Here is a 56761-nt window from a genome sequence, read left to right as displayed (position 1 = left end):
TCGAGGCCGCCCGCCAGGTCCGCCACGACCTCGGCCGCGACAACGTCTTCTTCCTGCACGTCTCGCTCGTGCCGTACATCGGCCCGTCGGGCGAGCTCAAGACGAAGCCGACGCAGCACTCGGTCGCCGCGCTGCGCTCGATCGGCATCCAGCCCGACGCGATCGTCCTGCGCTGCGACCGGGACGTCCCGGAGGGCACCAAGCGCAAGATCGCGCTGTTCTGCGACGTCGACGTCGAGGGCGTCGTCACCGCCAAGGACGCGCCGTCGATCTACGACATCCCGCGTGTGCTGCATGCCGAGGGCCTCGACGCCTACGCGGTGCAGCGACTGGGCCTGCCGTTCCGCGACGTCGACTGGAGCGGCTGGGACGCGCTGCTGCACCGCGTCCACGAGCCGTCGAGCCAGGTCGAGGTCGCGCTCGTCGGCAAGTACATCGACCTGCCGGACGCGTACCTCTCGGTGACCGAGGCGCTGCGCGCGGGCGGGTTCCACCACGACGCCAAGGTCACGATCCGCTGGGTGCGCTCGGACGACTGCGCGACGCCCGAGGGCGCGCGGCTCGCGCTCGAGGGCGTCGACGCGGTGCTGATCCCCGGCGGCTTCGGCGTGCGCGGCATCGAGGGCAAGCTCGGGGCGCTGCGCTGGTCGCGAGAGAACCTCGTGCCGACCCTCGGCATCTGCCTCGGCCTGCAGTGCATGGTCATCGAGTACTCGCGCACGGTGCTCGGCTTCGAGGGCGCGTCGTCGTCCGAGTTCGACGAGGACACCGCCTACCCCGTGATCGCCACGATGGAGGAGCAGCTCGCGATCGTCGGCGGCGCCGGCGACCTGGGCGGCACGATGCGGCTCGGTGCGTACGACGCGGTGCTCGCGGACGGCTCGATCGTGGCCGAGGTCTACGGGTCGACGAAGGTCTCCGAGCGGCACCGCCACCGGTACGAGGTGAACAACGCGTACCGCGACAAGCTCGAGGAGGCCGGCCTGGTCGTCTCGGGGGTGTCGCCGGACCGGTCGCTCGTCGAGTTCGTCGAGCTGCCGCGCGACGTGCACCCGTACTACGTGTCGACGCAGGCGCACCCCGAGTTCAAGTCGCGCCCGAACCGCGCGCACCCGCTGTTCGCGGGCCTGGTGGGCGCGGCGCTCGAGCAGCAGCGGGCCTCGTGACGGTCGCGGACCGCCCCACCGAGCACCCGGTGGTGGAGCACACGCTGCTCCACCGGGGGCGGGTGTGGGACCTGGTCAGCGACACCGTCGACCTCGGCGCGAGCCAGGTGGTCCGCGAGTACGTCGACCACCCGGGTGCGGTCGCGGTCGTCGCGCTGGACGACGACGACCGGGTGCTGCTGCTCTCGCAGTACCGGCACCCGGCGCGCGCCGAGCTGTGGGAGCCGCCCGCGGGGCTGCTCGACGTCGACGGCGAGCCGCCGGTCGCGGCCGCCGTGCGAGAGCTCGCCGAGGAGGCCGACCTGCGCGCGGCCTCGTGGTGGCGCCTGGTGGAGTTCTTCACGACGCCGGGCGGCTCGGACGAGCGGATCGTCGTCTTCCTGGCACGCGGCCTCACACCGGTGCCCGACGGCGAGCGGTACGAGCGGGTGGACGAGGAGGCCGGGATGGTGCCGGTCTGGGTGCCGCTCGACGACGCGGTCGAGGCCGCGCTCACCGGACGGCTGCAGAGCCCGACCGCGGTGACGGGCATCCTCGCCGCAGCGGCGGCGCGCGCCCGCGGGTGGGGAACCCTCGCGCCCGTCGAGGGCTGACGCGTCAGGCGTCGGGGCGGCCGTCGGTGGGCCGAGCGAGCCCTGACGACGCCTCGGGCCCGGCCGCCGGCTCGGCCCATGCCACGTCGAGGTGCGCGACCCTGGTCTCGCGCTGGACGAGGTACCGGTCGTCCTCCGGGTAGAACACCGCGGCGCCGATGTCCTCGCCCGCGAACGCCGTGATGTCCGCCCGCGAGCTCCACAGGGAGATCGTGCGGACCTCCGTGCGGCCGCCGTCGAGGTCGCGATAGAGCAGCGCCGCCGCGAGGTTCCCGGGCGTCTCGCGGTACTCGCGCAGGCCGGTGCGCTCGAGGTAGGCGCGGTAGGAGTCGCGGTCCTCGGTGCGGATCCAGCCGCGCCAGCTGCGCAGGACGGGCACGCCTGACGCCGGGTGGTGCCGTTCGCCGGCGCCGGGCCGGGCGGACGGGCCGAGCCGGCCCACCCGGCCCGGCACGTCGTCGGGGCGCGTCGCTGGGCTCACCGGCTCGTCGAGTGGCGGTACTGCGCGTTCGCCACCGGCACGAAGACCACCAGGAACACCAGGACCCAGATGCTCGTGTAGAGCTCGGGGTGCTGCAGCGGCCAGCCCGTCGGCTTCGGCGTGCCGGGCGGGATGTTCCCGAACAGCTCGCGCGCCGCCTGCGTCACCGTCGAGACCGGGTTCCACTCCGCGATCGTCCGCAGCGGGCCGGGCAGGCTCTCGAGCGGCACGAACGTGTTCGCGATGAACGTGAGCGGGAAGATCACGATGAAGCTCGCGTTGTTCACGACCTCGGGGCTCGGCACGAGCATGCCGATCCACGCGAACACCCACGAGATGGAGTACGCGAACAGGATGAGCAGCAGGTAGCCGCCGGCGGCCTCCCAGAACGACGTGTGGATCCGCCAGCCGACCAGCAGGCCGGTCAGCGACATGACGATCAGCACCAGGACGTTGTTCACGACGTCGGACAGCGTGCGGCCCGTGAGGACGGCGGACGGTGCCATGGGCAGCGACCGGAACCGGTCGATGATCCCCTTCTTGACGTCCTCCGCCAGGCCGGCGCCCGTGATCGTCGCGCCGAAGATGACGGTCTGGGCGAAGATGCCCGCCATGAGGTACTCGCGGTAGAGCTCGGGATCGGCGTCGCCGCCCGGCACGGAGATCGCGCCCCCGAACACGTACGCGAACAGCAGCACGAACATGATCGGCGAGAGCGTCGTGAAGACCAGCAGGTCCGGCACGCGCTTGATCTTGATGATGTTCCGCTTCGCGACGACGTTGGCGTCGCTCAGGACCGTCAGGGCGCTCATCGGCGGGCTCCGCTCGTCTCCAGCTGATCGTTCTCGTCCTCCTGCGTCGCGCGTCCCGTCAGCGCCAGGAACACGTCGTCGAGCGTCGGCCGCCGCAACCCCACGTCGTCGAGCCCGATCTGCTCGGCCTCGAGCCGGCGCAGCGCCTCCGACAGCACCTCGGGTCCGCCCGAGACGGGCATGACGAACGCGCGGCGTCCTTCGTCGACCGTCGGCGTCCCGACGCCCAGCGGCTCGAGCACCTCGCGCGCCCGCGCCAGCCGCGTCGCGTCCTGCACGACCAGCTCGAGGCGCTCGCCGCCGACCTGGCGCTTGAGCTCGTCCGACGTGCCCTGCGCGATGACGCGACCGTGGTCGATGACGACGATCTCGTCCGCGAGCAGGTCGGCCTCCTCGAGGTACTGCGTGGTGAGCATGACGGTGGTGCCGCCCTTCGCGAGCGTCTGGATCACGTCCCACATGTCCGTGCGGCCGCGCGGGTCGAGCCCGGTGGTCGGCTCGTCGAGGAAGAGCACCGGTGGGTCGGCGACGAGCGCACCGGCCAGGTCGAGGCGGCGACGCATGCCGCCCGAGTAGGTGCGGGCGGGCCGGTCCGCGGCGTCCTCGAGCCGGAAGGACGCGAGCAGCTCGCGCGCCCGCGCCTGCGCTCGTTTGCGGCCGAGGTGGTAGAGCCGCCCGACCATCTCGAGGTTCTCGTACCCCGTGAGGTACTCGTCCACGGCCGCGTACTGGCCCGAGAGGCCGATCTTGCGGCGCACGGCGGACGGCCGCGCCAGCACGTCGACCCCCGCGACCTCGGCGCTGCCCGCGTCCGGCCGCAGGAGCGTCGTGAGGATGCGCACGGTCGTCGTCTTGCCCGCCCCGTTCGGGCCGAGCAGCCCGAGCACGGAGCCCGTGGGCACGACGAGGTCCACGCCGTCGAGCGCCGTCACGTCCTTGTACTTCTTGACCAGTCCTCTGGCCACGATCGCGTCGGTCATGGTTGCGAGGCTAGATGTGACCTCTGACACACCCCAAGACGGTTTCCGGCCGGATCGCCGCGGCTTCGCTACAGGCGGAAGTTGAAGACGCCCTCGTCGAAGTGGCCGTAGGCCGCGTAGTCGAGCAGGTCGTAGAGCTGCGCCCGGGTCTGCATCCGGTCGAGCAGCCCCTCCTGCGTGCCCGACTCGAGGATCTCGTCGAGGCCCGCGGACGCGGCCCCCATGGCGAGTCGCAGCAGCGTGACCGGGTAGATCACGATGTTCATGCCGAGGTCGGTCAGCTGCTGCGCGGTGAGGAGCCGGCCCTTGCCGAACTCCGTCATGTTCGCCAGGAGCGGCACGTCGAGCGCGGCGCGGAACGCCGCGAACTCCTCGGGACCGGCGAGGGCCTCGGGGAACACCGCGTCGGCACCCGCGTCCACCAGGGCACGCGCACGGTCGATCGCCGCGTCGAGCCCCATCACCGCGCGCGCGTCGGTGCGGGCGACCACGAGGAAGTCGGGGTCGCGCCGCCCGTCGACCGCGGCACGGATGCGGCGCAGCGCGGTCTCGTCGTCGACGACGTCCTTCCCGTCGAGGTGCCCGCAGCGCTTCGGGTTCACCTGGTCCTCGATGTGGCACCCCGCGAGGCCCGCGTCCTCGAGCCCCTGGACCGTGCGCGCGACGTTCATCGGCTCGCCGAAGCCGGTGTCCGCGTCGACGAGCGCGGGCAGGTTCGTCATGCGCGCGATCTGCCCGGCGCGCGCGGTGACCTCGGTCGCGGTCGTCAGGCCGATGTCGGGCAGCCCGAGGTCGGCGGACAGGACCGCGCCCGAGACGTAGACGCCGTCGAACCCCTTGCTCTCGATCAGGCGCGCCGACAGCGGGTTGAACGCCCCCGGCAGGCGGAGCAGGCGGCCGGACGCGAGCGCGTCGCGGAAGATGCGGCGCTTGTCGGCCGCCGGCGTGGTCGCGTACAGCATCAGAACAGCCCTTCAGGCGTGGAGCTCGCGTCGAGAAGGCCGGGGCGCGCGACGACCGTGAGGCCCCCGAGCTCGTCGGGCCGCAGGTCCGGCAGCCGCTGCGCGACGTCGAGGAAGCGGTCGACCTCGGCGTCGTCGAGAGCGCCGACGGCGAGCGTCCGGAGCTTGCCGACGTAGTCGTCGCGTGCGAACGGGTGCGCGCCGAGCGGGTGCGCGTCGGCGACCGCGAGCTCGGCGGCCACGACCTCGCCGCTCGTCGTCGTGACCTCGACGCGGCCGCCGTAGCCGCGCTCGGCCGGGTCGGCCGCGTGGTAGCGGGCGGTCCACGCGGGGTCCTCGGTCGTCGTGACCTTGTGCCACAGCGCGACCGTGTCCGGGCGGCCGGCACGCTCGGGCGCGTACGAGTCGACGTGGTGCCACGTCCCGTCCTGCAGCGCGACCGTGAAGATGTACGGGATCGAGTGGTCGAGCGTCTCGCGCGACGCCGTCGGGTCGTACTTCTGCGGGTCGTTCGCGCCCGAGCCGATCACGTGGTGCGTGTGGTGCGACGTACGGATGAGGATCGACGCGACGTTCGCCGGGTCCGCGAGGTCGGGGCGCTCGCGGTGCAGCCGGCGGGCGAGGTCGATGAGCGCCTGCGCCTGGTACTCGGCGGAGTGCTGCTTGGTGTAGGTGTCGAGGATCGCCGTCCTCGGCTCGCCCGCGCCCGGCAGCGGGACGTCGTACGACGCGTCCGGCCCGTCGAGCAGCCACGCGACCACGCCGTCCTCGCCCTCCCAGATCGGGTTCGGCGACGTCTCGCCCCGCATGGCGCGGTCGACGGCCTCGATCGCGACCTTGCCCGCGAACGCCGGCGCGTACGCCTTCCAGCTCGAGATCTCGCCCTTGCGGGACTGCCGCGTCGCCGTCGTGGTGTGCAGCGCCTGGCCCACCGCGTGGAACGTCACCTCGGGCGGCAGCCCGAGGAGCGTGCCGAGGCCCGCGGCGACCGACGGGCCGAGGTGCGCGACGTGGTCGATGCGGTGCTTGTGCAGGCTGATCGCCCGGACGAGGTCGACCTGGACCTCGTACGCCGTCGCGATCGCCCGCACCAGGTCGGCACCCGTCCGGCCTGTGTGCTGCGCGACCGCGACCAGTGGCGGGATGTTGTCGGCCGGGTGCGAGTAGTCCGCCGCGAGGAACGTGTCGTGGAAGTCGAGCTCGCGGACGGCGACGCCGTTGGCCCACGCGGCCCACTCGGGTGCGACCCGCACGCCGGGCTCGACACCGGAGACCGTCGCGCCGTGCCGGCTGCCGCCCGGGTGCGGGTGGGCGAGCGCCTGGGCGCGCGCTGCCGCCGCGGGGGCACGGGTCAGCGACGCCGCCGTGACGGCCGCGTTGTCGATGACGCGGTTGACGATCATCGCGGTGACGTCGTCCGGCACGGGCACCGGGTCGGCTGCGAGCTCGGCGATCGCCCACGCGAGCTGGTCGGCGCGGGGGAGCCGGTCGGCGCTCGGGTGGACGCGCAGGTGGTGGGTGCGGGGCATGCGCCTCCGTCCGGGTCGGGCCGCAGCGTCGGTGCGGCGGGCTCGCGCCGGCGTGCAGGGACGTCGGCGCCGAGCCGAGGCTAGTCGGCGCGCGCGGCGGGGAGCTCGCGGCGCGGCGGGCCGTCGTACTGGCTGAGCGGCCGGATCAGCGCGTTCGACCCGAGCTGCTCCATGACGTGCGCCGTCCACCCGACCACGCGGCTCGCGGCGAACAGCGGCGTGAACGTGGGGGTGTCGAAGCCGATCAGGTTGTACGCCGGTCCGGTCGGGTAGTCGAGGTTGGGCAGGATCCCGGTGCGGTCGGCCATCGCCTGCTCGAGCGCGACGTACAGCTCGAGCAGGTCGGGTCGGTCGTAGTGGTCGACGAGCCGGTCGAGCGCGCGCCGCATGGTCGGCACGCGGGAGTCGCCGTTCTTGTAGACGCGGTGCCCGAACCCCATGACCTTGCGCTTGGCGGCGAGCTCGCCGTCGAGCCACTCCGCGGCTCGGTCGGCGGAGCCGATCTGCGCGAACGTCGCCATGACGGCCTCGTTCGCGCCCCCGTGCAGCGCACCCTTGAGCGCGCCGACCGCGCCCGTGACGGCCGAGTGCAGGTCGGCGAGCGTCGATGCGATGACGCGAGCGGTGAACGTCGACGCGTTGAACGAGTGCTCGGCGTACAGGATCATCGACACCTCGAACGCCCGGACGACGACCGGGTCGGGCACCTCGCCGAAGGTCATCCACAGCGCGTTCTCCGCGTAGCCGAGGTCGTCCCGCGCGGGCACCGGCTCCTCGCCGCGACGCCGCCGCTGGTCGAGCGCCACGACGCCGGGCAGCTGCGCGAGCAGGCGCAGCGACTTGGCGAGGTTCGCCTCGCGCGAGGGGTCCTCGGCGGTCGGGTCGTGCGCGCCGATCACGCTCACGGCGGTGCGCACGACGTCCATCGGGTGGCAGGTCGTCGGCAGCGCGAGCACGGCCTCGACGACCTCCGCCGGCAGCGCGCGGTACGAGCGGCCACGGGTCTGGAGGTCCGCGAGCTCGTCGGGCGTCGGGAGCTCGCCGAGCCAGAGCAGGTGCGCGACCTCCTCGAACGAGCAGTGCTCGGCGAGCTGGTCGGCGGGGTATCCGCGGTACAGCAGCGTGCTCGTCTCGGGGTCGACCGACGAGATCGCGGTCGTGTCGACGACCACGCCTGCGAGGCCCTTGTGGATCTCGGTCATCGTGCCTCCATCGCCGGTGACGGATGCGGGGTCGCGGCGGGCCGCGGCCATGCGGGTGCGGTCGCGGCGGGCCGCGGCCGTGCGGGTGCGCGACCCCGGGGAGGTCGCGCGAGCCCACGCTAGACGCGGGCGCGCCGTCCCGCGCGGGACGTCACGCCGGCGAGGCGGGCGGCTGCGGCTCGACGATGACGAGCCGCGACGTCGGTCGCGTCAGGGCGACGTACAGATCGCGGTCGCCGCTCTCGCGAGCCGCGCGGATGCCGACGGGGTCGACGACGATCGCGGCGTCGAACTCGAGGCCCCGCACCTGGGAGACCGGCACGACGCGCACACCGTCGACCCCGGCGAGGGCTGAGGCCAGCGCGTCGGCGACGTCGTCGGGAGCGACGACCCCGACCAGGCCGCCCGCCGTCGCCTCACGACCGGCCTCCGCGAGCACGGCGTCCGTGAGGGCGCCCGCGGCGTGGCTGTGCCGCGGCGGGGGGCCCGTACGGAGCGCGCGCGAGCGGGGCTGGTCCGGCGCGATGGACGCGAGGAGGGGCTCGGCCTCGGCGAGCACCTCGGCCGTGGTGCGGTAGCAGACGGTGAGCGTGCGGACCTCGGCGTGACGCGCGACGTCGCCCAGCGCCTGGCGCCACGTCGTCGCGGCGGTCGCGGGGCCCGCCTGCGCGAGGTCGCCGACGATCGTCATGCTCCGCGCGGGGCAGCGCCGGAGCACCGCGCGCCACTGCATCGGCGTCAGCTCCTGCGCCTCGTCGACCACGACGTGCCCGAACGTCCGCTCCGGCGGGCCGTCGAGCAGGTGCGCAGCCTCGTCCAGCAGCGGCAGGTGCGCATCCGTCCAGCGGCGCACGCCGGGGACGACGTCGGCAACCACGTCGGCGGGGGTCAGCCGCGGCCATGCTCGCTCGACCGCGGCGTCGACCGCGGGGTCGTCGACGAGCGCCTCGCGGAGCGCCTGCGGGTCCAGCTCGGCGACCGCGGCTCGGTGGCCGTACGCGCCGCCCTCGTCGGCCGCGTAGCCGAGCCGTGCGAGGTCGGACGCGACCGCCCGCTCGACGTCGAGGCCGCCCGTCAGGACCTCCATGTCCTCGTCCATGCGCGCCAGGAACACGCGGGCACGGAGCTGGACCTCGTCCGCCAGCGCGTCGGCGACGAGCTCCCGGAACAGGTCGCGTGCCTGGTTGTGCGGCAGCTCGGAGGCCTGCGCCGTCGCACGGATCTCGGCGAGCGTGGCGGCGTCGAGCGTGATGCGGTCGCCGTCGATGAGCACCGTGAGCGTGCCGACCGGCGCCTGCCGGGCCCGGAGGGCGTCCGCGACGAGGGTCGCCTGGCGGGCCGAGCCGAGCCGCCGGTGAGCGCGCGCGGTGGCGCTCGGCACCGCGCGACCGATGCTCGCGGCGAGATCGTCGGACAGGAGGGCCGTCGGGGTGCTGAGCACCACGTCGTTCTCGCCGAGCGAGGGCAGCACCTCGGAGATGTGGTCGAGGAACCGCGGGTTGGGGCCGAGCACGAGGACCCCGTCGGCGCGCGCCTCGTCGAACATCGCGAGCACGTACGCCGCGCGGTGCAGCGCGACGACCGTCTTGCCGGTGCCGGGCCCGCCCTCGACGACCGTCACGCCGCGGTGGGGTGAGCGGACCACCGCGTCCTGCTCGGCCTGCAGCGTCGCGACGACCTCGGCCATGCGGCCGGTGCGGCGTGCCGTGAGCGCGTCGAGCAGCGGGCCGTCGCCGACGACGTCGTCCGGCCCGGGCGCGCTGCCGTCGCGCAGCTCGTCGCTCACTCCGGTGACCGTGCGGCCGCTCGACGTCAGGTGGCGTCGGCGGCGCAGGCCCTCGGGGCTCGCCGGCGTCGCCGCGTAGAACGGACGGGCGGCGTCGGCGCGCCAGTCGACGAGGAGCGCCTCGCCGTCGGCGCCGGTGAGACCCACGCGCCCGAGGTGCAGGGCCGTACCGTCGGTGCGGTCGATCCGGCCGAAGCAGACGTGGTGGTCCGCCGCACGCAGCGTGGCCGACCGCCGGTTCAGCAGGGCGAGCCGGACCTCGCGCAGGTCGTCCGAGGCGTCCCGCTGGACCTCGCCCACCTCGGCGGCGAGGCGCGCCTGCTCCGCGTCGAGGCGCGCGTACATCGCGTCGAGGTGCCGCTGCTCGACGGCGGTCTGCTGCACGCGCACGTCCTCCTCGCTCGGGGGTCCGACCCGGACCGGGGCGCCGGCGTCCCGGTCCGACGTCAGGGGGCGACGACCGCGTCGGCGCGGGTGATCCGGGGCCCGCGCGTGCGGAGCGCGCCGGTCACCGACACGACGCCCGCGGTCAGGCACGCCGCGCCCACGAGGTGCAGGTTGACGAGCGCGATCGGCAGGCCGGTGTAGAGCTGCACGTACCCGATCGTTCCCTGGCCGAGCGTCAGCCCGGCGAGCACGAGCGCGACGGTCCACGGGCGGTCGCGCACGCCGGTGCGCCACATCCGCCACAGCATCGCCGCCAGCACGATGACGAACAGCCACACCGACGCCGCATGGACCTTCGCGACCGTGTACGGGTCGACGGCGTAGCGGTAGCCGACCTGCTCGTCGCCCGAGTGCGGGCCCGCGCCGGTCGTCACGACCCCGAGCACGAGGACGACGACGGCCAGAGCCCACAGCGCGTGCTCGAGCGTGCGCACCGAGCGGTCGACGAGCGCGACGGGCGGCTCGTCCCCCTCCCGTGCCCGCACGAGCAGCCACATGGACAGCGCCACGAGCCCCATCGAGATGAGCATGTGGCTCGACACGAGCACCGGGTTGAGGTCGAACAGCACGGTGAGGCCGCCGACGACGGCCTGCACGAAGACGCCGATCACCGGGACGAGGCCGAGCCAGCGGTACGACCTCGGCCGGCGGCGGTCGCCCGTCACGAGCACGGCGACGGCGACCGCGACGACCATCAGCAGGACAGAGACGGTGCGGTTGCCGAACTCCACGAACGGGTGGAACGAGGTCGCGTCGTGCACCTCGGGCGTGAACTGACCGGGCGTGCACTGCGGCCACGTCGAGCACCCGAGGCCGGACGCCGTGAGGCGGACCGCGCCGCCGGTGCCGACGATGACGATCTGGCCGAGCAGGTTCGCGGTCACCGCCGCGAGGGTCCACCGCTCGCGCCACCGGGCGACCGCGTCGTGCAACCGGACGCGCCACGGCGCGGGCTTCGTCGGGCGCGCGGCGGTCACGGGTGCGGAGCTCACGGTGACCAGCCTACGAGCGCCCTGCGGGCCGACCGGACCACCGGACGGCGAGGCTCGTCACACCGCCGGACGGGCCGGCCGGGAGGGGTCAGTGCCAGCGGAACAGGCGGGCGGCCAGACCGCCGAGCACCGCCGTCCAGAGCACCAGCACGAGCACCGGTCCCAGCGGGAGCGACCCGTCCAGCAGCGCACCGCGGACCGCGTCGCCGAGGGCGCCGGACGGCAGGAGCGACGCGACGTGCGCGAGCCCGGGCGGGAGCCGGTCGGCCGGCACGACGATGCCGCCGGCCAGTGCGAGCGCGAGGAGCAGCAGGTTCGCCAGCGCGAGCACGGCCTCGGCGCGCAGCGTCCCCGCGACGACGAGCGCGAGCGACGTGAACGCCGCAGCGCCCAGCACGAGCGCCAGGACGGCCGGGCCGAACCCGGCGGCGTGCGGGTGCCAGCCGAGCGCGAACGCCGTGGCCCCGACGACGACCACCTGCAGCACCGCGACGGCGAGCACGCCGACGACCTTCCCCGCGAGCAGCCCGCCGCGGCCGAGGGGAGTGGTCGACAGCAGGCGCAGGACGCCGTTGCGGCGGTCGAAGGCGGTCGCGATCGCCTGGGACGTGAACGACGACGTCATCACGGCGAGCGCGAGCACGCCGGGCGTCAGGAAGTCGACGCGGGTGTGGCCGCCGGTGTCGAGCTCGACCGAGGTGGCCTTCGTCAGGCCGACGAGCACGAGGACGGGGATCACGATCGTGACGAGCAGCTGCTCGCCGTTGCGCAGGATCGCGCGGGTCTCGAAGCCCGTCTGCGCCGCGATGCGCCGCCAGGCGGGGGCGGCCGTGGACGGCGCGGGGTTCGTGGTCGTCATCGCAGCTCCCTGCCGGTCAGGTCGAGGAACACGTCCTCGAGCGTGCGGCGGCCGACGGTGAGGCGGGTGGCGAGGGCGCCCCGGTCCGCCAGCCACGCGGTGAGCGCGGCGACCGTGGCGGCCTCGACGGGCCCCGCGACCGTGTACGACCCTGCCGCGCGCTCCTCGACGGCGAACGGGCCGCCCAGAGCTGCCGTGAGCTCGGCGACCGGCAGGTCGGGCGTCGTGACGAGGTGCAGCGTCCGGTCGTCGGCGGAGGCGACGAGCTCGGGCACCGTGCCCTGCGCGATGACGCGGCCGTGGTCCACCACGACGACACGGTCCGCGAGCCGCTCGGCCTCGTCCATGAGGTGCGTGGTCAGCAGCACCGCGACGCCCTCGTCCCGCAGCTCGGCGACGAGGTCCCACACGACGCGCCGCGACTGCGGGTCCATGCCCGCGCTCGGCTCGTCGAGGAAGACGACCTCGGGCCGGCCGACGATCGCGGCGGCGAGCGCGAGCCGCTGACGCTGGCCGCCCGACAGGCGCCGGACGGTCGTGCCCGCGAACGCGTCGATGCCGAGGCGCTCGGTCAGCTCGGCGACCGGCCGAGGCGCCGCGTACATGCGCGCCACGTGCGCGAGCACGTCGCGGGCGCGCACCGCGGTCGGCAGCCCGCCGTCCTGCAGCATCACGCCGACGCGCGGCCGCAGCGCGCGGGCGTCGCCCACGGGGTCCAGCCCGAGCACGCGCACCTGGCCGTCGTCGGCGGTCCGCAGGCCCTCGCAGCACTCGACGGTCGTCGTCTTGCCGGCGCCGTTCGGGCCGAGGACCGCGGTCACCTGGCCGCGCGCCGCGACGAGGTCCAGGCCGTCCACGACCGGTCGCCCGTCGTACCTCTTGACGAGACCGCTGATCTCGACGGCGGACGTGGCTGGCACGGTTCGGGAGTCTAGGACGGCGGGGGAAGGCGGCCCGCCCGTGAGGGGCGGACGTGAGCGACGCCACGTGCGGCCGCTCGCCGGTGGCGTCAGCGCTTCGGCCAGCTCCAGGCCGGGCCGTCGAGCAGCCCCGCGCCGGCGACGGACGTGACGGCGCCGGCCTTCGCCAGCTCGATCGCCGTGGCGTCGGCCTGGCGGAGCGCGCGCCCCAGCTCGTCGGCGTGCGTGACGACGAGGACCTGCGAGCGCTCGGCGGCCCTCGCCACGAGCGCGGCGACCGCCGGCATCAGGCTGGGGTGCAGGCTCGACTCGGGCTCGTTGAGGACCAGGAGGTCGGGCGGCCGCGTCGCGAATGCCGCCGCGGCGAGGAGCAGGAACGTCAGCGTGCCGTCGGAGAGCTCCGCGGCGGACAGCGACCGTCGCAGGCCGGGCTGCGTCATGGCGAGCAGGCACGCGCCCTCCTCGGTCTCCGTCACGCGGATCCGCGAGCCCGCGAAGGCCACGTCGACCGACGCCGCCAGGCCGGCCGCGTCACCGGTGCGGTCGATCGTGAGCAGCGCCGCGGCGAGGTCGTCGCCGTCGGGTGCCAGCGCGGGCGTGAACGTGGGCACGCCTGGCCGGCGGGCGGGAGCGTCGGCGTCGGTGCGCAGGTGGTCGTAGAACCGCCAGCGCCGCGCCTGCTCGCGCAGCGCGAACAGGTCCGGCGTCGCGCCCGGGTCGGCCAGGTGCGCCATGACCGACTCGTGGTCGTCGAGCGTCAGCGGGATCGTCGCCCACGCACCGTCGTCGCGCCGCGTGCGGACCCGCGACCCCGTGCGCTCCGTCAGGATCGTCGACGGTCGGAGCACCTCGCCGGCCCAGACGACCTCCGACTTGATCTCCGGGTCGAGCGTGAAGGGGCCCAGCTGCGGCAGCCCGAGGTCGACCGCGTACGAGAGGTCCTCGGTCGCGAACCCGAGCCGGATCGCGACCGGACCGGGCCCGCGCTCGCCGGCGTGGACCGCGGAGCGCATGCCGCCCTCCCGCGCCAACGACGAGACCGCGCCGTCCCGCGCCACGTCGGCGAGCAGGCGGAGCGCGCGGTAGAGGCTCGTCTTGCCGGAGCCGTTGGCGCCGGTCACGACCGTGAGCCGGTCGAGGCTCAGCGTCAGGGAGCGCAGGCTGCGGTACCCCTCGACGGCCAGCGTCCGGATCATGCGGCGACCCTAGCGGCGAGGGCCGACGAGGGTCGTCGCGCCGAGGAGGCCGCAGGCTCGACGCTCGTCACGCTCGAGCGTGGGCTCGCGCCGCCTCAGTAGGTGGGCGCGGCCGGCAGGCCGAAGTACTCCTCCAGGCTGTGGGCGCCCGACGCCGCGTACCTCGCGGCGAACGTCTTCCCGACGTACCGCAGGTGCCACGGCTCGGGGTCGTACCCGGTGACGGCTGTCTGGCCGGCTTCGTACCGGATGACGAAGCCGAACTCGACGGCGTGCTTCTTGAGCCACGCCGCCTGCGGGGTGTCGCCGAAGCAGGTCGAGTACGCGCGGCAGGTGCCGGTCGAGGGGCGCATGTCGGCCGCGAGGCCGGTCTGGTGCTCCGAGTAGCCGGCGCGCGCCGAGAGCACGTCGGCCTTGGCGCGGCCCATCTTCGCGGCCCAGCCGGCATACGTCGTGACCTGCTCGGCGTACGAGCGGTACCCGCTGCTCGGGTACATGGGCACGCCGTCCTTGCCGGCCGCGTGCATGAGCGCCACGAGCGCGTCCGCGGCGTCGGGGCGCAGCGTGCGGCCGTAGCCGACGGACACGACGTCCGGCCTGTAGCTGCGCGGCTTCAGCGGACGACGCTTGTTGACGACGACCAGCAGCGCGTCGGGGTCGTCGATCTGCGCGAGCTCCGCGGGGGTCGCACCCGTCGGCGCCGCCGCGCCCGCCGGCGGGTCGGCCGGGCTCGCGGTGGGCGAGCCGGTCGTCTGTGCCTCCGCCGCGTCACCGGCGGCGCCCGCGGCGGCCGCCAGCGCACCCGGCGTCGACGACCCGCCGGAGTCCTCGGCCGACGAGCCGAGCAGCGAGCACCCGCCGAGCGCGAGCGCGATCGCAGCGGCCGCACCGGCGAGGGCGTGCGCGCGGCGTGCGGGCATGCGCGGCCTCCTCGTCGGGGCAGGTGGGGCGGGTGGAGAACGTTCGCGGACGAGCGGGGTCACGGTAGCGCGTCGGCGCCCGTGTGCCGTTCGTCACGAGCGTGCGGCGAGACCCGGGCAAACGGCCCGGGCAAGGGTCGCCTTGCTTGCGTGGATGGATTTCGGCAACGACGATGTTGCCAAATGTCGGTGCCGATGGTGCGGTCAGTCGCCCGGTACCGGTCAGCTCTCACCGAGGTCCCGCGGAGGTGTGCATGAGCGCGACGCTGCCCGTCGCCGAGCGTGCCGTGACCGACGTGCCCGACGCGGCCTCCGACGCCAGCACGCGCCAGCGCCTGCTGCGCCTCGTCGCGACGGACGGGCCGATCGCCGCCCCGGACCTCGCGGAGCGCCTGGACCTGACCCCGGCCGGGGTCCGCCGGCACCTCGGTGTGCTGCTCTCCACCGAGCAGATCGCCCTGCACGACGGGCCGGCCGGTGGCCCGGCACGGCGGGGTCGTCCGGCCCGGCACTACGTGGTCACGAGCCGCGGTCAGGCGGCGCTCTCGCAGCGCTACTCCGAGCTCGCGACCGAGGCGCTGCGCTACCTGGCCGCCACGATCGGCGAGGAGGCCGTCGCCGGCTTCGCGGAGGAGCGGGTCCACGCGCTCGAGGCGCACCTCGCCGACGTCCTGCGCCAGCTCGACGGCGCCGACGTCGCGCAGCGCGCGCAGGCGATGGCCGACGGCCTCACCGCCGAGGGGTACGCCGCGACCGCGCGACCCGTGCCCGGCAACTACGCGATCCAGCTCTGCCAGGGCCACTGCCCGGTGCAGGAGGTCGCCCACCAGTTCCCCCAGCTGTGCGAGGCCGAGACCCGGGCGTTCGGACGCCTCCTCGGCGTCCATGTGCAGCGGCTGTCCACGCTGGCCTCGGGCGGTCACGTCTGCACCACCAGCATCCCCACGATCACTCGCTCCACCGCCCCCACGTCGTCCCCGGAAGGACCGACACGATGAGTGCACCCACCGAACCGCTGAGCCCGCTGACGCAGGACGAGACGATCGCGTCCATCGGCAACTACACCTACGGCTGGCACGACAAGGACACCGCCGGCGCGACCGCCAAGCGCGGCCTGAACGAGGACGTCGTCCGCGAGATCTCGGCCCTCAAGGGTGAGCCCGAGTGGATGCTGAAGACCCGCCTCAAGGCGCTGCGGCTGTTCGAGAAGAAGCCCATGCCGTGGTGGGGCGCGGACCTGTCGGGCATCGACTTCGACAACATCAAGTACTTCGTCCGCTCGACCGAGAAGCAGGCGGCGAGCTGGGACGACCTGCCCGAGGACATCAAGAACACGTACGACCGGCTCGGCATCCCCGAGGCGGAGAAGCAGCGCCTCGTCGCGGGCGTCGCGGCCCAGTACGAGTCCGAGGTCGTCTACCACCAGATCCAGGAGTCGCTCGAGGAGCAGGGCGTCATCTTCCTCGACACCGACACGGGCCTGCGCGAGCACCCGGAGATCTTCGAGCAGTACTTCGGCTCGGTGATCCCCGTCGGCGACAACAAGTTCGCGTCGCTCAACAGCGCGGTGTGGTCGGGCGGCTCGTTCGTCTACGTGCCGCCGGGCGTCCACGTCGAGATCCCGCTGCAGGCCTACTTCCGCATCAACACGGAGAACATGGGCCAGTTCGAGCGGACGCTGATCATCGCGGACGAGGGTTCGTACGTGCACTACGTCGAGGGCTGCACCGCGCCGGTGTACTCGTCCGACTCCCTGCACAGCGCCGTCGTCGAGATCATCGTCAAGAAGAACGCGCGCGTCCGGTACACGACCATCCAGAACTGGTCGAACAACGTCTACAACCTCGTGACGAAGCGGGCGACCGCCGCCGAGGGCGCGACGATGGAGTGGGTCGACGGCAACATCGGCTCGAAGGTCACCATGAAGTACCCGGCGATCTACCTGCTCGGCGAGCACGCGCGCGGCGAGACGCTGTCGATCGCGTTCGCGGGCGAGGGCCAGCACCAGGACGCGGGCTCGAAGATGGTGCACGCGGCGCCGCACACGTCGTCGTCGATCGTGTCGAAGTCGGTGGCGCGCGGCGGTGGCCGCACGTCGTACCGCGGGCTGGTGCAGATCCTCGAGGGCGCCTCGCACTCGGCGTCCAACGTGCTCTGCGACGCACTGCTCGTCGACCAGATCTCGCGCTCGGACACCTACCCGTACGTCGACGTCCGCGAGGACGACGTGTCGATGGGCCACGAGGCCACGGTGTCGCGCGTCAGCGAGGACCAGCTGTTCTACCTGATGTCCCGAGGCATGCCGGAGACGGAGGCCATGGCGATGATCGTGCGCGGGTTCGTGGAGCCCATCGCGCGCGAGCTGCCCATGGAGTACGCCCTCGAGCTGAACCGCCTCATCGAGCTGCAGATGGAAGGGGCCGTCGGCTGATGACGACCACCACGAACGAGACCGGGCTGTCGACGGACCACTCGCGGGCCGTCGCCGACGGGGCGCACACCCACGGCGTCGGCGGGGTGCCGCAGTCGTCGCGCGCCGCGCGCCGGACGAGCTTCGACGTCGCCGACTTCCCGGTGCCGACGGGCCGCGAGGAGGAGTGGCGCTTCTCGCCGGTCGACCGCCTCGCGCCGCTGTTCGCCGCCGACACCGACGGCGTGCTCTCGGGCCACGGCGTGCTGACGGCCGTCGTCGACGCGCCCGAGGTCCGCGTCGAGCTGGTCGACCGCGGCGACGAGCGGCTCGGCCGCGCCGGCCGCCCGGGCGACCGCACCGCCGCCACCGCGTGGGCGTCGTACCACCGCGCGACCGTCGTGACGATCCCGCGCGAGGTCGTGGCGTCCGACGTCACGGTCGTGCGTGTCGAGGGCACGCTGCCCGAGGCGACGGCCGGCCACGTGCTGGTGCATGCCGAGCAGCACTCGCAGGGCGTCGTCGTGATCGACCACGTCGGCTCGGCGACGTTCGCCGAGACGGTCGAGGTGGTCGCCGACGCCGGCGCGCACCTGACGGTCGTGTCGGTGCAGGACTGGAGCGACGGCGCCGTGCACGCCGCGTCGCACCGCGTGCGGGTCGACCGCGACGCGACGGTCAAGCACATCGTCGTGACGCTCGGCGGCGACGTCGTGCGCGTGACGCCGGACGTCGAGTTCGTCGGCGAGGGCGCGAGCGTGCAGCTGCTCGGTCTGTACTTCGCCGACTCCGGCCAGCACCAGGAGCAGCGTCTCTTCGTCGACCACGCGGTGCCGAACTGCGTCAGCCGCGTCACCTACAAGGGCGCGCTGCAGGGCGAGGGCGCGCACACGGTGTGGGTCGGCGACGTGCTGATCCGCGCGGCCGCCGAGGGCACCGACACGTACGAGCTCAACCGCAACCTCGTCCTCACGGACGGCGCGCGGGCCGACTCGGTGCCGAACCTCGAGATCGAGACGGGCGTCATCGAGGGCGCGGGCCACGCGTCGGCGACCGGCCGGTTCGACGACGAGCAGCTGTTCTACCTGCAGGCGCGCGGCATCCCGGAGACGGACGCCCGCCGCCTGGTGGTGCGCGGCTTCTTCGCCGAGCTGATCCACGAGATCGGCGTGCCGAGCGTCGAGGAGCGGCTCATCGCGTCGATCGAGAAGGAGCTCGAGGCCTCGATGTCGGAGCTGACCGCTTCGACCCCGGTCGCCGTCGAGGGCTCCGAGGTCGGTGTCACGACGGAGCACGCATGACCGCACAGCTGGCCTGCTTCGACTCGGACGTCCCCGTCGGGGGCACGCTCCGCGTCGAGCTCGACGGCGTCGACGGCGGCGTCGTCGAGGTCGCGATGGTCCGCGACGAGGACGGCGAGCTGCACGCGATCAGCGACATCTGCTCGCACGGCCAGGTCTCGCTGTCCGACGGCGAGGTCGAGGGCTGCACGGTCGAGTGCTGGCTCCACGGCTCGCGCTTCGACCTGCGCACCGGCAAGCCGCTGTCCCCGCCGGCCATCAAGCCGGTCCCTGTCTATCCCGTGACGATCGACGGCGAGCGCGTCCTCGTCGACGTCGACACGCCCCTCTGACTCAAGCTTTCCCCCGGAAGGAACCCCACATGGCCACCCTGGAGATCCGCGACCTGCACGTCAGCGTCGAGACCAAGGAGGGCGCCAAGCCCATCCTGCGCGGCGTCGACCTGACGATCGGCAGCGGCGAGACCCACGCGATCATGGGCCCGAACGGCTCCGGCAAGTCGACGCTCGCGTACTCGCTCGCCGGCCACCCGAAGTACCAGATCACGTCCGGCACCGTGACGCTCGACGGCCAGGACGTCCTCGCGCTCACCGTCGACGAGCGGGCCCGCGCCGGCCTGTTCCTCGCCATGCAGTACCCGGTCGAGGTGCCGGGCGTGTCGGTGTCGAACTTCCTGCGCACCGCCAAGACGGCCATCGACGGCGAGGCGCCCGCGCTGCGCACGTGGGTCAAGGACGTCAAGACGGCCATGGAGAACCTGCGGATGGACGCGGCGTTCTCGGAGCGCTCGGTCAACGAGGGCTTCTCGGGCGGCGAGAAGAAGCGCCACGAGATCCTCCAGATGGAGCTCCTCAAGCCGCGCTTCGCGATCCTCGACGAGACCGACTCGGGCCTCGACGTCGACGCGCTGCGCATCGTGTCGGAGGGCGTGAACCGCGTCCGCGAGAACTCGGACGTCGGCGTGCTGCTCATCACGCACTACACGCGCATCCTGCGCTACATCAAGCCCGACTTCGTGCACGTCTTCGTCGACGGCAAGGTCGCCGAGGAGGGCGGGCCGGAGCTCGCCGACCGCCTCGAGAACGAGGGCTACGACCGGTTCCTGACGAGCTCGGTCGCCTGACACGACCGGCTCGGGCGGGGACGTCCGCCGCCCGGGCCGCACGTCGTCGGGTCGTTCGACGGCCGCAGCGCCGCCGGAGGGAGAGGGAGCATGACGAGCACCATCGACGCACCGAGCGACCTCGGAACGCCGCGCACGCTCGGCGCCGCCGAGCTCGCCGCGGTCCGCGCCGACTTCCCGCTGCTCGAGCGCACGCTGCGCGACGGGCGGCCGCTCGTGTACCTCGACTCCGGCGCGACGTCGCAGAAGCCCGAGGTCGTGCTGGACGCCGAGCAGGACTTCTACGTGCAGCGCAACGCGGCCGTGCACCGCGGCGCGCACCAGCTCGCCGAGGAGGCCACGGAGGCGTTCGAGGACGCGCGGGCGCGCGTCGCGTCGTTCGTCGGCGTCTCGCCGGGCGAGCTCGTCTGGACGTCGAACGCGACCGCCGGCATCAACCTCGTCGCCTACGCGCTGTCGAACGCGACGCTGGGCCGCGGGGGAGAGGCCGCCCGCCGGTTCGCGCTCGCGCCCGGCGACGAGCTCCTCGTGACCGAGTCGGAGCACCACGCGAACCTCGTGCCGTGGCAGGAGCTCGCGTTCCGCACGGGCGCGACGCTCCGGTGGATCGGGGTCGACGACGACGGCCGCCTCCGGCTCGACGAGCTCGACGGGGCGGTCACGGACCGCACGCGGGTCGTGGCGTTCACGCACGCGTCGAACGTGACCGGTGCGATCACCGACGTCACGCCGTTCGTCGCCGCGGCGCGGCGCGTGGGCGCGCTCACCGTGCTCGACGCGTGCCAGTCGGTGCCGCACCTGCCCGTGGACCTGCACGCGCTCGGCGTCGACTTCGCCGCGTTCTCGGGCCACAAGATGCTCGGCCCCACCGGCGTCGGCGCGCTGTACGGCCGGCGCGAGCTGCTCGAGGCGATGCCGCCCGTGACGACCGGCGGCTCGATGGTCGAGGTCGTCACGATGACGGAGACGACCTACGCGCCGCCGCCGCAGCGGTTCGAGGCGGGCACGCAGATGGTCTCGCAGGCCGTCGGCATGGGTGCCGCCGCGACGTACCTGGCCGAGCTGGGCATGGACGCCGTCGCCGCGCACGAGCACCACCTCGCGGGCCTGCTGCTCGACGCCGTCGCGTCCGTGCCGGGCGTGCGTGTGATCGGTCCGACGGACACCCGGGACCGGCTCGCCGCCGTCTCGTTCGTGGTCGACGGCGTGCACGCGCACGACGTGGGACAGGTGCTCGACGACGCGGGCGTCGCCGTCCGCGTCGGCCACCACTGCGCGCAGCCGCTGCACCGCCGGTTCGGCGTCGCCGCGACGGCCCGCGCCACCGCCGCCGTCTACACGACGGACGAGGAGATCGCCGTCTTCCGGGAAGCACTGGCGGGGGTCCGGCCGTTCTTCGGTCTGGGAGGTGGCGCATGACGAGCTCGATGGAGCAGCTGTACCAGCAGGTGATCCTCGACCACGCGAAGTTCCCGCACGGGCGGGGCCTCGGGGCGAGGGCGGACGGCCAGTCGCACCAGGTCAACCCGACGTGCGGCGACGAGGTGACGCTGCAGGTGGACGTCGCGTCCGGCGTCGTGGACGACGTCCGGTGGGAGGGTCAGGGCTGCTCGATCTCTCAGGCCTCGATCTCCGTGCTGCACGACCTCGTGGTCGGCCAGGACCTCGCGCACGTCGACCACCTCGCGGAGACGTTCCGCGCGCTCATGCAGTCCAGGGGCGCGGGGCTCGACGACGAGGCAGCCGAGGACGAGCTCGGCGACGCCAACGCCTTCACGGGCGTCGGCAAGTTCTCCGCCCGCGTGAAGTGCGCGCTCCTCGGCTGGACCGCGCTCAACGACGCACTCATCAAGTCCGGCGCCCGGGAGGACGCATGAGCATCGAATCCGCCGCGAACGTCGCCGACGTCGAGGAGGCCCTCAAGGACGTCATCGACCCCGAGCTCGGCATCAACGTCGTCGACCTCGGCCTCGTCTACGGCGTCGTGATCGACCAGACGAACACCGCCGTCATCGACATGACGCTCACCTCGGCGGCCTGCCCGCTGACCGACGTCATCGAGGACCAGTCCGCGCAGGCCCTCGAGGGGCTCGTCGACGGGTTCCGCATCAACTGGGTGTGGATGCCGCCGTGGGGTCCGGAGCGCATCACGTCCGACGGACGCGAGCAGATGCGCGCGCTGGGGTTCAACATCTAGATGGCCGACGCGAGCAGCCCGGTCGACGGCGACCGGGCGACGTTCAGCAACCCCGTCGTCTGGCAGGACTTCGCCGACGGTGACGTGATCCGGGTCGGCGACGCGTACTACTACTCGGCGTCGACGATGCACTACTCGCCGGGCGCGCCGATCCTGCGCTCGTACGACCTGGTGCACTGGGAGCACGCGGGGCACAGCGTGCCGCGGCTCGACTTCGACTCGGACGCGTACGACCTGGTGGGCGGCCAGGCGTACGTGCGCGGCATCTGGGCGTCCGCGTTCGCGCACCGTGCGTCCGACGGCACGTTCTGGTGGCTCGGCCAGGTCGAGTTCGACCGCACGTACGTGTACCGCGCGCCGGCGGTCGACGGGCCGTGGACGCGCCACGCGCGGCTCGAGCACGTCTACTACGACGCGGGCCTGCTCTTCGACGACGACGGCGCGGTCTACGTCGCGTACGGCAACACGACGATCAGCGTCGCCGAGCTCACGCCGGACCTGACCGGCCAGGTGCGCGCCCAGGTCGTGCTCGAGACGCCCGCGAGCATCGGCGTGCTCGAGGGCGCGCGTCTCTACCGCCGCGGCGACTGGTACTACCTCTGGCTGACGCGCCCCGCCAACGGCCAGTTCGTCGCGCGCGCCGCGTCGCCGTTCGGCCCGTACGAGCTGCGCGAGGTGCTGCTCGACCTGCCCGGTCCCGTGCCAGGCGGCGGCGTGCCGCACCAGGGCGGCCTCGTCGAGACCGTCGAGGGCGACTGGTGGTACGTCGCGTTCACCGACGCCTACCCCGGCGGCCGGATGCCGACGCTCGCGCCGGTCCGGTGGACCGACGACGGGTGGCCCGAGCTCGTGACGGTCGACGGACGGTGGGGCGCCACGTACCCCGCGCCCCCGATCGCGACCGACCGTGCGGTCGCGCCGATGACCGGCCTCGACGTGTTCGAGGGCGACTCGCTCGGGCCGCAGTGGGAGTGGAACCACAACCCCGACCCGGAACGCTTCCGCGTCGGCGACGGCCTCCACCTGCGGACCGCCACGGTGACGGACGACCTCTACGCCGCGCGCAACACGCTGACCCGCCGCATCCAGGGGCCGACGTCCACGGCGACCGTCGAGCTCGACGTCGCCGGCATGACGGACGGGGACGTGGCGGGGCTCGCGATGCTGCGGCAGACGTCGGCGTGGATCGGCGTGGAGCGCGCGCGTGACGGCCTGAGGGTCGTGATGAGGGACGGCCTGACGATGGACGCCGGCACCTGGGAGACGACGAGCACGGGCACCGAGCGCGCTGCCGTGGACCTGACCGGGCCGCGCGTCTGGCTGCGCGCCCACGCCGACATCCGCCCGGACCACGGCGTCGCGACGTTCGCGTACAGCACGGACGGCGCGACGTTCGTGCCGCTCGGACCGGAGTTCGCCCTCGACAGCGCGTGGCAGTTCTTCATGGGCTACCGGTTCGCCGTCTTCCACCACGCGCGCATCGCAGGGGGTGGCGAGGTCGTGGTCCGCGGGTTCGAGCTCGCTGTGCCCTGAGCCGTCAGCCCGGGCGCGCCGCGAGCTCGACGTTCGCGCGGTGGATCGCGGCGACCCAGTCCTGGTCGAGGCGTGCGTCGACGGGGTCCTCGCCGCGGCGTAGCGCCTCGATGTACGCGCGGTCGGCGGCCACGCGCTCAGCGACCTCGGCACCCCGCGCGACGCTGCCGTGGCCGGGCACCACGACGTCGACGTGCCGCGCGGCCTCGCCGAGCCGGTCGAGCGCGTCCGCGTAGGCGTCGACCTGGCCTGGCCGGTTCCGGTCCAGGATCGGGATCAGCAGGTCGGAGAGCATGTCGCCGGCGACGAGCGCGCGGCGGTCGGCCAGCAGGAGGGCGACGTGGCCGGCGGCGTGCGCATCGTGCTCGAGCAGCTCGCCCGGGATCGGCCCGCCGTCCGCAGGGAGCGGCGTGACGAGCGCGACCAGGTCGAGCGGGACGCCCTCGGCACTCTGCGCCGCCATGTCACGAGCCCGTTCCTGCGCCGTGGTCGCGACCGCGGCGGCGGCGGCCGTGGCGTAGCGCGGCACGTCCCCGAACCGCGGGTGCCACAGCAGGTGGTCCCAGTGGGGGTGCGTGCACAGGCCGGCGACCACCGGAAGCCCGAGCGCGTCCACGTCGTCGGCTAGCTCGGTCAGGTCGGCGCCGCCGATGCCGGGGTCGACGAGCACGAGACCGTCGCCGGCTCGGACCACGGTGGCGTTGCTCGCCACCCACTCGCTCTGTCGCACCCACACGCCGTCGGCCACCGGAGTCAGCACCGGTCGACTGTGTCAGGGGGCGCGGGCGGCGGCAACCAGCGCGGAGGAGCTGGTCGGCTAGCGACTGTAACTACTAGTATGTACAGTGGCGGCATGACCGCACGGGAGGACCTCACCACCGCGATGGCCGACCTGTTGTGGGAGCGGGGCTACGCGGCCACCAGCCCGAAGGACGTGATGGAGCGCGCCGGGGTGGGGCAGGGCAGCATGTACCACCACTTCGCGGGCAAGCACGAGCTTGCGGTCGCGGCGTTCCGCCGCTCGATCGACGTCGTCCTGGCGGCGACGAGCGTCCTCGAGGGCGAGGGCGACCCGATCGAGCGGATCGAGCGCTACCTGGCCGAGCCGCGCCCGGGCACGCAGGGCTGCCGCGTCGGGCGCATGACGCAGGACCCGCAGGTGGTGTCCGACCCCGAGCTGCTGGGTCTCGTCGCCGACGCCTTCGAGGTCGCCGGACGCCGCTGGGAGCGCGCGATCGCTGAGGCGGTCGAGGCCGGCGAGCTGCCGCCGAGCGTCGTGCCGGCCGAGCTGGCCCTCACGCTCCAGGCCGTCATCCAGGGCGGCTACGTGCTCGCCCGCGCCCGCGGCTCGCAGGAGCCCATGGACGCGGCGATCCGTGGGGCCGTCGCGCTGCTCCATGCGGCGCGAGGCCCGGCGACGTCACCCGGTCCGTCATCCAACGAATGAGGAGACACCTATGACTGTGCGAGTCGGCATCAACGGCTTCGGCCGGATCGGCCGGTCCTTCCTGCGCGCGGCGCTCGCGACCGAGGCCGACGTGGAGGTCGTCGCCGTCAACGACATCACGGGCGTCGACACCCTCGCGACGCTGCTCGAGTGGGACTCGATCTCGGGGCACCTGGACGGCGTGCACGCCGACGGCGACACGATCGTGGTCGGTGACGCCAAGCTGCGCGTGTTCGCCCAGCCGGACCCGGCGCAGATCCCGTGGGGCGAGGTCGGGGCAGACGTCGTCATCGAGTCGACCGGGCGGTTCACCGACGCCGCCGGCGCGCGCAAGCACCTCGAGGGCGGCGCGCGGAAGGTCATCATCTCGGCGCCGGCCAAGGGCGACGTCCCGGCCGTCGTGCTCGGCGTCAACAGCGTCGACCCGGCGAGCTCCGACGTGTTCTCGAACGGCTCGTGCACCACCAACTGCCTCGCGCCCATGGCCAAGGTGCTGCACGACGCGTTCGGCATCGAGTCGGGCCTCATGACGACGGTGCACGCCTACACGAGCGACCAGCGCCTGCACGACGCGCCGCACAGCGACCTCCGCCGGGCGCGCGCCGCCGCGATGTCGACGATCCCGACGTCGTCCGGTGCCGCGAAGACGATCGGCAAGATCATCCCGGAGCTCGACGGGAAGCTGACGGGCTTCGCGCTGCGCGTGCCCGTGCCGGTCGGCTCGATCACCGACCTGACGGCGCAGCTGACGCGGCCCGCCTCGGCGGCCGACGTCAACGCCGCGTTCCGCGAGGCGGCGTCGTCCGGCCCGCTCGCGCCCTACCTGCAGTACAGCGAGGCTCCGCTCGTGTCGGCGGACATCGTGGGCAACCCGCACTCGGCGATCTTCGACGCACCCCTCACCCAGGTCGTCGGGAGCCAGGTGAAGATCCTCGCCTGGTACGACAACGAGTGGGGCTTCTCGAACCGGCTCGTCGACCTGGCGCAGCTCGTCGGCTGAGCCTCGCCCGGACGCCACGAGGCCCGGGACCCGGCACGGAGCCGGGCCCGGGCCTCTCGTCGTCGCGGCGCGACCTCGCTCAGCGACCGAAGAGCCTGCTGAGGAAGCCGCCGTCCTTGCGCGCCTGGTCCGGGTGGCCGGCGCACCACTGCGCGGCCGGGACGGAGCGCTGGACGTCGGCGACGTGCTGGCCGCAGCCCGCCCAGGTGGTCTTGCCGCAGGTGGAACAGGTGGTGGGGTAGCACACGGTGGTTCTTCTCCTTGCTGGGGTGTTCGGCGGTGCGGGCTCGCGTCAGGCGAGCATGAGGAAGAGCTTGCGGAGCTCGTCGGTGGTCAGTCCGTCCTCCGCGGCGGCCGTGCCGCCGGGGTCGACGACGCAGTCGCGCATCGCGGTCGCGACGATCGCGTAGCCCGCCTTGTCGAGCGCGCTCGTGACGGCGGCGAGCTGCGTGACGACGTCGCGGCACGAGCCGCCTGTCTCCACGGCCGTGATGACGGCGTCGAGCTGGCCGCGCGCGCGGCGGAGGCGGTTGAGGATGCTGCGCTGGGCTTCGGCGTCGGGGGTCATGCGACGAGTGCCTCCTCGGTGACGAGACGGGTGGTGGCCTGGCGGCCGAGCGCGGCGCGCAGCGTGAGCATGCCGCCCGAGAGCGAGGCCGAGTCGAACCCGGCCTGGCTGAGCACGCGGTGCGCGATGTGCGAGCGGAGCCCGGAGCCGCACAGCGCACGCACCGGTCGGCCGGCGGCGGCGGCGCGCACCTCGTCGAGGCGGTCACGCAGCTCGGTGTGGGGCACGTTCAGCGCGCCGGCCACGTGCCCGGCATCGAACTCGGCGCGGCTGCGCACGTCGAGCACCAGCGCGGTGCCGAGCGCGTCGTCGAGGTCGGCGGCGTGCCAGAGGCGCAGCCTGCCGTCGAGGACGTTCGAGGCCGCCATGCCGGCGAGGTTGACCGCGTCCTTCGCCGACCCGAACGGCGGCGCGTACGCGAGGTCGAGATCGATGAGGTCGCCGACCGTCAGGCCCGCGCGGATCGCCGTGGCCAGCACGTCGATCCGCTTGTCGACGCCGTCGGCGCCCACGGCCTGCGCGCCGAGCAGCCGTCCGTCGTCCGCGAAGTGCACGACCAGGTGCACCGGGCTCGCGCCCGGGAACCAGCCGGCGTGCTGGCTCGGGTGCAGGTGCACGGTGTGGTGCGCGACGCCGGCCTCGGCGAGCGCGGCGCGGTTCGCGCCCGTCAGGGCCGCGGCCAGCTCGCCCACGCGCACGATAGCGGTGCCGAGTGCGGTCGGGATCGGGCGTGCCGTCTCGGGGCGCAGGATCGCGTCGGCGACCTGTCGACCCGCGCGGTTGGCCGGCCCCGCGAGCGGGACGGGCCGCCTGACACCCGTGACCGTGTCCGTCGCGACGACCGCGTCGCCCGCCGCCCAGACGCCGGGGAGGTTGGTGCGCCCGTGCTGGTCGACGACGATCGCGCCGCGCTCGCACGCCACGCCCGCCGCCTCGAACACCGCGGTGTCGGGCCGCACGCCGACCGACAGGACGACGAGCTCCGCGGCGAGCCGCGTGCCGTCGGCGAGCACGACCGTGTCGTGCCGCGGCCCGTGCTCGACCTCCGTCGCGCCGACCCCGTCGTGGACGGCGATGCCGAGGCGCTCGAGCTCGGCCGTGACGAGCGAGGCCAGCTCGGGCTCGAGCGGCGGGAGCACGTGGCTCGCGAGCTCGACGAGCGCGACCTCGAGGCCGGCCTGCGCGAGCTGCTCGGCCGCCTCGAGGCCGATGAAGCCGCCTCCGAGCACGACCGCACGGGGCGCGCCCGCGGTCACCTGGTCGCGCAGCGCTCGGGCGTCGCCGACGGTGCGCAGCGTGCGCACCCGCGGCGAGTCGACGCCCGGCAGCGGGGGAGTGACGGCGCGGGCACCGGGGGCGAGCACGAGCGCGTCGTAGGGCAGCGTCACCCCGCCCTCGGCGGTCCGGACGTGCACGACCCGCGCGGTCGCGTCGAGGCCGACGACGTCGTGCCCGGGGCGGACGTCGAGGTCGAGCGCGGCGCGCAACGACGCCGGCGTCTGCACGAGCAGCTGCTCGGCCGACGGGATCTCGCCGCCCACGTGGTACGGGAGGCCGCAGCCGGCGAACGAGACGTGCTCGCCGCGCTCGAGCACGACGATCTCGGCGCGCTCGTCGAGGCGGCGTGCGCGCGCGGCGCAGCTCATGCCGGCCGCCACGCCGCCGACCACGACGATGCGCGTGGGCGGCCCGGGCTGGGTCGGGATCTGTGCGTGACTCATGGCCCCATCGTATACCCCTGGGGGTATACATCGAACCGCGCCGGGTTCGGAGCCGCCGGAATGAGTGCGGTCGGTGCGTTGCCGCAGACCTACGGTGGCCGGATGGAGATCCGCGCCGCCGTGCCCGGGGACCAGCGGGCCGCCGACGAGGTGGTCGCCGCCGCGTTCGGGTCCGACGGCGCGCACGTGCTCACGATGACGAGGGCGCTCGACACGACGGGCGCGAGCCGCGCCGACCTCGTGGCGGACGACGGTGGGGTCGTGGGGTACGTGCGGCTGAGCCGCGCGTGGGTGGACGCGCGCGACCGGCTCGTCGACGTCCTGATGCTCACGCCGCTCGCGGTCGCGCCGGCGCGTCAGGGCGAGGGCGTCGGGACGCGGCTCGTCGCGGCGGCGCTCGCGGCGGCCGAGGCTCTCGCGGCGCCCGCCGTGTTCCTCGAGGGTGACTGGCGCTACTACGGCCCGCGCGGGTTCGAGCCCGCGTCGGCCCGGGGGTTCGAGCGGCCGTCCGTGCGGATCCCCGAGCCAGCGTTCCAGGTGGCGACGCTCGCGGCTCTCGAGCCCTGGATGGCAGGGCGCGTCGTCTACCCCCAGGCGATGTGGGAGACCGACGCGGTGGGCCTGCGCGACCCGCGGCTCGCGAGGGTCGAGGACGCCGAGCGCGGCTGACGCCGGGTCGTCACCGCGCGGGTGTCGGTGGTGCGGACAAGACTGGTCGCAGCCCGAGCCGCGAGGGAGGACCGCCGATGGAGATCGAGCTCTCGCAGTCCGGCGGCTTCGCTCCGGTGCCCCCGGCGATGCGGCACGTGGTGATCGAGACCGAGCGGCTGCAGATGGCGGCGTCCACCCGGCTCGTGGGGCTCGTCGACGACGCGGACCTCGCCGGCCGACCCGCCGAGGCGCCCGTGCCGTCGGGGGCGGCCGACTACCGCACGTTCACGCTCACCGTGACGGGCGAGGGCACCGTCAACCGCACGATCACGTTCACCGACCTCGACGACGACCCGGTGCTCACCGAGCTCGTCCGCACGATCTCGTCGCTCGCCGCGACGCCCCCCTCACCCGACGACCCCGAAGGAGCCGCATGACCGACCGCCACCCGTTCGCGTGCATCGTCCCGCCGCACATGCTCGAGTCCATCGCCGAGAACGGCTCGCCCGAGCAGCGCGAGGCCGCCCGGCACACGCTGCGGCTGTCGGGCGCGCTCGTCGGCGGACGTTCCGAGCCGACGCCGCCGCCGGTGGTCCCGGAGGCGCTGTCCCAGGCGCTGACGCCGACGGCGACGGTGACGATCTACACCGCGGGTAACCGGACCGCGCTGCCCGGCACGGTCGCCCGTACGCAGCACGGTCCGGGCGGCTCGGACGTCGCGGTCGACGAGGCGTTCGACGGCCTGACGGCGACGCTGCGGCTGTACGGCGGCGAGTTCGACCGCGACTCGATCGACGGCCGCGGCATGGACCTCGTGGGCACCGTCCACTACGCGCGGGACTACGACAACGCGTTCTGGAACGGCTCGCAGATGGTGTTCGGCGACGGTGACGGCACGCTGTTCAACCGGTTCACGATCGCGGTCGACGTCATGGGCCACGAGCTGACGCACGGCGTCACGCAGTACAGCGGCGGCCTCGACGACGGCGACCAGCCGGGCGCGCTGAACGAGTCGGTCTCCGACGTGTTCGGCTCGATGGTCAAGCAGTTCCACGCGTCGCCCCAGCAGACGTCCGACGAGGCCGACTGGCTGATCGGTGCCGGCCTGCTGGCGTCGGGCGTCCACGGCGTCGCGCTCCGGTCGCTCAAGGCACCCGGCACGGCGTACGACGACCCGGTGCTCGGCACGGACCCCCAGCCGGCCGACATGACGGGCTTCGTCGAGGGCGGCGACCCGCACGTGAACTCGGGCATCCCGAACCGTGCCTTCTACCTCGCGGCCGTCGGCCTCGGGGGGTACTCGTGGGAGCGCGCGGGTCAGGTCTGGTACGAGGTGCTCACCGCCGCGGACCGGCCGACGGGCCTCACGTTCGCCGACTTCGCGCAGCGGACGGTCGACGCCGCGGTCAAGGCGTTCGGGGACGACGCGGCGCGGGTCGTGGCGGATGCGTGGCAGCAGGTCGGCATCGAGACGACGCTGCCCGCGGCCTGAGCCCGGGACGGGCGGAGGGGTCGCAGGCTCGCGCCCGCGACCACCCCGTCGCGTCAGGGCTGCACGAGGTAGGGCACCCGCGTCCAGCTCAGCACGTGGTCGGCGCCCGGCCGGTTGATCGTCACCGACAGCCAGTCCTTGTTGTTGCTCGAGCCGTCGACGGTGATCCGGTGCAGGTTGTCCGCCGAGCCCGTGACGCGGTAGGTCGCGAGCCAGGGCGAGCCGGTCGCGAGCGGCTGGTCGCTGTTGTAGACGTGGCTGTCGCCGTTGACGAGGTACACCTCGCCGCGGAAGGTCCGGGACTCGTCGACGATCGCCTGCACGAGCGGCTGGAACGCGGAGATGTCGTTCCACGTCGGCGTGTAGGTCGGGTCGAACATGTCCGCCTGCTGCAGGAGGACGACGCCGCGGTCGTGGCGCTGACGCGCCTGGGCGAACGAGTCGCGGATCAGTGCGATCGCGTTCGCCATGCGGGCGTCCTCGGCCGCGAGCTGCTCGGGGGTCGCCTGGGTGTAGCCGAGCCCGTCCCACGGCTGACGTCCGTCGTTGCTGCCCACGACGTCGTACATCGCGAAGTCCACGCCGTCGCGCCGCAGCTGGACGTTCTCCGGGTACCCGGCCGCGGCCTGCGAGTCGAGGCGGATCGGGTTCTGGCCGAGCGACCAGCCGGGGTTCGCGAAGAAGGCGGAGCGGTCGTAGGCGAGGCGCTCGAGCGGGTTGTACGCGCCGTTGTTGGCGCGGTGGCAGTCGGTCCACTCGTTGTCGCCCGGGACGTAGACCAACGGGTTCACGAACGTGTCGAAGTCGGCCTTGATCTGCCCGTAGTAGGCGTCGTCGCAGCGGCTCGAGCCGTTCTTGATGTCGCCGACGTGGAACGTCAGCTCGGGGTCGGCGGCGTTGATCTGCTGGATCCACTGCGGGAACGCCGCGATCTGAGCGGCGCCGTAGGGCACGTCGCCGATGACCGCGAAGCTGTAGTGCCCCGGCTTGTCCTGCCCGGGCGGCGTCGGCGCAGCCAGGGTGGGAGCCGCGGTCGCGGCGACGGCCGCCACGGCGAGGGTCAGGGACAGGAGCGCACGTCGTGCACGCATCGGTACTCCTCGAAGGGTGCGGATCGCCCGAAACCGGCGTCGCGGGCGCGGCCCCACCCTGGCGGCCGGACGCCAACGGCCGGAGAACGTCCGGCGGACGTCGGGAGAACGACCGGTGGCGTGGCCTCCGTCAGAGCGACGACGCCGAGAAGGTGTCGCACGAGGCGATCGACTTGCCCTGGTAGCCCTTGGTGAACCACCGCTGCCGCTGCGCGCTCGTGCCGTGCGTGAACGAGTCGGGGTTCACGCCGGCGCCGGACTGCGCCTGGATGTGGTCGTCGCCGACCGCGGCGGCGGCGTCGAGCGCCGTCTCGAGCTGCTGGTGCGTGATGGGCTTCAGGTAGGTCACGCCGGTGTCCGGGTCGACGGTGCTCGCCGCCTTGCCGGCCCACACGCCCGCGAGGCAGTCGGCCTGGAGCTCGACGCGCACCGAGTCCGACGACGCACCCGTCCCACCCCGGTTCGCCCGTGCCATCACGCCCGTCACCTGCTGGATGTGGTGGCCGTACTCGTGCGCCACCACGTACTCCTCGGCGAGCGGACCGCCCTCCGCGCCCAGCTGCGTCGTGAGGTCGTCGAAGAAGCTCGTGTCGAGATAGATCGACTTGTCGTCCGGGCAGTAGAACGGCCCGCTGGCAGCCGACGCCTGACCGCACCCCGTGTCGGTCGAGTCCTTGAACGACCACACCGCCGGCACCTCGGCGCCCTCCTGCTGCATCGTGGGGCCCCAGACCGTGTCGAGCGAGTCGATGGTCGCGGAGAGCCGGCACGTCCGGTCGGTGTTCGCCTGCTCGGCGCTGCACTGACCGACCGTGCCCTCGGTCTCCTGGCCGCCCGCTCCCTGCAGCAGCTGGGTCGGGTCCGCCTGGCCGTGCGTCAGCAGCACGATCACCAGCGCGACGAGAGCAGCGCCGATGCCGCCACCGCCGATCGCCAGGCCGCGCCCGGCGCCGCTGCGCGTCCCGACACGTCCCGAGTTGAAGGACCCGCCCTCCTGGAAAGTCATGCCGAGACGGTAATTCGGGTCCGGGCGGCCCGCGACGCGAGGCGGGCGGCCGTCAGCCGGTCGGCCCTGCGTCGTCGCCGAGGCCACGCGCCGCGAGGGCGTCGCCCGTGGCGCGCGCGTGGCCGATCATCCGGACGGCGGCCGGCACGACCAGCGCGCGCGGCTCGCGCTCCAGCCCTCGGGCGCGGGCGGCGTCGCGCGACTCGAGCGTCGTGCCGATCAGCACCGGGATCGAGCGCAGCAGCAGGCCGACCGCGAGCGAGAACGTCTCGGGCCGCAGGCCCAGCGGGCGCAGCGGACGGACCGCGCGGCTCAGCGCGTCGAGCAGGTCGTCGGCGCGCGTCGTCGCCGTGAGCAGCGTCGCCAGCAGCGCGACGGCCAGGAAGTCGAGGGACACCTCGAGCGCCGCGGCCCAGCCCGCGACCCACCACTGGAAGGCGCCGACGACGGCGATCGTCACGAGCAGCCCCGCCATGCCGCGCGTCGTGCGGTGCAGCGGCACGCGCGCGAGCGCCTGGAGCCCGACCGCGAGAGCGAGGGCCACGGCTCCCGAGGCCGGCCCGTGCACGAGCACCACGGTCGTCGTGGCGGCCAGGAGGGCCAGCAGCTTCGCGCCGGCCGGCGCGCGGTGCACGACGCTCGTCCCGGGGTGGTAGAGGCCGAGCGGGCCGGCCCACGGCGCGCGCAGCGGCTGGCCGGAACGGCTCACGGACGCACCCCGAGCATGAGCGCGCGATACGCGGCGAGGGCTGACGCCGGGTCGCCGTCCGCGACGACGCGGCCGCCGTCGACGACGAGAACGCGGTCGGCGCGCGCGGCGGCCTCGAGGTCGTGCGTCACGAGGACCACCTGCTGCTCGAGGCCCTCGAGGAGCGCGTCGACGCGCGAGCGCCAGCGCAGGTCGAGCAGCGTCGTCGGCTCGTCGCAGACGAGCACGTCGGGCCGGGTCGCCAGCACGGACGCGAGCGCGAGCAGCTGGCGCTGGCCGCCGGACAGCGCCTGGACCGGGACGTGCGCGCGGTCGCCCAGCCCGAACCGGTCGAGCGCGTCGATCGCGGCCGCCTGCCGCGCGGCCTTCGTCAGCGGCAGGCGGCGCAGCGAGAGCGCGACGTCCTCGACGGGCGTCGGCATGACGATCTGCGCGTCAGGGTCCGTGAACACGAACCCGACGCGCCGCCGCACCGCCGCGCCGTCCCGCGCGGTGTCGAGACCGTCGACCGTGACGGCGCCGGCCGACGGCAGCACCAGACCGTTGAGCAGCCGCGCGAGCGTCGACTTGCCCGACCCGTTCGCCCCGACGACGGCGATCCGCCGCTCGGCCAGCCGCAGCGTCACCGGCCCGAGCAGCGGCACGACGCGGTCGGGACCGCCCGCCGGGTCGGGTGACCAGGCGGTGACGAGGACGTCGTCGAGCTCGATCACGTCAGCGGCGCGTGCGGGCCAGGTCGGGGAACGCGCGGAACACCGTGAGCGCGACGAGGGCCGCGAGGGCTGTCTTGATCACGTCGCCCGGCACGAACGGCAGGTTGGCGGCGAAGGCGGCGTGGAACGACAGCCCGGCGCGCCACACGAGGCCCGCGATGCCGAAGACGTCGAGCACCACGGGGCTCGCGACCAGACCGGCCACCAGCAGGGCGACGTAGCGCACGCCGCCTCGCCACCACGGCCGGGCGGCGAGTCGCGCGAGCGCACCGCGCCCCGCACGACCCGTCCCGTCGCCGAGCGTGCGGGTTGCGACGTGCAGGGCGGGGCCGGCCAGCGCGCCGGCGACGGTCGCGGCGGCGAGGAACCCGACGAGGTACCCGCCGGTCGGCCCGGTGAGCACCGCGAGGCCGGCGCTGTGGTCCGCGAACACGGGCACGCCCGCGAGCCCGACGACGAGGTAGAGCGCGACGGCCGCGAGGCCGCGCCGAGCGCCGAGCACCAGGCCGGCGAGGACCACGGCGAACGTCTGGAGCGTGAACGGCACGCCGGCCGGACCCGGGACGCCCGGGACGATGCTGCAGACGGCGATGAACGCGGCGAACGTCGCGACCAGCGCGACGTCGGTGGTCGCCTGGCGGCGCACGACCGGGACGGGCGCCGTGGCGGGCGGCGTCGGCGCGGTCGCGGGGTCGTGGTGCTGGTCGGTGGTCGTGCCGGACATGGGTCCCCCTCGGGGCTCGTGTCGGATGGGCCACCCGCCGGAGCTGCGCGGGTGTGCTCGACGCTAGCCGTTCACCCGACGGCCGAGTCCTGTGCGCGCGGCCAACGAGGACGGCGCAGCGTCGGAGGAATCCACCACGGCCGCACCGCTCCGTGACGGAGCGCGCGGTGGTAGGCGGGCCTGCCCGAGATGTCGCGTCGGCGATAGTTTGGCCGCCTCACCACGGAGACCGGCGAGGGGGCCACCATGTCCGTCGAGGAGAAGCCCGAGCACACGAGCACGTCGGACGTCCCGGACCGGCCCGGCCCGCTGCGCTCCTGGTACGACCACCTCGCCGACGAGATCTCGCGCGAGCACCCGTGGTACGAGCTGCCGAAGGTGCTCGGCCTCGCGGAGCTCATCGGCATCCGGGACACGCTGCGCCGCGAGAACCTGTTCGACACCTCGCGCCTGCCGGCGGTGCATGCGGTCCAGCCGCCCGCGTACGACGAGCGGTTCCGCGACGAGCGCACCCCGGACGGCAGCTGGAACGACCTCGCGCACCCCGAGATGGGCATGGCGGGCACGCGATTCGGACGCAACGTGCCGCTCGAGCACACGTGGCCCGACACGGACCGGATGCTCGTCCCCAACCCCCGCGTGGTCAGCCGCCGGCTCATGACGCGCGAGCGGCTCAACGCCGCCACGGCGGGCAACGCCATCATCGCGTCCTGGCTCCAGTTCATGATCCACGACTGGTTCCGCCACGGGACGAGCCCGACGACCGACCCGTGGGTGCTCCCGACCGTCGAGGGCGACGACTGGCCGGACCCGCCCGTGCTCGTCATGCGCACGCCGCCCGACCCGACGTCGCCGCCCGACTCGCCGCACCCGCCGACGTACCGCAACGTCAACACGCACTGGTGGGACGGCTCGTCGATCTACGGGAGCGATCTCGACGCGCAGCGGTTCCTGCGCGAGGGCGCGGGCGGGCGGCTGCGGATCGTCGACGGGATGCCTCCCGTGCCCGACGACCCAGCCGCCGACCCCACGCGGACGCCCGGCTTCTGGCTCGGGCTCGGCATGATGCAGACGCTGTTCTCGCTCGAGCACAACGCGGTCGCCGCCCACCTCGCGCAGGCCCACCCCGACTACGACGACGAGCTGCTGTTCCAGAAGGCGCGCCTCGTGACGTGCGCCGTGATCGCGAAGATCCACACGGTCGAGTGGACGCCGGCCGTGACGGCGCACCCGACCGCCGCCGAGGCGCTGCACGTCAACTGGTACGGGCTCGCGGGGGAGCACCTGCACGACTTCGTCGCCACGTTCTCGAAGGACGAGGCGCTGCGCGGCATCCCGGGGACGCGCACCGAGGACTTCGGGGTGCCGTACGCGCTCACCGAGGAGTTCGTCGCGGTCTACCGCATGCATCCGCTGATCCCGGACGACTTCGACTTCCGCTCGGCGGCGGACGACAGCGCGACGCTCGGCGCCCGGCAGTTCTCGGAGATCACCGGTCCGCAGGCGGTGCCGATCCTGCGCGGGCAGCGGCTGACCGACCTGCTCTACACGTTCGGCACCACGAACCCCGGCCTCGTCACGCTGCACAACTACCCACGCGGCCTGCAGACCTACGTGCGTCCCGACGGCAAGCTCATGGACATGGCGGCGCTCGACGTCCTGCGCTGCCGGGAGCTCGGCGTCCCGCGCTACTGCGAGTTCCGCCGCCTGCTCCACCTGAGGGTTCCCGAGTCGTTCGCCGACGTCACGAGCAACGACGTGTGGGCGCGCGAGCTCGACGAGGTCTACGAGGGCCGGCTGGAGGACCTCGACCTCATCCCGGGCGTGATGGCCGAGGACCTGCCGGAGGGCTTCGCCTTCTCGGACACCGCGTTCCGGATCTTCGTGCTGATGGCGTCTCGCCGGCTGAACAGCGACCGGTTCTTCACCGAGTCGTTCACCGACGACGTGTACACGCCGGAGGGCATGGCCTGGGTGAAGGCCGCGTCGATGGGCGCCGTCCTGTCCCGGCACTGCCCGGACCTCGCGCCGTACGTGCGGGACCTGCCGAACGCGTTCGGCATCTGGGCGCGCGCGGAGGGCCACGCGACCCGCGGCTGACGGTCGGGCCGACGGTCGGCTGACCGGTCGGTGCGGGCGTGCGCGGAATCACGAAGGGGTGACGGGCACCGCGGCCGTAGACTTGACGCCGTTTGTGCCGCGGCCCCCTCCGCCGGCCGTCTCGGAGGAAAACCCACGTGATCACCGCCTCGGGTGTCGAGCTGCGCATCGGCGCACGCGTGCTGCTGGAGCCGTCGACCTTCCGGATCGCCGCCGGCGACCGGATCGGGCTCGTCGGCCGCAACGGCGCGGGCAAGACGACGCTGACCAAGACCCTGTCGGGGGAGACGCAGCCCACGGGCGGCACCATCTCGCGGGCGGGGCAGGTTGGCTACCTGCCGCAGGACCCGCGCACGGGCGACCTGACGATGCTCGCGATGGACCGCGTGCTCTCGGTCCGCGGGCTCGACGAGATCGTCCGGCAGATGCGCGCGACCGAGGTCGCGATGGCCGACGGCGACGACGCCACGCGTGACGCCGCGATGGAGCGGTACTCGAAGCTCGAGGCGCGGTTCACCGCGGCCGGCGGGTACGCCGCCGAGAGCGAGGCCCACCGCATCGCCTCGAACCTCGGGCTCGACGAGCGCGTGCTCGGCCAGACGATCGGCACGCTGTCCGGCGGCCAGCGCCGCCGCGTCGAGCTCGCGCGCATCCTCTTCTCGGGTGTCGACACGCTGCTGCTGGACGAGCCGACGAACCACCTGGACGCGGACTCGATCGCGTGGCTGCGGGACTACCTGCGCGCCTACTCAGGCGGGCTCATCGTGATCTCGCACGACGCGGACCTGCTGCGCGCGGTGGTCAACAAGGTGTTCCACCTGGACGCGAACCGCGGCCAGCTCGACCAGTACAACCTCGGCTGGGACGCGTACCTGCAGCAGCGCGAGACCGACGAGAAGCGCCGCCGCCGCGAGCGCGCGAACGCCGAGAAGAAGGCGGCCGTCCTGCTGGCGCAGGCCGACAAGATGCGCGCGAAGGCGACCAAGGCGGTCGCGGCCCAGAACATGGCCCGCCGTGCGGAGAAGATGCTCTCGGGCCTCGAGGCCGCGCGCATGAGCGACAAGGTCGCGCACCTGCGCTTCCCCGACCCGGCGCCGTGCGGCAAGACCCCGCTGACGGCCGAGGGCCTGTCGAAGTCGTACGGGTCGCAGGAGGTCTTCACCGACGTGGACCTGGCCATCGACCGCGGCTCGAAGGTCGTGGTGCTCGGGCTCAACGGCGCCGGCAAGACGACCCTGCTGCGCATCCTCGGCGGCATCGAGAAGTCGGACACGGGCGAGGTGAAGCCGGGCCACGGCCTCAAGCTCGGCTACTACGCGCAGGAGCACGAGACGCTCGACCTCGAGCGGACCGTCGTCGAGAACCTGCGGACGGCCGCACCCGACCTCACGGACACCCAGGTCCGCTCGGTGCTCGGCTCGTTCCTGTTCTCGGGCGACGACGCAGACAAGCCCGCGCGCGTGCTCTCGGGTGGCGAGAAGACGCGGCTCGCGCTCGCGGCCCTGGTCGTCTCGGCGGCCAACGTGCTGCTGCTCGACGAGCCGACCAACAACCTGGACCCCGCGTCGCGCGAGGAGATCCTCGCCGCGCTGCGCAACTACGCCGGCGCGGTCGTGCTCGTCTCGCACGACGAGGGCGCCGTCGCGGCGCTCGACCCCGAGCGCGTGCTGCTGCTGCCCGACGGCGCCGAGGACCTGTGGGGCGCCGACTACCTGGACCTGATCGCGCTCGCCTGAGCCCAGGGCGGTCTGCCGGCCGCCGGGCGACCGCGCACGACGGCGGCCGCCCGCAACGGGGGCAGGAGACTCGCGTCGCCGGCAGCGGTCCCTCCGAACCGAGCGCGCGCCGACGGCCCGGGTCAGGGGGAGGGCCCCGACCCGGACCGTCGTCACGCGCCGCCGGTCACGCCACGCGCGTCAGTTCCGCGTGATCGTGAACCCCGGGCAGGTGTTGACGATGTCGTGCGAGCTGTTCGTCATCGTCAGCCCGGTGAACGTCACCGCGCCGATCGCCGGGCCCTGGCCCGACTCGGGCGCCGGGTTGCACCAGACGGCGTTCCCGACGCGTCCCGTCAGGCTGAACGTGGCCGTGGCGTCGACGTTGCTCTTGTCGGCGCGGGGCTCGTTCGCCCTGTCGACCGTGACGTTGGTCAGCGTCGTGTCGGCGATCGGGTTCGTCGGCTGGGACGCCGACAGGTACTTCGTCTGCATCATGATCCCGTCGTACGTGGGGTCGGAGATGTCGACGTTGCTGATCCGGATGCCGGTGAACGCGCCGTCACCCGAGTACAGCCAGAGGCCGGGGAACACCTGCTGGCCCCAGAAGTGACCGCCCGACCGGACGATCGAGACGTTGTCGATCGTCGTCGTCCCCGAGAACCCGACGAACGAGATCCCGAAGTTGATCGACGACACCGTCAGACCGGGGTAGGTCAGCTGGTCGGCCGCGTACAGGTTGCGGAACGTGTTGCCGGAGCCGCCGTAGACGGCGAACCCGGACGCGCGCCACGTGAGCGTCGCCGTGAGGTTCTGCTCGAGGTTGTTCGCGACCGTGCCGGCGTGCACGTCCTGGGCGTTGAACAGCGCGAAGCCGTCGTCACCCGTGGCGCGCGCGACCGAGTTGGTGATCGTGTTGCCCTGGCTGTCGTTCGCGAGCGTGATGCCGTCCGCGAACGTGTCGTCGATCCGGTCGTTGGAGAAGGTCGACGAGTCGACGTTCTGCCCCCAGACCATCACGACCATGTGGTTGACCCAGACGTTGTCGATCACGATGTTCGACACGTTGGTCAGCGGGAACGCCTGGCCGGAGCCGTCCTGGCGGTTGGTGTAGTTGCCGACGATCGCGAAGTTCCGGAACTGCGACCCGGTCGCCGCGGCGCCGGTCGGGGTGAACCCGACGTCGGTGTTCTCCTGGCTCTGCGGCGCGACGAGCCGCGTGAACCACGGCCCGGCGCCCACGATCTGGAGCGCCTTGGTGCCGAGGTTGAACTTGCCGGAGACCGCGTAGTCGCCCGCCGGGAGGTAGACCCCGGTGAAGGTCGAGCTGCCGTTGGCCGTGTTGATGGCCGTCTGGATCGCGTTCTGGTCGCTGCCCGAGACCGTGACGAGGTGCGTCGGGTCCGGGTTGGCGACCGCCGTGGCGAGCTCGAGCTGGACGAAGTCCACCGCGATGTCCGCGCCGGTCGTGTCGCGCACCGACAGCGTGCTGCCGGCCGGGACCGTGGAGGTGAGCACGGCGCCCGCCTCGTCGTAGATGTGCCGCGGCCCGGTGCCCGAGTTCTGCGGCGACGTCTCCGCGCCGTAGAGCCAGGCGTACTTCGACACGAGGGTGACCGTGCCGACCTGGGTCGAGCCGTTGAACACGCCCAGCGTGGTCGTCGTCCCGTCCGGGATCGAGTACCGCACGTCGATCGTGTTGGTCGCCGCGCGCGTGGTCCACGAGACCGACTGCCCCGACGACGTCAGGTGGACGGCCTTGCGGCCCGACGCCTCGCCGGCGAGGTCGCCGATCGTGCGGTTCGGCCCGACGACCGTGCCGCCGGAGACCGTGCCGTCCTCGGCCTCGTAGACGTCGTACGGCATGCTCGCGCCGCGCCCGACCGCGAACGCCGCCGTCGCCGTGTTGTTCGCCTGCTTGACGGCGAGCTCTGCGGAGTCGGTGGCGACGGTGGTCGTCACGGTGTACTTGCCGTCGGCCGCGGTCCACGTGCCGGCCTGGACCGTGACGGACGCGCCTGCCGCGATCGCGCCCGAGGGCGCGGACGGCGTGAGCGTCTTGACCGTGGCACCCGACTGGTCCTTGATCACGACCGTCACCGCGTGCGAGCCGGAGCTCGACGGCTGGTTGCCCTGGTTGCGGACGACCGTGGTGAACGTGACGGTCTGGCCGCCCGACGGCGTGCCCGGCGACCAGGTGGTCGACGCGACGAGGTCGGCGCTCTGGACGGGGGCGACGGTGAGCGCCGCACCCGTGCCGGAGTTGTTGCCCTCGTTGAGCTCGACCACCGCGTTGCCCTCGTCGACGACCGCCGACGTGGCGTAGGTGCCCGCCGTCTGCGTGCCGACGTTGGCCGAGACCGTCGTCTGGCCGCCCGCCGCGATCGCCGCGACGTTCGCCGAGCCCACCTTGGTCGTGCCGAGGTAGAAGCTCACCGTCGTGGCGGCGGACGACGCGGTGCCGATGTTGCGCACCGTGGCCGACATGGTGACGGCGTCCGTCTCGACCGGGCTCGCCGGCGACGTCGTCACCGCGCTCACCGTGAGGTCGGGGTTCGGCGCCTTGGTGCCGAGCACCTGCAGCTCTGCGACCTGGCCGCCGGGCGCCCCGGAGTTGGCCGTGAACGACAGCCGCACGTCGGCGGCGGTCGCGCTGACCGGGATCGTCACGACGTTGGTGCCCTGCGTGAACGTGTACGTCGCGCTCGCCTTGATGGTCGTGTACGCGCCGCCCGCCTGGTCGCGGCCCTCGATCGAGAACGTCTGCGTCCGGGTGCCCCACGAGGCGTCGGGGTTGAGCTTCACGACGACGGACGTGACGTTCACGTTCGTGCCCATCGCGACGTTCAGCCACGACGGGACCGCGCCCTCCCAGTAGGTGGCGAGGTTGCCGTCGTTCGCGTTCGCGGCGACGAACGTGAACGTGTCGGACGAGCTCGTCATCGGCTTGCCCGCCGCCTGGTCGGTCGACGTGGTCGACGCGCCCGTGCCGGAGAGGGCCACCGTGAGCGACGGGTTCGTCGCGTTGCTCGCCACGGTCAGCGTGCCCGTGCGGGTGCCGGCCGCCGTCGGGGCGAACGTCACCGCGACCGTGCATGCGGCGCCCGCCGCGAGGGAGGAGCCGCACGTCGTGGTGTCGGAGTAGTCGCCGCTCACCGAGACGCCCGAGATCGCCGCCGCGGCGGTGCCCGTGTTGCTGATCGTCACGCTCTGCGCAGGCGCCGACGAACCGACGCTCGTGCTCGCGAACGCGAGGCTCGACGGGCTCGCGGTGAGCGTCGCCGTGCCGGTGCTCGCCCCCGTGCCCGTCAGCGGCACGGCCAGCGTCGGGTTGCTCGCGTTGCTCGTGACCGTGAGCGTGCCGGTCCGCGAGCCGGCCGCGGTCGGCCGGAACACGACGGAGACCGTGCACGACGAGCCGGCGGCGAGCGTCGACGAGCACGTCGTCGTCTGCGTGAAGTCGCCGCTGGCCGTGATGCCGCTGATCGACGCCGACGCCGTGCCCGTGTTGCTGAGGGTCACGGTGAGCGGCGAGCTCGACGAGCCGGTGCCGACCGTGCCGAACGCGACGGTCGTCGGGTTCGCCGCGAGCGTGGCCGACGTGGCCGCCGTGCCCGTGCCGGACAGCGCGACGGTGAGCGACGGGTTGCTCGCGTCGCTCGCGACGGTGACCGCGCCGGTCCGGGCGCCGGCCGCAGCGGGCCGGAACGTCACGGACGCGGTGCAGGACGCGCCGGCCGCGAGCGTGGCGCCGCACGTCGTGGTGTCGGCGAAGTCGCCGGCCACGCCGACGCCCGACAGGTTCGCGGTGCTGCCGCCCGTGTTGGTGACGGTCACGGTCTGCGCCGCGCTCGTCGACCCGACGCCGGTGCTGCCGAACGACAGGCTCGTGGGGCTCGCCGCGAGGGTCGCCGGGCCGGGGTTGCCGCCCGACCCGTACACCTCGAGCTCGGAGAGCTGACCCGCGGGCTGCCCGCTGTTCGCCGTGAACGTGACGCGGACGTAGCGCTCGGTCGCCGCGGTGAACGCGATCGCCACCGTGTTCCCGCTCGCCGGGTCGAACGTGTACGTCGCCGAGGCCTTGAGCGTCGCGAACGACGAGCCGTCCGTGCTGCCCTGCACCTGGAGCGTCTGCGTGCGCGTCGCCCACGCCGTGGCGGGCGGCAGCTTGAGCACGACCTTGCTGACGCTCTGCGCCGAGCCGAGGTCGGCCTGGACCCACTGCGGGAACGCGTTGTTGCTGCTCTCCCAGTAGGTGGTGGCGTCACCGTCGGTGACGTTCGCCGAGGCGTACGTCTGCGTGTGCGACGACTCGGAGGTCGTCCTGTGCAGCGCGAGGTTCGTCGTCGACGTGCCCGCGCCGGTGCCCGAGAGCGACGCCGTCACGGCGCCGTTCGACGCGTTGCTCGCGACCGCGAGCGACCCGGTGCGCGCGCCCGCCGCGGTCGGCGTGAAGGTCACCGCGACGGTGCACGAGCCGCCGGCCGCGATCGACGAGCCGCACGTGCTGGTCTGCGAGAAGTCGCCGCTCGCCGTGATGCCCGAGAGCGTCGCGGCCGCCGTGCCCGTGTTGCTGACCGTCACGGTCTGTGCCGCGCTCGGCGAGCCGACGGCCGTCGACGGGAACGTCAGCGACGCGGGGGACAGCGACAGCGTCGCCGTCTGCGGCGGGTTGCCGACGCCCGGGTAGACCTCGAGCTCGGAGACCTGGCCCGCGGGCCAGCCGGAGTTCGCCGTGACGTTGAGCCGCACGTACCGCGCGGAGCCGGACGGCACGGTGATCGTGACGACGTTGCCGGTCGCAGGGTCGAACGTGTACGCCGCCGAGCCGACCAGCGTGCTGAACGACGAGCCGTCCGTGCTGCCCAGGACCGAGAACGTCTGCGTGCGCGTCGCCCACGCTGAGGCGGGCGGCAGGTGCACGGTGGCCTTCCCGACCGCGTACGTCTGGCCGAGGTCGACCTGCACCCACTGCGGGAACGCGTTGTTGGCGCTCTCCCAGTAGGTGGACGTGTCGCCGTCGGTCACGGCGCTTGCGGGCTGCGCGGAGTTCACCTGGCTGCTCGCCGTGGCGGTGCGGCCGGCCGCGACGTTGGTCGTCGAACCGACGCCCGACCCCGACAGCGCGACGGTCGTGGGGGAGTTGTTCGCGCTGCTCGTCACGGTCAGCGTGCCCGAACGTGCCCCCGCGGCGGTCGGCGTGAACGTGACGCCGAGCGTGCAGGACGAGCCCGCCGCGATCGTCGTGCACGAGCCCGGCCTGGCGAAGTCGCCCGAGACCGTGACGCCGGAGACCGTGGCGGTCGACGTGCCGGTGTTGGTGATCGTGACGTTCTGCGCCGTGGTCGTCGCGCCGACGACGGTCGACGCGAACGCGAGGCTCTGCGGGTCGGCCGACAGCACCGGCCCGGGCGCGACACCCGTGCCGGCGAGCGGGACCGAGGTGGCCGAGCCGCCGACCGTCACGGTGAGCGACCCGCTCGCCGCGCCCGCCGCGGTGGGTGCGAACGTGACGCCGACGGAGCACGACGCGCCGGCGGCGAGCGACGAGCCGCACGTCGACGTCTGCGCGAACGGGCCGGAGACCGCGAGCGTGACCGACTGCGCCGCGGTGCCGTTGTTGGCGACCGTGATGCTACGAGCGGCGCTCGTCGTGCCCGTGGCCTGCGAGCCGAACGAGAGCGAGCTCGGCGTCACGGTGACGTCGTTCTCCGCGACGTACGGCGGCCAGACGGGCGTGGCGAACGCGCCGCACGCCGGCGTCCCCGAGATCCCGGAGTTGCCGCCGCCGTCGGTGACCGCGAAGTTCGAGCCCTCGCAGCTGTAGACCGGGCTCGACGCCCCGACGCCCGTGGCCGTGAGGTTCGCGATCGACGCCGAGCCGCCCGTCTGCTCCTGCAGCACGTACGTGCCCGTGCCCTGCACGGTGACGTTCGACAGGTTCACGCCGCTGACCGTGCCTTCGACCCACTGGATCGCCTCGTACGGGCTCTGCTGGATCAGCGCGTTCGACACGTTGATCGGGCCGGTGATCGCGCCCTGGCTGCCGTCGAACCACAGCGCGCCGACGCCGAACTGCCAGTTCGGGTCGAGGCTGCCGTCGCGGATCAGCGTGTTGTTGCTGATGGTGGTCTTGCCGACGGGGGTCGACGTGAAGCGCTGCCCGACGTGGATGCCGCCGCCCTGCGTGAGGCCGGCGTCGACGACGCGGTTGCCCGTGACGGTGTTGTCGTGGCCGCCGTAGATCGCGATGCCGTTGGCGAGGATCGGGTACTGGACCGTGTTGTTGCTGAACGTGTCGTTCGCGTCCGCCCCGAGCGCCGAGTCGGCCCACGTGGCGAGGCCGTCGTCGCCGAGGTTGCGCAGGTCGCTGTTCGTGACGGTGGAGTTGGTGACCCCGCCGTGGAAGTTGATGCCGTCGGCGGTCGTGTCGCGGATGCGCATGCCGCTGAACGTCAGGCCGTCCATCGGGCCGTCCATCCACGCGCCGACCTTCAGGTGCTCGATCCACAGGTTCGAGACGGTCGAGCTGCTCATCGCGCCGCCGACGCCGTTGACCTGCGCGTTGTCGTCACGCTCCTGCACGTCGCCCGAGATCGCGAAGTCGGACAGGTGCACGTTGGTGCTCGGGTGGGGCGCCGAGCTCCCGTAGAAGCCCGGGGCTGCACCGGTCACGGTCGAGTACCACATGCCCGCGCCCTTGATGGTCACGTTGTCGACCGCGATGTGGCCCGGCACCTTGAACGTGCCCGCCGGGATCCAGACGGTCCCACCCGCGCCGGCGGCGCTGATCGCGGCGTTGAACGCGGCGGTCGAGTCGCTCGCGCCCGTCGCGTCGGCGCCCTTGCTCGTCACCGACACGGCGCCCGCGGGCGGCGTGAGCTGGTCACCGACCTGCTCGAAGTCCGCGAGGTCGATCGTGTAGCTGCTCGCGGTGTCCTCGGCGTCGACCTGGACCTTGAACGTCGTGCCCGCCGGGTAGGTGGTGGAGAACAGCCGGTGCACCTCGTCGTAGAAGTGGTGCGGGTTGCTGCCGGGCGTGTTGGTGAACGGGTAGCTGCCGTAGTACCAGCTGTACGCGTTCGTGGTCGTGAGGTTCGGCTGCTTGGTGCCGTTGACGTAGAGCGACAGCGGCGCGGTGTACACCGCGCCGTTCGACGAGTCGGGGATCGAGTACCGCAGCACGATCGAGTTGGTCGGCGCAGTGGTCGTGAACTGCACGTACTTGCCCTGGCCGCTGAGCGTGACCGCCTTGCGGTACGACGCCTCGGCGGCGAGCGTGCCGTAGGTGACGCCGGTCGACGTCGGGCCGACGACCGTGCCGTTGGTCGACGCGTTCTCGGCCTGGAGCTCGACGTAGGGGAGGGTGGCGCCGCGCCCACCGGTGGCGGCGGCGGCGGCCGCAGGCGTGGAGGCGACGACCCCCACCGCGGCGGCGAGGGCGACGGCACTCAACGCGCCCAGGGCGACGCGAGCATGACGAGCGAGGGACATCGGGGGCTCACTCTCGGTGCGGGACGGACGTGCGTGACCGCAGCGCGCGGACCGGCCGTCGGCTCGGCGCGTCGACCGGGAGGGGTGGGTCGGGACGCGGGCGTGCACGGATCGGGTCGGAGGCGTCGCTGCCTCCTCGGGCTCCGCGCGGTGGCGCGGAGTGGACCGGGGTCTGACTCGTGACCGGACAGCGCTGACCGATCGACGCAGACCGTATTGGCCCGGACAACTGCCCGCAAGACCGACATTGCGCAACGCAAGTTGCAAGGAATTGCATGCAAAACAGTGACACCACGCCACCCGACACCGTTGTCGGGTCACTGAGGTGCAGCGACGCGATCGCAAGCAACGACGCGACACCCACCTGGGAGCGCGCTCACCAGGCCCGAACGCGGTCAAAGCCGGCGTGACTTGCGTGCGCTTGCGCGCCCCGGTCAGCGCTGCGGGGTGCCCGTCGGCCGCACGACGTCGTCCGGGGAGCCGAGCTGCGCGTCGACGACGGCGTCCTCGTAGTCCTCGTCGCGCCCGCCGCGGCGGTACGGCGCGTCGCCCCGCGAGCCGCCCGCCGGTCGGCGCTGCGGGGCAGGCCGGCGCGCGCCGCGGGTCGGCCACAGGCCGTCGACGCCCTCCGGCACCGCGAGCGGGTCGTCGGCGTCCGCCGGGTCGGGCTCGCCCTCGGCGTCGACCGCGCGCTCCTCGAGCAGGTCACGCCGCGCGAGCATCGAGAACCCGATCAGCCCGCCGAGCGCGAACACCCACCACTGGAACGCGTACGACAGGTGCGGCCCGGGGTCGGTGTCCGGCGCGTCGAGCGCGCCCGGCAGCGACGCCGCCGCGGGGCTCTCGGCGACGAGCCCGCCATAGGCGGCGTACGCGGGCGCACCGACCGGGACGGCCGAGCCGCCCGCGGCGAGCGCCTGCTCGACGTTGATCGCCTGCACCTGGCCCGCGGGAGCGCCGCGCCGCGACGCAGGCTCGTCCTGCCGCAGCCGCACCGTCACGTCGACCGTGCCGGACGGGGGCGCGGGCGGGGTCACGCCGACCGAGCCGTTGGCCCCGGTCTGCACCCACCCGCGGTCGACGAGCAGCACGGCACCGGCGTCCGTCGGGGCGCCCGCGGTCCCGGCCGACGAGTCCTCGACGACGAACGGCACCAGCACGTGGTAGACCGGCCCGTCGTCGGACGGGCGGTTGCGCAGCAGCACCGTCGCGTCGGGCAGGTAGTGGCCGACCACGGAGACGGGGTGCCACACCTTCTCTGCCGGCACGGGCGTCGACGTCGTGGGCAGCAGGTCGCGGATCGGCACCGGGGCCGCCGAGTAGTTGTGGTCGACGATCGCGATCTGGCCGTCGCGCCACACGTGGCGGTTCCACTGCCAGCGGCCGAGGAACGTGCACACCACCGCGACCAGCACGCCGACGAGCACCAGCCCGACGGCGCGGCGCACCGCTGGGCTCACCGAGCGGCTCCCTCGAGGTCGCCCGCGGGCACGACGTCGCGCAGGAAGCCGCGCACGTCGAGGTACTGGCTCAGGTGCTCGCGGTGCTCGTCGCACGCGAGCCACACCTTGCGGCGCTCGGTCGTGTGCAGGCGCGGGTTGTTCCAGAGCAGGCCCCACGCCGCGGTCTCGCGGCAGCCGCGCGCGCTGCACACCAGCTCGTCGACGGGGTCGGGGCGCGACGCGTCGGCGGACTCGGGTGTGCTCACTGCTGCCCACCGCCCAGCTGGCCGCCCGACCCCGGACCGCGCTCGATCTCGCGCGGTTCGAGGTAGCTCGCGGAGTCGTCCTGGCGCTCGCGGCCGGCGTTCGCGCCGATCACGGCGGTGTAGGGGAGCACGACGGCGGCCGCGATGAACACGAGCGAGAGCCACAGCGGCACGTGGCCCCACGTGAGGATCGCGCCGATGAAGCAGACGAGCCGGATGCCCATCTGGACGAGGTAGCGGACCTGGCGGCGGCTGATGTCGTCGGCCAGCGGCTCGGGCGCGTTGGTGATGGACGGCACCGCCGGCGCCCTGGCGGCGCGCTGCTTGCGGGTGCTCACCACCTGAGTCTAGGCCGCGTCCCGGGCAGGGGCCGGTGTTGTGCGGCCTCCACAAACGGCTCCCACGGTTCGTGTCCGGGCCGGTGCCGCGACCTGCGGCGGACGTCGGCTAGCGTCGTCACCGTGCCTGAGACTCCCGACAACCCGACCCCCCGCAGCGTGCTCGTCACGGGCGCCAACCGCGGCATCGGCCGAGCGATCGCCGAGCGCTTCGTGGCCGCCGGCGACCGGGTCGCCACCATCTACCGCTCGGGCGATCTGCCCGAGGGCGTGTTCGGCGCCGTGGGCGACGTCCGCGACACCGCGAGCGTCGACGCGGCCTTCGCCGCGATCGAGGCCGAGCAGGGCCCCGTCGAGGTGCTCGTCGCCAACGCCGGCATCACGCGCGACCAGCTCCTGCTCCGGATGACGGACGAGGAGTTCTCGGACGTCATCGACGTCAACCTCGCCGGCGCGTTCCGCTGCGTCCGCCGCGCGAGCAAGCCCATGATCCGGCTGCGCCGCGGCCGCATCGTGCTGATCTCGTCCGTCGTCGGGCTCTACGGCTCGCCGGGCCAGGTCAACTACGCCGCGTCGAAGGCCGGCCTCGTCGGCATGGCCCGGTCGATCACGCGCGAGCTCGGCTCGCGCAGCATCACCGCCAACGTCGTCGCGCCGGGGTTCATCGACACCGACATGACGCGCGCGCTGCCCGAGGCGACTCAGAAGCAGTACGTCGACTCGATCCCGCTGGGCCGCTTCGCCACCCCGGACGAGGTCGCGGGCGTCGTCGAGTTCGTCGCCTCGCCGGCGGCCGCCTACATCTCCGGCGCCGTGATCCCGGTCGACGGCGGCCTCGGCATGGGCCACTGAGCCCGACCTTCCCGCACCCGACCTTCCCGCACCCGAAAGAAACGGACACACAGCCATGGGCCTGCTCGAAGGCAAGAAGCTCCTCATCACCGGCGTCCTGACGGACGGCTCGATCGCGTTCCACGTCGCGCGCCTCGCCCAGGAGGAGGGCGCCGAGATCCTGCTCACCTCGTTCGGGCGCCAGTTCCGCCTCACCGAGGTCATCGCGCGCCGCCTGCCCCAGCCGGCGAAGGTGCTGCAGCTCGACGCGACGAGCACCGAGGACCTCGAGGCGCTCGCGGACCGCGTGCGCGAGGCCGGGTTCGACCACCTCGACGGCGTCGTGCACTCGATCGGATTCGCCCCGCAGTCCGTCATGGGCGGCAACTTCCTCGCGGGCGAGTGGGACGACGTCGCCACCGCGCTGCACGTGTCGGCGTACTCGCTCAAGTCGCTGTCGGTCGCCGCGCAGCCGCTGCTCGCGCCCGGCGCGGCGGTCGTCGGCCTGACGTTCGACGCGCGCTACGCGTGGCCGGTCTACGACTGGATGGGCGTCGCGAAGGCCGCCTTCGAGTCGACCGCGCGGTACCTCGCGCGCGACCTCGGCCCGTCCGGCGTCCGCGTCAACCTCGTCTCGGCGGGCCCGATCCGCACCACGGCCGCGAAGTCGATCCCCGGCTTCGAGGCGATGGAGGGTGGCTGGCCGGAGCGCGCACCGCTCGGCTGGGACGTGTCGAACCCGGAGCCGGCCGCGCGCGCCGTCGCCGCGCTGCTCTCCGACTGGTTCCCCGCCACGACCGGCGAGATCGTGCACGTCGACGGCGGCGTGCACGCCATGGGCCTGTGACGGCACACTGAGCCGGTGACGAACCGTCGGCTCCTGCTGCTGCGCCACGCCAAGGCGGAGCACCCCGACAACGTCGTCGACCACGAGCGGCCGCTCTCGCTCGTCGGTCGACGGCAGTCGGCGGGCGTCGGTGCCGCCCTCGCGGCGGCGGGGCTCGTGCCCGACCTCGTGCTGTGCTCGTCGTCGCTGCGCACCCGGCAGACGTGGGACCTCGCGCGCCAGTCGCTCGGCGCCGACCCCGAGGTGCAGGTCTCCGAGGAGGTCTACGACGCCGCCACGCGCCCCCTCGTGGAGCTTGTGCGCGGCGTCGACCCGGACGTCGAGACGCTCCTCGTCGTGGGGCACGAGCCGACCATGTCGCACGTCGCGGAGCTGCTCGCCGGACCCGACTCCGACGTGACCGCGCTCGCGCGCGTGCGCGTCGGCGTGCCCACCGGCAGCTGGTCGCTGCTCGAGTGGGACGGCGAGTGGTCGGAGCTCGACCGGGGGACGGCGACGCTCGTGCGGCTCGGCGTGCCCGACTGACGCTCGCGCGTCAGGGTGCGGCAGCGCGCGTCAGGGCGCGTCAGATCGCGAACGGCGGCAGCACGAGCGCCTCGTCGAGCCGCTGCTCGATCGCGGCGTCGGCCGCCGCGCGCACGAGCGGCTTGGCGCGGTACGCGACCGAGTAGCCGGCGACGGCCATCATGTCGAGGTCGTTCGCGCCGTCGCCGATCGCGACCGTGTGCTCGAGCGCGGTGCCGGTCGCGCTGGCGTACGCGCGCAGCGTCGCCGCCTTCGCGGCGCGGTCCACGACGTCGCCGACCACGCGGCCTGTCAGCCGTCCGTCCGCGACGCCCAGGCGGTTCGCGCGGACGAGCGTGATGCCGAGGCGCGCCGCGAGCGGCGCGACGATCTCGATGAACCCGCCCGAGACGAGCCCGACGTGCCAGCCGCGCGCCTGCACGGTCGTCACGAGCTCCGCGGCGCCGGGTGAGAGCTCGACCTGCGCGAGCACGTCGTCGAGGACCGACACCGGGAGCCCCTCGAGCGTCGCGACGCGCTCGTGCAGGGACTGCGCGAAGTCGAGCTCGCCGCGCATCGCACGCTCCGTCACCTGCGCGACGAGCGCCCCCGAGCCGGCGCGGTCGGCGAGCAGCTCGATGACCTCGCTCGTGATGAACGTCGAGTCCACGTCCATGACCAGCAGGTGCGGAGGCGCGGCGGGGGTCGTCACGCGTCGCAGGGTAGCCGCGCCGACGGCGCACCGACCGGGCGGTCCACGCGGGCCGGCCGCCGCCCCGCTCCGTCGAGGTGCCGTGTGCCGGTCAGTCCGTGACGGTCGCGCCCTTCGGGACGACCGTGATCCCGGACGGCGTCACCGTGAAGCCGCGCGCCAGGTCGTGCTCGCGGTCGAGCCCGATCCGCGCCCGCTCGGGGACGATCACGTTCTTGTCGAGGATCGCGCGGTGGATCTGGGCGTACCGGTTGACGATGCACCCGTCCATGAGCACCGAGTCGGTGACCTGCGCCCACGAGTGCGCGCGGACCCCCGGTGACAGCACCGAGCCGGAGATCGTGGCGCCCGAGATCACGACACCGGGCGACACGATGGAGTCCGCCGCGTGCCCCAGCCGCCCGGCGCCCGCGTGCACGAACTTGGCGGGAGGCAGGCCGGTGTACCCCGTGTGGAGCGGCCACTCGTCGTTGTAGAGGTTGAAGACCGGCTCGATCGCGATGAGGTCGGAGTTCGCGTCGTAGAAGGCGTCGATCGTCCCCACGTCGCGCCAGTAGTCGCGGTCCCGCGGCTTGGACCCGGGGACGTCGTTGCGGATGAAGTCGTAGACGCCGGCGGTCCCCTTGGCGACGAACGCGGGGACGATGTCGCCGCCCATGTCGTGCCGCGACGTCGGGTTCTCGGCGTCCTCGGTCACGGCCCGCACCAGGGCGGCCGCGTCCATCACGTAGTTGCCCATCGACGCGAGGATCTCGTTCGGCGAGTCCGCCAGGCCCACGGGGTCCGACGGCTTCTCGCGGAACGCCGCGATGCGCGTGGGGTCGGACGGGTCGGTCTCGATGACGCCGAACTGGTCGGCCTCCGAGATCGGCTGCCGGATGCCCGCGACGGTCAGCTCCGCGCCCGACTCGATGTGCGCGTCGACCATCTGCGAGAAGTCCATGCGGTACACGTGGTCCGCTCCGACCACGACGACGATGTCCGGCCGCTCGTCCTCGATGATGTTGAGGCACTGGTAGATCGCGTCGGCGCTGCCGAGGTACCAGTGCTTGCCGACGCGCTGCTGCGCCGGGACCGCGGCGACGTAGTTGCCCAGCAGCGCCGACATCCGCCACGTCTTCGAGACGTGCCGGTCGAGGCTGTGCGACTTGTACTGCGTCAGCACGATGACGTGCAGGTAGTGGGAGTTGATGACGTTCGACAGCGCGAAGTCGATCAGCCGGTAGATGCCCCCGAACGGGACCGCCGGCTTGGCCCGGTGAGCCGTCAGCGGCATGAGTCGTTTGCCCTCACCACCTGCGAGGACGATAGCCAGGACACGCGGCGTCGCCATGCTCCTGACCCTAGGCGCTGCCCGGCCTCACGGCGAGGCGGAGGTGGCCCGGCGCGCTAGCGTGTCGCGCAGGTGGGACGCCGTCCGGGGCGCTCCTCGAGCTGCGGAGGACCTGCGTGCGCGTCGACCTGCTGACCCGTGAGTACCCGCCCCACGTCTACGGCGGTGCCGGGGTCCACGTCGCCGGCCTGACGAGGGTGCTGCGCGAGCGCATCGACGTGCGCGTGCTCTGCTTCGAGGGTCCGCGCGACGAGCCCGGCGTGCAGGGGTACTCGGTGCCGGGCGGGCTCGCGTCGGCGAACGCCGCGCTGGGCACCCTCGGCGTCGACCTCGAGATGGCGGCGGACGTCGACGCGGACCTCGTGCACTCGCACACCTGGTACGCGAACCTCGGCGGCCACGTGGCGTCGCTGCTGCACCAGGTGCCGCACGTCGTGACGGCGCACAGCCTCGAGCCCCTGCGGCCGTGGAAGGCCGAGCAGCTCGGCGGCGGGTACGCCGTCTCGAGCTGGGCCGAGCGCACCGCGTACGAGGCCGCCGCGGGTGTCATCGCGGTGAGCGGCGGCATGCGCGCCGACATCCTGCGGGTCTACCCGAAGCTCGACCCCGACCGGGTGCACGTGGTGCACAACGGCATCGACCTGGACGGCTGGCGGCGGCCGACGTCGCCCGACGCGCTCGAGGCCGCCGACGCCACGGTCCGCAGGCTCGGCATCGACCCGTCGCGGCCGTCGGTCGTGTTCGTCGGCCGGATCACGCGCCAGAAAGGGCTGCCGTACCTGCTGCGCGCGGCCGAGCGGCTGCCGGACGACGTGCAGCTCGTGCTGTGCGCCGGCGCGCCCGACACGCCGCAGATCGCGGCCGAGGTGACCGGCCTCGTCGAGCAGCTGCGCGCGCGGCGGTCGGGCGTGGTGTGGATCGAGCAGATGCTGCCGCGCGACGAGCTCGTCGCCGTGCTCGCGGCCGGGACCGTCTTCGCGTGCCCGTCCGTGTACGAGCCGCTGGGCATCGTGAACCTCGAGGCGATGGCCGTGGGACTGCCTGTCGTGGGGACCGCGACGGGCGGCATCCCCGAGGTCGTGGACGACGGCGTGACGGGCGTGCTCGTGCCGATCGACCAGGTCCAGGACGGCACCGGCACGCCCGTCGACCCCGACCGGTTCGTCGCCGACCTCGCGGCTGCCCTCGCGGACGTGGTGGGTGACCCGGGCCGTGCCGGCGAGTGGGGCGTCGCGTCGCGGCGCCGGGTCGAGGACCACTTCTCGTGGGACGCCATCGGCGAGCGGACGCTCGCGGTGTACCGCTCGGTGCTCGGCCAGGCCTGAGCAGGGCGTGCGCTCGGCTGGTCGCCGCCGGCCGGAGCGCTCAACCGGGGCGCTCAGCCGGCCAGGCTGGTCGCCGCGGCGGCCATCGCGCGGCGGGCCATCCGGTCGATCTCGCGCAGCGCGGTCGAGCGCTGGTCGGCCTGCCACAGGTTGACCGCGCCGCCGTCGTCCTGCGCGGCGAGCGCCACGATCGCGCGCAGCCGCACCGCGGACGCGAGCACGCGCACGCGGCGGCCCTCGAGCCCCCGCGGCAGCCGCCAGGCCGGCAGCTCGAGGTCGCGGATCGACGCGAGCGTGTCCGCGGCCTCGGGCCGCCACCGCGCGACGTCGAGCCGCATCAGCGCCTCGGTGGCCTCGACGAGCCCCTGGCGCAGCTCGCGCTCCGCGTCGGCGAGCGAGCCGGTCGAGCCGTGGGCCGCGAGCCGCCAGTCGGGCACCTCGGCGACGTGCCACGTCACCAGGTGCCCCGGCTCGAGGTGGGAGCCGAACCGTTCGACCACCGGCACCGCCGCGACGCACGCACCGGGCGTGTGCACGAGCACGCACTCGCCGGCGTCGGTCGCGTCCTGCGCGACGACGGCCGGGGTCGCGCCGAGGTCGCCCGGTGCGGGCACCGTGACGGCGACCTCGCGGGGGAGCCCGTCGAGCGCGTCGACGAGCGCCTGCAGCGACGCCCGGGGGGCGGCCGTGCCGTCGGCGGCGTCGAGCGGCGCGGACGACGGCCCCACGGCCCGCACGCGGTGCGGTTCGTCGTCCGCCTGGACGGCGTCGACCAGGGTCGCGCGTTCCGGCTCGGGCGCGGCGAGCCAGAGCGCGAGCAGGACGGAACGGGGCAGGTCGAGCGCTTCGTGCACGCGACCACGGTAGGGCCGTCGCCCGCGTGAGCGACCCCACGCGCCGCGCCCCGGGACGGTCGGCGGACCGGCGCGCGACGGCCGTTAGGGTCGTGCCCATGACCGACGTGCTCGACCTGCAGGGCGTGACGATCCGCCGGGGGACGACGACCATCCTCGACGGGCTGACGTGGACCGTGCAGGAGGGCGAGCGCTGGGTCGTGCTGGGTCGCAACGGCGCGGGCAAGACGACGATGCTGCAGGTCGCGTCGGGTCGGATGCACCCGACCGCGGGCGTCGCGCGGCTGCTCGGCGCGCAGCTCGGCAAGGTCGACGTGTTCGAGCTGCGGCCCCGCATCGGGCTGTCGAGCGCCGCGCTCGCGGACCGCATCCCGCCGGGCGAGACGGTGCGCGACGTCGTGCTCACCGCGGCGTACGGCGTCACCGGCCGGTGGCGCGAGGCGTACGAGCAGCTCGACGAGTCGCGTGCCGCGGACCTGCTGCGCGCGTTCGGCATGGACGGGTTCGCCGACCGCTACTTCGGCACGCTGAGCGAGGGCGAGCGCAAGCGCGTGCAGATCGCGCGCGCCCTGATGAGCGACCCCGAGCTACTGCTGCTCGACGAGCCGGCCGCGGGCCTCGACCTCGGCGGGCGCGAGGAGCTCGTCGCGGCGCTCGCAGAGCTCGCGAACGACCGCCGCTCGCCCGTGCTCGTGCTCGTGACGCACCACGTCGAGGAGATCCCGCCCGGCTTCACGCACCTGCTGCTGCTGCGCGACGGCACGGCGTTCGCGGCCGGCTCGATCGCCGAGACGCTGACCGACGAGAACCTCTCGGGCGCGTTCGGGCTGCCCCTCGTCATCGACCGCGTGGGCGACCGCTGGACGGCCCGGGCCGGCGCGCGCTGATCCGCTCCGTGCGGATGGTCCCCGCGCGAAGCCACCCGGCCGTACGCCCACGAAAAGGCAAAGGACAGGCCTAGGATCGGTACGAGGGCGCCGCACCGACTGCGGCGCGTCGAACCGAGGGGGTCGCCTGCGATGGGGTGGCTGTGGTGGGTCGGAGCGGCGCTGCTGTTCGGCATCCTGGAGATGGCGTCGCTCGATCTCGTCTTCGCGATGCTGGCGGGTGGTGCCGTCGCCGGCGCGGTCGCCTACGCGCTCGGGGCGCCCGTCTGGCTCCAGTGCGTCGTCGCCGCCGTGTGCGCGCTGCTCATGCTGTTCGTGCTGCGGCCCTGGCTCCTGCACCGGCTCCGTGAGCGCGTCGACCTCGTCGAGACGAACGCCGCGGCGCTGGTCGGCCGTGAGGCCGTCGCGTTGTCGACCGTCACGCCCGAAGGTGGCCGCGTGAAGATCGGTGGAGAGGTCTGGAGCGCCCGCGTCGCCGACGAGGGCGCCGCTCCCATCCCACCGGGCGCGCCGGTGCGCGTCGCCCGGATCGACGGCGCGACGGCAGTCGTCGCGCCCAGCCTGGAGGTCTGATGGATTCGTCGTCGATCGGCGGGGGGCAGATCGCCCTGATCGTCCTCGCCGCGCTCGTCCTGCTGTTCGTCATCATCGCGATCTTCCGGGCCATCCGGATCGTGCCGCAGGCGGTGGCGATGGTGGTCGAGCGGCTCGGCCGGTACTCGCGCACGCTCGACGCGGGCCTGCACCTGCTGATCCCGTTCGTCGACAAGGTGCGCGCGGGCGTCGACCTCCGCGAGCAGGTCGTGTCGTTCCCGCCGCAGCCCGTGATCACCTCGGACAACCTGGTCGTGAGCATCGACACGGTGATCTACTTCCAGGTCACCGAGCCGAGGGCCGCGGTCTACGAGATCGCGAACTACATCACCGGCATCGAGCAGCTCACCGTCACGACGCTGCGTAACGTCATCGGCTCGATGGACCTCGAGCAGACGCTGACGAGCCGCGACCAGATCAACGGCCAGCTGCGCGGCGTGCTCGACGAGGCGACGGGCAAGTGGGGAATCCGCGTCAGCCGCGTCGAGCTCAAGTCGATCGACCCGCCCGAGAGCATCAAGGGCTCGATGGAGCAGCAGATGCGCGCCGAACGCGACCGCCGCGCCGCGATCCTCACGGCCGAGGGCGTGAAGCAGTCGCAGATCCTCACCGCCGAGGGCGAGAAGCAGTCGGCGATCCTGCGCGCCGAGGGTGGCGCGCAGGCGGCGATCCTCACCGCCGAGGGTGAGGCCCGCGCGATCCTGCAGGTCTTCGACGCGGTGCACCGCGGCGACGCCGACCCGAAGCTCCTGGCGTACCAGTACCTGCAGGCGCTGCCGAAGATCGCGTCGAGCCCGTCGAACACGATGTGGTTCCTGCCGTCCGAGCTCACGGGCGCGCTCAACCAGTTCGCGCGCGGCTTCCTCGGCGGCGGCGGAGGCCCGGGGCCCGAAGGCGGCGAGGAGCGGCCGGCCGGGACCTCGCCGATCACGGACCTGCCGCCGACGGCCCTCACCGACCCGGCCGAGGCGCTCGCCGAGGCGCGTCG

General features: G+C 73.6%; 53 protein-coding genes (2 of these 53 cut by a window edge). 25 read left to right on the top strand and 28 right to left on the bottom strand.

The features are described 5' to 3' along the window. Both QRT04_RS16310 and QRT04_RS16305 read left to right on the top strand, forming a co-directional pair. A protein-coding gene (locus QRT04_RS16310; protein WP_289456721.1) for a CTP synthase crosses the window boundary here: on the top strand, window positions 1-1166 show its 3' portion. The gene continues 502 nt to the left of window position 1, outside the view; the window shows 1166 of its 1668 coding nt (coding positions 503-1668); the start codon falls outside the window, past its left edge; its stop codon occupies window positions 1164-1166. Then, window positions 1163-1759 carry an NUDIX domain-containing protein gene (locus tag QRT04_RS16305; RefSeq protein ID WP_289456719.1) on the top strand — a complete coding sequence of 199 codons (597 nt, stop codon included), beginning with the start codon at window positions 1163-1165 and terminating at the stop codon, window positions 1757-1759. Before QRT04_RS16310 ends, QRT04_RS16305 begins: the two co-directional genes overlap by 4 nt. Before the next feature lie 4 nt (window positions 1760-1763). On the opposite strand, the gene QRT04_RS16300 is transcribed toward QRT04_RS16305, so the two are convergent. The 12 genes from QRT04_RS16300 to QRT04_RS16245 all read right to left on the bottom strand — a co-directional run bounded on the left by QRT04_RS16300 (window position 1764) and on the right by QRT04_RS16245 (window position 14845). Then, window positions 1764-2240 (bottom strand): hypothetical protein, encoded by a 477-nt coding sequence (locus QRT04_RS16300; protein WP_289456717.1) that lies wholly within the window; start codon window positions 2238-2240, stop codon window positions 1764-1766. Then, a complete protein-coding gene (locus QRT04_RS16295; RefSeq protein WP_289456715.1) occupies window positions 2237-3052 on the bottom strand; it encodes an ABC transporter permease in 816 nt (271 codons plus the stop codon). The genes QRT04_RS16300 and QRT04_RS16295 overlap by 4 nt, the downstream gene beginning before the upstream one ends. After that, entirely contained in the window at window positions 3049-4032 is a 984-nt protein-coding gene (locus QRT04_RS16290; protein ID WP_289456713.1) for an ATP-binding cassette domain-containing protein, read from the bottom strand. The genes QRT04_RS16295 and QRT04_RS16290 overlap by 4 nt, the downstream gene beginning before the upstream one ends. A gap of 68 nt (window positions 4033-4100) precedes the next feature. Continuing rightward, window positions 4101-4994, bottom strand: coding sequence for a methylisocitrate lyase (gene prpB / locus QRT04_RS16285; protein WP_289456711.1), 894 nt, complete (start codon window positions 4992-4994; stop codon window positions 4101-4103). After that, the gene (locus QRT04_RS16280) at window positions 4994-6523 is read right to left on the bottom strand and encodes an MmgE/PrpD family protein (protein ID WP_289456709.1); all 1530 of its coding nucleotides are present in this window, start codon (window positions 6521-6523) and stop codon (window positions 4994-4996) included. The genes prpB and QRT04_RS16280 overlap by 1 nt, the downstream gene beginning before the upstream one ends. A gap of 80 nt (window positions 6524-6603) precedes the next feature. After that, complete coding sequence (locus QRT04_RS16275; protein ID WP_289456707.1) at window positions 6604-7725, bottom strand: bifunctional 2-methylcitrate synthase/citrate synthase; 1122 nt, start codon at window positions 7723-7725, stop codon at window positions 6604-6606. A gap of 151 nt (window positions 7726-7876) precedes the next feature. Beyond that, window positions 7877-9895: a HelD family protein gene (locus tag QRT04_RS16270; RefSeq protein ID WP_289456706.1), complete on the bottom strand. Its 2019-nt coding sequence runs from the start codon at window positions 9893-9895 to the stop codon at window positions 7877-7879. 62 nt (window positions 9896-9957) lie between these two features. Beyond that, window positions 9958-10950 carry a COX15/CtaA family protein gene (locus QRT04_RS16265; protein WP_289456705.1) on the bottom strand — a complete coding sequence of 331 codons (993 nt, stop codon included), beginning with the start codon at window positions 10948-10950 and terminating at the stop codon, window positions 9958-9960. 88 nt (window positions 10951-11038) lie between these two features. Next, complete coding sequence (locus QRT04_RS16260) at window positions 11039-11809, bottom strand: ABC transporter permease (RefSeq protein ID WP_289456704.1); 771 nt, start codon at window positions 11807-11809, stop codon at window positions 11039-11041. After that, complete coding sequence (locus tag QRT04_RS16255) at window positions 11806-12729, bottom strand: ABC transporter ATP-binding protein (RefSeq protein WP_289456703.1); 924 nt, start codon at window positions 12727-12729, stop codon at window positions 11806-11808. Before QRT04_RS16255 ends, QRT04_RS16260 begins: the two co-directional genes overlap by 4 nt. Before the next feature lie 89 nt (window positions 12730-12818). Continuing rightward, window positions 12819-13925 (bottom strand): AAA family ATPase, encoded by a 1107-nt coding sequence (locus QRT04_RS16250; RefSeq protein ID WP_289456701.1) that lies wholly within the window; start codon window positions 13923-13925, stop codon window positions 12819-12821. 95 nt (window positions 13926-14020) lie between these two features. Next, a complete protein-coding gene (locus tag QRT04_RS16245; RefSeq protein ID WP_289456700.1) occupies window positions 14021-14845 on the bottom strand; it encodes a M15 family metallopeptidase in 825 nt (274 codons plus the stop codon). Window positions 14846-15099: 254 nt separating this feature from the next. Here QRT04_RS16245 and QRT04_RS16240 point away from each other — a divergent pair, with 254 nt between their 5' ends. The 9 genes from QRT04_RS16240 (at window position 15100) to QRT04_RS16200 (ending at window position 23409) form a co-directional block, all read left to right on the top strand. Then, window positions 15100-15843 (top strand): helix-turn-helix transcriptional regulator, encoded by a 744-nt coding sequence (locus QRT04_RS16240; RefSeq protein WP_289456699.1) that lies wholly within the window; start codon window positions 15100-15102, stop codon window positions 15841-15843. Further along, window positions 15840-17276 carry a Fe-S cluster assembly protein SufB gene (gene sufB, locus QRT04_RS16235; protein WP_289456697.1) on the top strand — a complete coding sequence of 479 codons (1437 nt, stop codon included), beginning with the start codon at window positions 15840-15842 and terminating at the stop codon, window positions 17274-17276. The genes QRT04_RS16240 and sufB overlap by 4 nt, the downstream gene beginning before the upstream one ends. Then, on the top strand, window positions 17276-18556 hold the full coding sequence (gene sufD, locus QRT04_RS16230; protein WP_289456696.1) for a Fe-S cluster assembly protein SufD: 1281 nt from the start codon (window positions 17276-17278) through the stop codon (window positions 18554-18556). The genes sufB and sufD overlap by 1 nt, the downstream gene beginning before the upstream one ends. Continuing rightward, on the top strand, window positions 18553-18888 hold the full coding sequence (locus tag QRT04_RS16225) for a non-heme iron oxygenase ferredoxin subunit (RefSeq protein WP_289456694.1): 336 nt from the start codon (window positions 18553-18555) through the stop codon (window positions 18886-18888). Before sufD ends, QRT04_RS16225 begins: the two co-directional genes overlap by 4 nt. A gap of 29 nt (window positions 18889-18917) precedes the next feature. Continuing rightward, entirely contained in the window at window positions 18918-19679 is a 762-nt protein-coding gene (gene sufC / locus QRT04_RS16220; protein WP_289456693.1) for a Fe-S cluster assembly ATPase SufC, read from the top strand. A gap of 90 nt (window positions 19680-19769) precedes the next feature. Next, window positions 19770-21098, top strand: a complete 1329-nt coding sequence (locus QRT04_RS16215; RefSeq protein WP_289456692.1) for a SufS family cysteine desulfurase — start codon at window positions 19770-19772, stop codon at window positions 21096-21098. Continuing rightward, window positions 21095-21556 carry a Fe-S cluster assembly sulfur transfer protein SufU gene (gene sufU / locus QRT04_RS16210; RefSeq protein WP_289456691.1) on the top strand — a complete coding sequence of 154 codons (462 nt, stop codon included), beginning with the start codon at window positions 21095-21097 and terminating at the stop codon, window positions 21554-21556. The genes QRT04_RS16215 and sufU overlap by 4 nt, the downstream gene beginning before the upstream one ends. After that, window positions 21553-21876, top strand: a complete 324-nt coding sequence (locus QRT04_RS16205) for a metal-sulfur cluster assembly factor (protein WP_289456690.1) — start codon at window positions 21553-21555, stop codon at window positions 21874-21876. The genes sufU and QRT04_RS16205 overlap by 4 nt, the downstream gene beginning before the upstream one ends. Further along, the gene (locus QRT04_RS16200; RefSeq protein ID WP_289456689.1) at window positions 21877-23409 is read left to right on the top strand and encodes a glycoside hydrolase family 43 protein; all 1533 of its coding nucleotides are present in this window, start codon (window positions 21877-21879) and stop codon (window positions 23407-23409) included. Between the two features lie 4 nt (window positions 23410-23413). Here the strand turns inward: QRT04_RS16200 and QRT04_RS16195 are convergent, their stop codons facing one another. After that, window positions 23414-24169, bottom strand: coding sequence for an MBL fold metallo-hydrolase (locus QRT04_RS16195; RefSeq protein WP_289456687.1), 756 nt, complete (start codon window positions 24167-24169; stop codon window positions 23414-23416). A 93-nt stretch (window positions 24170-24262) separates the two neighbouring features. On the opposite strand from QRT04_RS16195, the gene QRT04_RS16190 reads away from it, so the two are divergent. Beyond that, window positions 24263-24856 (top strand): TetR/AcrR family transcriptional regulator, encoded by a 594-nt coding sequence (locus tag QRT04_RS16190; protein WP_289456686.1) that lies wholly within the window; start codon window positions 24263-24265, stop codon window positions 24854-24856. A gap of 10 nt (window positions 24857-24866) precedes the next feature. Then, a complete protein-coding gene (gene gap / locus QRT04_RS16185; protein ID WP_289456684.1) occupies window positions 24867-25856 on the top strand; it encodes a type I glyceraldehyde-3-phosphate dehydrogenase in 990 nt (329 codons plus the stop codon). A 79-nt stretch (window positions 25857-25935) separates the two neighbouring features. Here the strand turns inward: gap and QRT04_RS16180 are convergent, their stop codons facing one another. The 3 genes from QRT04_RS16180 to QRT04_RS16170 are packed head-to-tail and all read right to left on the bottom strand — an operon-like array spanning window position 25936 to window position 28145. Next, the gene (locus QRT04_RS16180) at window positions 25936-26103 is read right to left on the bottom strand and encodes a hypothetical protein (RefSeq protein WP_289456682.1); all 168 of its coding nucleotides are present in this window, start codon (window positions 26101-26103) and stop codon (window positions 25936-25938) included. Window positions 26104-26148: 45 nt separating this feature from the next. Then, window positions 26149-26424 carry a metal-sensitive transcriptional regulator gene (locus QRT04_RS16175; protein WP_289456680.1) on the bottom strand — a complete coding sequence of 92 codons (276 nt, stop codon included), beginning with the start codon at window positions 26422-26424 and terminating at the stop codon, window positions 26149-26151. Then, window positions 26421-28145: an FAD-dependent oxidoreductase gene (locus QRT04_RS16170; protein ID WP_289456679.1), complete on the bottom strand. Its 1725-nt coding sequence runs from the start codon at window positions 28143-28145 to the stop codon at window positions 26421-26423. The genes QRT04_RS16175 and QRT04_RS16170 overlap by 4 nt, the downstream gene beginning before the upstream one ends. A gap of 102 nt (window positions 28146-28247) precedes the next feature. Between QRT04_RS16170 and QRT04_RS16165 the strand changes: the two genes are divergently transcribed. The 3 genes from QRT04_RS16165 (at window position 28248) to QRT04_RS16155 (ending at window position 30288) form a co-directional block, all read left to right on the top strand. Next, window positions 28248-28814, top strand: coding sequence for a GNAT family N-acetyltransferase (locus QRT04_RS16165; protein WP_289456676.1), 567 nt, complete (start codon window positions 28248-28250; stop codon window positions 28812-28814). Window positions 28815-28891: 77 nt separating this feature from the next. Continuing rightward, window positions 28892-29233 (top strand): protealysin inhibitor emfourin, encoded by a 342-nt coding sequence (locus tag QRT04_RS16160; protein ID WP_289456674.1) that lies wholly within the window; start codon window positions 28892-28894, stop codon window positions 29231-29233. After that, on the top strand, window positions 29230-30288 hold the full coding sequence (locus QRT04_RS16155; protein ID WP_289456672.1) for a M4 family metallopeptidase: 1059 nt from the start codon (window positions 29230-29232) through the stop codon (window positions 30286-30288). Before QRT04_RS16160 ends, QRT04_RS16155 begins: the two co-directional genes overlap by 4 nt. A gap of 53 nt (window positions 30289-30341) precedes the next feature. Here QRT04_RS16155 and QRT04_RS16150 read toward each other — a convergent pair whose 3' ends face one another. The 5 genes from QRT04_RS16150 to QRT04_RS16130 all read right to left on the bottom strand — a co-directional run bounded on the left by QRT04_RS16150 (window position 30342) and on the right by QRT04_RS16130 (window position 34531). Continuing rightward, a complete protein-coding gene (locus tag QRT04_RS16150; RefSeq protein WP_289456670.1) occupies window positions 30342-31379 on the bottom strand; it encodes a hypothetical protein in 1038 nt (345 codons plus the stop codon). Window positions 31380-31509: 130 nt separating this feature from the next. Further along, window positions 31510-32385, bottom strand: a complete 876-nt coding sequence (gene ypfJ, locus QRT04_RS16145) for a KPN_02809 family neutral zinc metallopeptidase (protein ID WP_289456668.1) — start codon at window positions 32383-32385, stop codon at window positions 31510-31512. A 52-nt stretch (window positions 32386-32437) separates the two neighbouring features. Further along, window positions 32438-33094, bottom strand: coding sequence for an energy-coupling factor transporter transmembrane component T family protein (locus QRT04_RS16140; RefSeq protein WP_289456666.1), 657 nt, complete (start codon window positions 33092-33094; stop codon window positions 32438-32440). Continuing rightward, the gene (locus tag QRT04_RS16135; protein ID WP_289456664.1) at window positions 33091-33807 is read right to left on the bottom strand and encodes an energy-coupling factor ABC transporter ATP-binding protein; all 717 of its coding nucleotides are present in this window, start codon (window positions 33805-33807) and stop codon (window positions 33091-33093) included. The genes QRT04_RS16140 and QRT04_RS16135 overlap by 4 nt, the downstream gene beginning before the upstream one ends. 1 nt (window position 33808) lies before the next feature. Further along, window positions 33809-34531: a biotin transporter BioY gene (locus tag QRT04_RS16130; RefSeq protein ID WP_289456662.1), complete on the bottom strand. Its 723-nt coding sequence runs from the start codon at window positions 34529-34531 to the stop codon at window positions 33809-33811. A 246-nt stretch (window positions 34532-34777) separates the two neighbouring features. Between QRT04_RS16130 and QRT04_RS16125 the strand changes: the two genes are divergently transcribed. Further along, entirely contained in the window at window positions 34778-36631 is a 1854-nt protein-coding gene (locus QRT04_RS16125; protein ID WP_289456660.1) for a peroxidase family protein, read from the top strand. Between the two features lie 137 nt (window positions 36632-36768). After that, complete coding sequence (locus tag QRT04_RS16120) at window positions 36769-38367, top strand: ABC-F family ATP-binding cassette domain-containing protein (RefSeq protein WP_289456659.1); 1599 nt, start codon at window positions 36769-36771, stop codon at window positions 38365-38367. A gap of 180 nt (window positions 38368-38547) precedes the next feature. Here QRT04_RS16120 and QRT04_RS16115 read toward each other — a convergent pair whose 3' ends face one another. From QRT04_RS16115 to QRT04_RS16100, 4 genes are all read right to left on the bottom strand, one after another. Then, the gene (locus QRT04_RS16115; protein ID WP_289456657.1) at window positions 38548-45840 is read right to left on the bottom strand and encodes a choice-of-anchor D domain-containing protein; all 7293 of its coding nucleotides are present in this window, start codon (window positions 45838-45840) and stop codon (window positions 38548-38550) included. A gap of 434 nt (window positions 45841-46274) precedes the next feature. Next, window positions 46275-47300 carry an SURF1 family cytochrome oxidase biogenesis protein gene (locus QRT04_RS16110; protein ID WP_289456654.1) on the bottom strand — a complete coding sequence of 342 codons (1026 nt, stop codon included), beginning with the start codon at window positions 47298-47300 and terminating at the stop codon, window positions 46275-46277. Beyond that, entirely contained in the window at window positions 47297-47548 is a 252-nt protein-coding gene (locus QRT04_RS16105; RefSeq protein WP_289456652.1) for a hypothetical protein, read from the bottom strand. Before QRT04_RS16105 ends, QRT04_RS16110 begins: the two co-directional genes overlap by 4 nt. Then, entirely contained in the window at window positions 47545-47886 is a 342-nt protein-coding gene (locus QRT04_RS16100; protein ID WP_289456650.1) for a DUF3099 domain-containing protein, read from the bottom strand. Before QRT04_RS16100 ends, QRT04_RS16105 begins: the two co-directional genes overlap by 4 nt. 123 nt (window positions 47887-48009) lie before the next feature. Between QRT04_RS16100 and fabG the strand changes: the two genes are divergently transcribed. The 3 genes from fabG to QRT04_RS16085 are packed head-to-tail and all read left to right on the top strand — an operon-like array spanning window position 48010 to window position 50089. Further along, window positions 48010-48738: a beta-ketoacyl-ACP reductase gene (fabG, locus tag QRT04_RS16095; RefSeq protein ID WP_289456649.1), complete on the top strand. Its 729-nt coding sequence runs from the start codon at window positions 48010-48012 to the stop codon at window positions 48736-48738. A 55-nt stretch (window positions 48739-48793) separates the two neighbouring features. Beyond that, entirely contained in the window at window positions 48794-49564 is a 771-nt protein-coding gene (fabI, locus tag QRT04_RS16090) for an enoyl-ACP reductase FabI (RefSeq protein WP_289456647.1), read from the top strand. Window positions 49565-49579: 15 nt separating this feature from the next. Next, window positions 49580-50089 (top strand): SixA phosphatase family protein, encoded by a 510-nt coding sequence (locus tag QRT04_RS16085; RefSeq protein WP_289456645.1) that lies wholly within the window; start codon window positions 49580-49582, stop codon window positions 50087-50089. A gap of 40 nt (window positions 50090-50129) precedes the next feature. Here the strand turns inward: QRT04_RS16085 and serB are convergent, their stop codons facing one another. Both serB and glgC read right to left on the bottom strand, forming a co-directional pair. Next, the gene (gene serB, locus QRT04_RS16080) at window positions 50130-50780 is read right to left on the bottom strand and encodes a phosphoserine phosphatase SerB (protein WP_289456644.1); all 651 of its coding nucleotides are present in this window, start codon (window positions 50778-50780) and stop codon (window positions 50130-50132) included. Window positions 50781-50871: 91 nt separating this feature from the next. Further along, complete coding sequence (gene glgC / locus QRT04_RS16075) at window positions 50872-52113, bottom strand: glucose-1-phosphate adenylyltransferase (protein ID WP_289456643.1); 1242 nt, start codon at window positions 52111-52113, stop codon at window positions 50872-50874. Between the two features lie 116 nt (window positions 52114-52229). Here glgC and glgA point away from each other — a divergent pair, with 116 nt between their 5' ends. Continuing rightward, a complete protein-coding gene (glgA, locus tag QRT04_RS16070; protein ID WP_289456641.1) occupies window positions 52230-53438 on the top strand; it encodes a glycogen synthase in 1209 nt (402 codons plus the stop codon). A 53-nt stretch (window positions 53439-53491) separates the two neighbouring features. Here the strand turns inward: glgA and QRT04_RS16065 are convergent, their stop codons facing one another. Then, on the bottom strand, window positions 53492-54292 hold the full coding sequence (locus QRT04_RS16065; protein WP_289456639.1) for a hypothetical protein: 801 nt from the start codon (window positions 54290-54292) through the stop codon (window positions 53492-53494). Between the two features lie 98 nt (window positions 54293-54390). Between QRT04_RS16065 and QRT04_RS16060 the strand changes: the two genes are divergently transcribed. From QRT04_RS16060 to QRT04_RS16050, 3 genes are all read left to right on the top strand, one after another. Further along, window positions 54391-55179, top strand: coding sequence for an ABC transporter ATP-binding protein (locus QRT04_RS16060; protein ID WP_289456637.1), 789 nt, complete (start codon window positions 54391-54393; stop codon window positions 55177-55179). 132 nt (window positions 55180-55311) lie between these two features. After that, window positions 55312-55752 carry an NfeD family protein gene (locus QRT04_RS16055; RefSeq protein ID WP_289456635.1) on the top strand — a complete coding sequence of 147 codons (441 nt, stop codon included), beginning with the start codon at window positions 55312-55314 and terminating at the stop codon, window positions 55750-55752. Further along, window positions 55752-56761: the 5' portion of an SPFH domain-containing protein gene (locus QRT04_RS16050; RefSeq protein ID WP_289456633.1), read on the top strand. The gene runs 241 nt beyond the window's last position; 1010 of the gene's 1251 nt are visible here — the first part of the coding sequence; it begins with the start codon at window positions 55752-55754; the stop codon falls past the right edge of the window. Before QRT04_RS16055 ends, QRT04_RS16050 begins: the two co-directional genes overlap by 1 nt.

It is taken from the genome of Cellulomonas alba, from assembly GCF_030362835.1.
Taxonomy (GTDB): domain Bacteria; phylum Actinomycetota; class Actinomycetes; order Actinomycetales; family Cellulomonadaceae; genus Cellulomonas; species Cellulomonas alba.
This window is presented reverse-complemented; position numbering and strand designations above follow the sequence as displayed.

Excerpts from the sequence above, each read along its gene's own strand:
- QRT04_RS16295 (WP_289456715.1), bottom strand. The coding sequence starts at position 3,052 with ATGAGCGCCCTGACGGTCCTGAGCGACGCCAACGTCGTCGCGAAGCGG.
- QRT04_RS16290 (WP_289456713.1), bottom strand. The coding sequence starts at position 4,032 with ATGACCGACGCGATCGTGGCCAGAGGACTGGTCAAGAAGTACAAGGAC.
- prpB (WP_289456711.1), bottom strand. The coding sequence starts at position 4,994 with ATGCTGTACGCGACCACGCCGGCGGCCGACAAGCGCCGCATCTTCCGC.
- QRT04_RS16280 (WP_289456709.1), bottom strand. The coding sequence starts at position 6,523 with ATGCCCCGCACCCACCACCTGCGCGTCCACCCGAGCGCCGACCGGCTC.
- QRT04_RS16275 (WP_289456707.1), bottom strand. The coding sequence starts at position 7,725 with ATGACCGAGATCCACAAGGGCCTCGCAGGCGTGGTCGTCGACACGACC.
- QRT04_RS16260 (WP_289456704.1), bottom strand. The coding sequence starts at position 11,809 with ATGACGACCACGAACCCCGCGCCGTCCACGGCCGCCCCCGCCTGGCGG.
- QRT04_RS16250 (WP_289456701.1), bottom strand. The coding sequence starts at position 13,925 with ATGATCCGGACGCTGGCCGTCGAGGGGTACCGCAGCCTGCGCTCCCTG.
- QRT04_RS16245 (WP_289456700.1), bottom strand. The coding sequence starts at position 14,845 with ATGCCCGCACGCCGCGCGCACGCCCTCGCCGGTGCGGCCGCTGCGATC.
- QRT04_RS16240 (WP_289456699.1), top strand. The coding sequence starts at position 15,100 with ATGAGCGCGACGCTGCCCGTCGCCGAGCGTGCCGTGACCGACGTGCCC.
- sufB (WP_289456697.1), top strand. The coding sequence starts at position 15,840 with ATGAGTGCACCCACCGAACCGCTGAGCCCGCTGACGCAGGACGAGACG.
- sufD (WP_289456696.1), top strand. The coding sequence starts at position 17,276 with ATGACGACCACCACGAACGAGACCGGGCTGTCGACGGACCACTCGCGG.
- QRT04_RS16225 (WP_289456694.1), top strand. The coding sequence starts at position 18,553 with ATGACCGCACAGCTGGCCTGCTTCGACTCGGACGTCCCCGTCGGGGGC.
- sufC (WP_289456693.1), top strand. The coding sequence starts at position 18,918 with ATGGCCACCCTGGAGATCCGCGACCTGCACGTCAGCGTCGAGACCAAG.
- QRT04_RS16215 (WP_289456692.1), top strand. The coding sequence starts at position 19,770 with ATGACGAGCACCATCGACGCACCGAGCGACCTCGGAACGCCGCGCACG.
- sufU (WP_289456691.1), top strand. The coding sequence starts at position 21,095 with ATGACGAGCTCGATGGAGCAGCTGTACCAGCAGGTGATCCTCGACCAC.
- QRT04_RS16205 (WP_289456690.1), top strand. The coding sequence starts at position 21,553 with ATGAGCATCGAATCCGCCGCGAACGTCGCCGACGTCGAGGAGGCCCTC.
- QRT04_RS16200 (WP_289456689.1), top strand. The coding sequence starts at position 21,877 with ATGGCCGACGCGAGCAGCCCGGTCGACGGCGACCGGGCGACGTTCAGC.
- QRT04_RS16190 (WP_289456686.1), top strand. The coding sequence starts at position 24,263 with ATGACCGCACGGGAGGACCTCACCACCGCGATGGCCGACCTGTTGTGG.
- gap (WP_289456684.1), top strand. The coding sequence starts at position 24,867 with ATGACTGTGCGAGTCGGCATCAACGGCTTCGGCCGGATCGGCCGGTCC.
- QRT04_RS16175 (WP_289456680.1), bottom strand. The coding sequence starts at position 26,424 with ATGACCCCCGACGCCGAAGCCCAGCGCAGCATCCTCAACCGCCTCCGC.
- QRT04_RS16170 (WP_289456679.1), bottom strand. The coding sequence starts at position 28,145 with ATGAGTCACGCACAGATCCCGACCCAGCCCGGGCCGCCCACGCGCATC.
- QRT04_RS16165 (WP_289456676.1), top strand. The coding sequence starts at position 28,248 with ATGGAGATCCGCGCCGCCGTGCCCGGGGACCAGCGGGCCGCCGACGAG.
- QRT04_RS16160 (WP_289456674.1), top strand. The coding sequence starts at position 28,892 with ATGGAGATCGAGCTCTCGCAGTCCGGCGGCTTCGCTCCGGTGCCCCCG.
- QRT04_RS16155 (WP_289456672.1), top strand. The coding sequence starts at position 29,230 with ATGACCGACCGCCACCCGTTCGCGTGCATCGTCCCGCCGCACATGCTC.
- QRT04_RS16150 (WP_289456670.1), bottom strand. The coding sequence starts at position 31,379 with ATGCGTGCACGACGTGCGCTCCTGTCCCTGACCCTCGCCGTGGCGGCC.
- ypfJ (WP_289456668.1), bottom strand. The coding sequence starts at position 32,385 with ATGACTTTCCAGGAGGGCGGGTCCTTCAACTCGGGACGTGTCGGGACG.
- QRT04_RS16130 (WP_289456662.1), bottom strand. The coding sequence starts at position 34,531 with ATGTCCGGCACGACCACCGACCAGCACCACGACCCCGCGACCGCGCCG.
- QRT04_RS16125 (WP_289456660.1), top strand. The coding sequence starts at position 34,778 with ATGTCCGTCGAGGAGAAGCCCGAGCACACGAGCACGTCGGACGTCCCG.
- QRT04_RS16115 (WP_289456657.1), bottom strand. The coding sequence starts at position 45,840 with ATGTCCCTCGCTCGTCATGCTCGCGTCGCCCTGGGCGCGTTGAGTGCC.
- fabI (WP_289456647.1), top strand. The coding sequence starts at position 48,794 with ATGGGCCTGCTCGAAGGCAAGAAGCTCCTCATCACCGGCGTCCTGACG.
- glgC (WP_289456643.1), bottom strand. The coding sequence starts at position 52,113 with ATGGCGACGCCGCGTGTCCTGGCTATCGTCCTCGCAGGTGGTGAGGGC.
- QRT04_RS16060 (WP_289456637.1), top strand. The coding sequence starts at position 54,391 with ATGACCGACGTGCTCGACCTGCAGGGCGTGACGATCCGCCGGGGGACG.
- QRT04_RS16055 (WP_289456635.1), top strand. The coding sequence starts at position 55,312 with ATGGGGTGGCTGTGGTGGGTCGGAGCGGCGCTGCTGTTCGGCATCCTG.